This is a genomic window from Nocardiopsis sp. NPDC055551 (assembly GCF_053619415.1).
Genome location: NZ_JBSHJJ010000014.1, coordinates 111,796 through 167,926, shown reverse-complemented (window position 1 = coordinate 167,926; position 56,131 = coordinate 111,796). Strand labels below are relative to the sequence as shown.

60 protein-coding genes and 2 pseudogenes are annotated in these 56,131 nt (G+C 68.8%); 34 read left to right on the top strand and 28 right to left on the bottom strand.

Features of this window, described 5'->3' with window-relative positions; translation table 11 throughout:
• The first annotated feature begins 94 nt into the window (after nt 1-94).
• Entirely contained in the window at nt 95-1,711 is a 1,617-nt protein-coding gene (locus tag ACWGSK_RS23905) for a sodium-dependent transporter (protein ID WP_452456803.1), read from the top strand.
• Entirely contained in the window at nt 1,711-1,824 is a 114-nt protein-coding gene (locus ACWGSK_RS23900) for a methionine/alanine import family NSS transporter small subunit (protein WP_084392259.1), read from the top strand. Before ACWGSK_RS23905 ends, ACWGSK_RS23900 begins: the two co-directional genes overlap by 1 nt.
• A gap of 61 nt (nt 1,825-1,885) precedes the next feature.
• Here the strand turns inward: ACWGSK_RS23900 and ACWGSK_RS23895 are convergent, their stop codons facing one another.
• Complete coding sequence (locus ACWGSK_RS23895; RefSeq protein WP_358505842.1) at nt 1,886-2,428, bottom strand: type 1 glutamine amidotransferase domain-containing protein; 543 nt, start codon at nt 2,426-2,428, stop codon at nt 1,886-1,888.
• Between the two features lie 174 nt (nt 2,429-2,602).
• On the opposite strand from ACWGSK_RS23895, the gene ACWGSK_RS23890 reads away from it, so the two are divergent.
• Nucleotides 2,603-3,211, top strand: a complete 609-nt coding sequence (locus ACWGSK_RS23890; RefSeq protein ID WP_452456802.1) for a histidine phosphatase family protein — start codon at nt 2,603-2,605, stop codon at nt 3,209-3,211.
• 73 nt (nt 3,212-3,284) lie between these two features.
• Here ACWGSK_RS23890 and ACWGSK_RS23885 read toward each other — a convergent pair whose 3' ends face one another.
• Nucleotides 3,285-3,953 carry a hypothetical protein gene (locus tag ACWGSK_RS23885; protein ID WP_452456801.1) on the bottom strand — a complete coding sequence of 223 codons (669 nt, stop codon included), beginning with the start codon at nt 3,951-3,953 and terminating at the stop codon, nt 3,285-3,287.
• A 168-nt stretch (nt 3,954-4,121) separates the two neighbouring features.
• Here ACWGSK_RS23885 and ACWGSK_RS23880 point away from each other — a divergent pair, with 168 nt between their 5' ends.
• Nucleotides 4,122-4,832, top strand: coding sequence for a MerR family transcriptional regulator (locus ACWGSK_RS23880; RefSeq protein ID WP_358505851.1), 711 nt, complete (start codon nt 4,122-4,124; stop codon nt 4,830-4,832).
• Nucleotides 4,833-4,894: 62 nt separating this feature from the next.
• On the opposite strand, the gene ACWGSK_RS23875 is transcribed toward ACWGSK_RS23880, so the two are convergent.
• Nucleotides 4,895-6,271, bottom strand: coding sequence for an FAD-binding oxidoreductase (locus ACWGSK_RS23875; RefSeq protein ID WP_358505854.1), 1,377 nt, complete (start codon nt 6,269-6,271; stop codon nt 4,895-4,897).
• Between the two features lie 266 nt (nt 6,272-6,537).
• Between ACWGSK_RS23875 and ACWGSK_RS23870 the strand changes: the two genes are divergently transcribed.
• Entirely contained in the window at nt 6,538-7,290 is a 753-nt protein-coding gene (locus ACWGSK_RS23870; protein ID WP_452456800.1) for an SDR family oxidoreductase, read from the top strand.
• 62 nt (nt 7,291-7,352) lie between these two features.
• Here the strand turns inward: ACWGSK_RS23870 and ACWGSK_RS23865 are convergent, their stop codons facing one another.
• Genes ACWGSK_RS23865 through ACWGSK_RS23855 form a run of 3 tightly spaced genes read right to left on the bottom strand, consistent with a single transcriptional unit; the run spans nt 7,353 to nt 10,011 of the window.
• Nucleotides 7,353-8,204, bottom strand: coding sequence for an ABC transporter permease (locus ACWGSK_RS23865; protein ID WP_452456799.1), 852 nt, complete (start codon nt 8,202-8,204; stop codon nt 7,353-7,355).
• The gene (locus ACWGSK_RS23860; protein WP_452456798.1) at nt 8,201-9,184 is read right to left on the bottom strand and encodes an ATP-binding cassette domain-containing protein; all 984 of its coding nucleotides are present in this window, start codon (nt 9,182-9,184) and stop codon (nt 8,201-8,203) included. Before ACWGSK_RS23860 ends, ACWGSK_RS23865 begins: the two co-directional genes overlap by 4 nt.
• Nucleotides 9,184-10,011, bottom strand: a complete 828-nt coding sequence (locus ACWGSK_RS23855) for an alpha/beta hydrolase (protein ID WP_358505863.1) — start codon at nt 10,009-10,011, stop codon at nt 9,184-9,186. The genes ACWGSK_RS23860 and ACWGSK_RS23855 overlap by 1 nt, the downstream gene beginning before the upstream one ends.
• Nucleotides 10,012-10,216: 205 nt before the next feature.
• Here ACWGSK_RS23855 and ACWGSK_RS23850 point away from each other — a divergent pair, with 205 nt between their 5' ends.
• The gene (locus ACWGSK_RS23850; RefSeq protein ID WP_452456797.1) at nt 10,217-10,963 is read left to right on the top strand and encodes a hypothetical protein; all 747 of its coding nucleotides are present in this window, start codon (nt 10,217-10,219) and stop codon (nt 10,961-10,963) included.
• The gene (locus tag ACWGSK_RS23845) at nt 10,960-11,769 is read left to right on the top strand and encodes a nucleotidyltransferase (protein WP_452456796.1); all 810 of its coding nucleotides are present in this window, start codon (nt 10,960-10,962) and stop codon (nt 11,767-11,769) included. The genes ACWGSK_RS23850 and ACWGSK_RS23845 overlap by 4 nt, the downstream gene beginning before the upstream one ends.
• Nucleotides 11,770-11,996: 227 nt before the next feature.
• Here ACWGSK_RS23845 and ACWGSK_RS23840 read toward each other — a convergent pair whose 3' ends face one another.
• Nucleotides 11,997-13,619, bottom strand: coding sequence for an IS200/IS605 family accessory protein TnpB-related protein (locus ACWGSK_RS23840; protein WP_452456795.1), 1,623 nt, complete (start codon nt 13,617-13,619; stop codon nt 11,997-11,999).
• A 242-nt stretch (nt 13,620-13,861) separates the two neighbouring features.
• On the opposite strand from ACWGSK_RS23840, the pseudogene ACWGSK_RS23835 reads away from it, so the two are divergent.
• Together ACWGSK_RS23835 and ACWGSK_RS23830 are read left to right on the top strand one after the other, a co-directional pair.
• Nucleotides 13,862-14,134: pseudogene (locus ACWGSK_RS23835) on the top strand (helix-turn-helix transcriptional regulator); the annotation flags it as partial.
• A 10-nt stretch (nt 14,135-14,144) separates the two neighbouring features.
• Nucleotides 14,145-14,669, top strand: coding sequence for a VOC family protein (locus ACWGSK_RS23830; RefSeq protein WP_452456794.1), 525 nt, complete (start codon nt 14,145-14,147; stop codon nt 14,667-14,669).
• Here ACWGSK_RS23830 and ACWGSK_RS23825 read toward each other — a convergent pair.
• From ACWGSK_RS23825 to ACWGSK_RS23815, 3 genes are all read right to left on the bottom strand, one after another.
• On the bottom strand, nt 14,641-15,087 hold the full coding sequence (locus tag ACWGSK_RS23825) for a hypothetical protein (protein ID WP_452456793.1): 447 nt from the start codon (nt 15,085-15,087) through the stop codon (nt 14,641-14,643). The two genes, ACWGSK_RS23830 and ACWGSK_RS23825, sit on opposite strands and share 29 nt — an antisense overlap.
• A 769-nt stretch (nt 15,088-15,856) precedes the next feature.
• Nucleotides 15,857-16,900, bottom strand: coding sequence for a zinc-binding dehydrogenase (locus tag ACWGSK_RS23820; protein ID WP_452456792.1), 1,044 nt, complete (start codon nt 16,898-16,900; stop codon nt 15,857-15,859).
• 19 nt (nt 16,901-16,919) lie between these two features.
• Nucleotides 16,920-17,294 carry a hypothetical protein gene (locus tag ACWGSK_RS23815; protein ID WP_452456791.1) on the bottom strand — a complete coding sequence of 125 codons (375 nt, stop codon included), beginning with the start codon at nt 17,292-17,294 and terminating at the stop codon, nt 16,920-16,922.
• 138 nt (nt 17,295-17,432) lie between these two features.
• Here ACWGSK_RS23815 and ACWGSK_RS23810 point away from each other — a divergent pair, with 138 nt between their 5' ends.
• A complete protein-coding gene (locus tag ACWGSK_RS23810) occupies nt 17,433-18,401 on the top strand; it encodes a helix-turn-helix transcriptional regulator (protein ID WP_452456790.1) in 969 nt (322 codons plus the stop codon).
• A gap of 246 nt (nt 18,402-18,647) precedes the next feature.
• Complete coding sequence (locus ACWGSK_RS23805; protein ID WP_452456789.1) at nt 18,648-19,565, top strand: phosphotransferase; 918 nt, start codon at nt 18,648-18,650, stop codon at nt 19,563-19,565.
• Nucleotides 19,566-19,584: 19 nt separating this feature from the next.
• Here the strand turns inward: ACWGSK_RS23805 and ACWGSK_RS23800 are convergent, their stop codons facing one another.
• Nucleotides 19,585-19,950, bottom strand: a complete 366-nt coding sequence (locus ACWGSK_RS23800) for a MerR family transcriptional regulator (protein WP_452456788.1) — start codon at nt 19,948-19,950, stop codon at nt 19,585-19,587.
• 584 nt (nt 19,951-20,534) lie between these two features.
• Here ACWGSK_RS23800 and ACWGSK_RS23795 point away from each other — a divergent pair.
• The gene (locus tag ACWGSK_RS23795; protein WP_452456787.1) at nt 20,535-21,392 is read left to right on the top strand and encodes a hypothetical protein; all 858 of its coding nucleotides are present in this window, start codon (nt 20,535-20,537) and stop codon (nt 21,390-21,392) included.
• A 256-nt stretch (nt 21,393-21,648) separates the two neighbouring features.
• Here ACWGSK_RS23795 and ACWGSK_RS23790 read toward each other — a convergent pair whose 3' ends face one another.
• Nucleotides 21,649-22,188 carry an MOSC domain-containing protein gene (locus ACWGSK_RS23790; protein ID WP_452456786.1) on the bottom strand — a complete coding sequence of 180 codons (540 nt, stop codon included), beginning with the start codon at nt 22,186-22,188 and terminating at the stop codon, nt 21,649-21,651.
• 276 nt (nt 22,189-22,464) lie between these two features.
• On the opposite strand from ACWGSK_RS23790, the gene ACWGSK_RS23785 reads away from it, so the two are divergent.
• From ACWGSK_RS23785 to ACWGSK_RS23765, 5 genes are all read left to right on the top strand, one after another.
• A complete protein-coding gene (locus ACWGSK_RS23785; RefSeq protein ID WP_452456785.1) occupies nt 22,465-23,472 on the top strand; it encodes a MerR family transcriptional regulator in 1,008 nt (335 codons plus the stop codon).
• Between the two features lie 204 nt (nt 23,473-23,676).
• The gene (locus tag ACWGSK_RS23780; RefSeq protein ID WP_452456784.1) at nt 23,677-24,684 is read left to right on the top strand and encodes a MerR family transcriptional regulator; all 1,008 of its coding nucleotides are present in this window, start codon (nt 23,677-23,679) and stop codon (nt 24,682-24,684) included.
• Between the two features lie 96 nt (nt 24,685-24,780).
• Nucleotides 24,781-25,473 carry a class I SAM-dependent methyltransferase gene (locus ACWGSK_RS23775; RefSeq protein ID WP_452456783.1) on the top strand — a complete coding sequence of 231 codons (693 nt, stop codon included), beginning with the start codon at nt 24,781-24,783 and terminating at the stop codon, nt 25,471-25,473.
• Nucleotides 25,474-25,557: 84 nt separating this feature from the next.
• Entirely contained in the window at nt 25,558-25,719 is a 162-nt protein-coding gene (locus tag ACWGSK_RS23770) for a hypothetical protein (RefSeq protein ID WP_452456782.1), read from the top strand.
• The gene (locus ACWGSK_RS23765; RefSeq protein ID WP_452456781.1) at nt 25,716-26,591 is read left to right on the top strand and encodes an aminoglycoside phosphotransferase family protein; all 876 of its coding nucleotides are present in this window, start codon (nt 25,716-25,718) and stop codon (nt 26,589-26,591) included. The genes ACWGSK_RS23770 and ACWGSK_RS23765 overlap by 4 nt, the downstream gene beginning before the upstream one ends.
• A gap of 289 nt (nt 26,592-26,880) precedes the next feature.
• Here the strand turns inward: ACWGSK_RS23765 and ACWGSK_RS23760 are convergent, their stop codons facing one another.
• Complete coding sequence (locus tag ACWGSK_RS23760; RefSeq protein WP_452456780.1) at nt 26,881-28,485, bottom strand: FUSC family protein; 1,605 nt, start codon at nt 28,483-28,485, stop codon at nt 26,881-26,883.
• Between the two features lie 59 nt (nt 28,486-28,544).
• Between ACWGSK_RS23760 and ACWGSK_RS23755 the strand changes: the two genes are divergently transcribed.
• From ACWGSK_RS23755 to ACWGSK_RS23745, 3 genes and pseudogenes are all read left to right on the top strand, one after another.
• A complete protein-coding gene (locus ACWGSK_RS23755) occupies nt 28,545-29,030 on the top strand; it encodes a MarR family winged helix-turn-helix transcriptional regulator (protein ID WP_358505904.1) in 486 nt (161 codons plus the stop codon).
• A 249-nt stretch (nt 29,031-29,279) separates the two neighbouring features.
• A pseudogene (locus tag ACWGSK_RS23750) lies at nt 29,280-29,465 on the top strand (hypothetical protein); the annotation flags it as partial.
• Between the two features lie 70 nt (nt 29,466-29,535).
• Entirely contained in the window at nt 29,536-30,270 is a 735-nt protein-coding gene (locus ACWGSK_RS23745) for an SDR family oxidoreductase (RefSeq protein WP_358505906.1), read from the top strand.
• A gap of 76 nt (nt 30,271-30,346) precedes the next feature.
• Here the strand turns inward: ACWGSK_RS23745 and ACWGSK_RS23740 are convergent, their stop codons facing one another.
• Nucleotides 30,347-30,532: a hypothetical protein gene (locus ACWGSK_RS23740; protein WP_358505909.1), complete on the bottom strand. Its 186-nt coding sequence runs from the start codon at nt 30,530-30,532 to the stop codon at nt 30,347-30,349.
• Nucleotides 30,533-30,536: 4 nt separating this feature from the next.
• Nucleotides 30,537-30,683: a hypothetical protein gene (locus tag ACWGSK_RS23735; protein WP_358505912.1), complete on the bottom strand. Its 147-nt coding sequence runs from the start codon at nt 30,681-30,683 to the stop codon at nt 30,537-30,539.
• Nucleotides 30,684-30,857: 174 nt separating this feature from the next.
• Between ACWGSK_RS23735 and pip the strand changes: the two genes are divergently transcribed.
• Nucleotides 30,858-31,808, top strand: a complete 951-nt coding sequence (gene pip / locus ACWGSK_RS23730; RefSeq protein ID WP_452456779.1) for a prolyl aminopeptidase — start codon at nt 30,858-30,860, stop codon at nt 31,806-31,808.
• Between the two features lie 43 nt (nt 31,809-31,851).
• On the opposite strand, the gene ACWGSK_RS23725 is transcribed toward pip, so the two are convergent.
• Nucleotides 31,852-32,505 (bottom strand): response regulator transcription factor, encoded by a 654-nt coding sequence (locus tag ACWGSK_RS23725; RefSeq protein WP_358505918.1) that lies wholly within the window; start codon nt 32,503-32,505, stop codon nt 31,852-31,854.
• Nucleotides 32,505-33,698, bottom strand: coding sequence for a sensor histidine kinase (locus ACWGSK_RS23720; protein ID WP_452456778.1), 1,194 nt, complete (start codon nt 33,696-33,698; stop codon nt 32,505-32,507). The genes ACWGSK_RS23725 and ACWGSK_RS23720 overlap by 1 nt, the downstream gene beginning before the upstream one ends.
• Before the next feature lie 135 nt (nt 33,699-33,833).
• On the opposite strand from ACWGSK_RS23720, the gene ACWGSK_RS23715 reads away from it, so the two are divergent.
• Both ACWGSK_RS23715 and ACWGSK_RS23710 read left to right on the top strand, forming a co-directional pair.
• On the top strand, nt 33,834-34,136 hold the full coding sequence (locus tag ACWGSK_RS23715; protein ID WP_452456777.1) for an SHOCT domain-containing protein: 303 nt from the start codon (nt 33,834-33,836) through the stop codon (nt 34,134-34,136).
• Nucleotides 34,137-34,298: 162 nt separating this feature from the next.
• On the top strand, nt 34,299-35,285 hold the full coding sequence (locus ACWGSK_RS23710; RefSeq protein ID WP_452456776.1) for an adenosine deaminase: 987 nt from the start codon (nt 34,299-34,301) through the stop codon (nt 35,283-35,285).
• Nucleotides 35,286-35,343: 58 nt separating this feature from the next.
• On the opposite strand, the gene ACWGSK_RS23705 is transcribed toward ACWGSK_RS23710, so the two are convergent.
• Complete coding sequence (locus ACWGSK_RS23705; RefSeq protein ID WP_358505928.1) at nt 35,344-36,300, bottom strand: DUF2332 domain-containing protein; 957 nt, start codon at nt 36,298-36,300, stop codon at nt 35,344-35,346.
• A 42-nt stretch (nt 36,301-36,342) separates the two neighbouring features.
• The gene (locus ACWGSK_RS23700) at nt 36,343-37,338 is read right to left on the bottom strand and encodes a GlxA family transcriptional regulator (RefSeq protein ID WP_358505931.1); all 996 of its coding nucleotides are present in this window, start codon (nt 37,336-37,338) and stop codon (nt 36,343-36,345) included.
• 202 nt (nt 37,339-37,540) lie between these two features.
• Here ACWGSK_RS23700 and ACWGSK_RS23695 point away from each other — a divergent pair, with 202 nt between their 5' ends.
• The 3 genes from ACWGSK_RS23695 to ACWGSK_RS23685 all read left to right on the top strand — a co-directional run bounded on the left by ACWGSK_RS23695 (nt 37,541) and on the right by ACWGSK_RS23685 (nt 39,350).
• Nucleotides 37,541-38,221 carry an ABC transporter ATP-binding protein gene (locus ACWGSK_RS23695; protein WP_452456775.1) on the top strand — a complete coding sequence of 227 codons (681 nt, stop codon included), beginning with the start codon at nt 37,541-37,543 and terminating at the stop codon, nt 38,219-38,221.
• A gap of 10 nt (nt 38,222-38,231) precedes the next feature.
• Nucleotides 38,232-38,732 carry a redox-sensitive transcriptional activator SoxR gene (gene soxR / locus ACWGSK_RS23690; protein WP_358505937.1) on the top strand — a complete coding sequence of 167 codons (501 nt, stop codon included), beginning with the start codon at nt 38,232-38,234 and terminating at the stop codon, nt 38,730-38,732.
• A 234-nt stretch (nt 38,733-38,966) separates the two neighbouring features.
• Nucleotides 38,967-39,350 (top strand): MmcQ/YjbR family DNA-binding protein, encoded by a 384-nt coding sequence (locus ACWGSK_RS23685; protein WP_358505940.1) that lies wholly within the window; start codon nt 38,967-38,969, stop codon nt 39,348-39,350.
• Between the two features lie 348 nt (nt 39,351-39,698).
• On the opposite strand, the gene rnhA is transcribed toward ACWGSK_RS23685, so the two are convergent.
• The 3 genes from rnhA to ACWGSK_RS23670 form a co-directional block, all read right to left on the bottom strand.
• Entirely contained in the window at nt 39,699-40,172 is a 474-nt protein-coding gene (rnhA, locus tag ACWGSK_RS23680) for a ribonuclease HI (protein ID WP_358505943.1), read from the bottom strand.
• Nucleotides 40,173-40,476: 304 nt separating this feature from the next.
• Nucleotides 40,477-41,142 carry a peptide deformylase gene (gene def, locus ACWGSK_RS23675; RefSeq protein WP_452456774.1) on the bottom strand — a complete coding sequence of 222 codons (666 nt, stop codon included), beginning with the start codon at nt 41,140-41,142 and terminating at the stop codon, nt 40,477-40,479.
• A gap of 105 nt (nt 41,143-41,247) precedes the next feature.
• On the bottom strand, nt 41,248-41,691 hold the full coding sequence (locus ACWGSK_RS23670; protein ID WP_067603760.1) for an SMI1/KNR4 family protein: 444 nt from the start codon (nt 41,689-41,691) through the stop codon (nt 41,248-41,250).
• Between the two features lie 226 nt (nt 41,692-41,917).
• On the opposite strand from ACWGSK_RS23670, the gene ACWGSK_RS23665 reads away from it, so the two are divergent.
• Both ACWGSK_RS23665 and ACWGSK_RS23660 read left to right on the top strand, forming a co-directional pair.
• Complete coding sequence (locus ACWGSK_RS23665; RefSeq protein ID WP_358505949.1) at nt 41,918-43,186, top strand: sensor histidine kinase; 1,269 nt, start codon at nt 41,918-41,920, stop codon at nt 43,184-43,186.
• Nucleotides 43,135-43,794, top strand: coding sequence for a response regulator transcription factor (locus tag ACWGSK_RS23660; protein WP_358505952.1), 660 nt, complete (start codon nt 43,135-43,137; stop codon nt 43,792-43,794). Before ACWGSK_RS23665 ends, ACWGSK_RS23660 begins: the two co-directional genes overlap by 52 nt.
• Before the next feature lie 76 nt (nt 43,795-43,870).
• On the opposite strand, the gene ACWGSK_RS23655 is transcribed toward ACWGSK_RS23660, so the two are convergent.
• The 4 genes from ACWGSK_RS23655 to ACWGSK_RS23640 form a co-directional block, all read right to left on the bottom strand.
• The gene (locus ACWGSK_RS23655; RefSeq protein ID WP_358505955.1) at nt 43,871-45,901 is read right to left on the bottom strand and encodes an AMP-binding protein; all 2,031 of its coding nucleotides are present in this window, start codon (nt 45,899-45,901) and stop codon (nt 43,871-43,873) included.
• A 130-nt stretch (nt 45,902-46,031) separates the two neighbouring features.
• Nucleotides 46,032-47,198, bottom strand: coding sequence for a multidrug effflux MFS transporter (locus ACWGSK_RS23650; protein WP_452456833.1), 1,167 nt, complete (start codon nt 47,196-47,198; stop codon nt 46,032-46,034).
• 212 nt (nt 47,199-47,410) lie between these two features.
• Nucleotides 47,411-47,857, bottom strand: a complete 447-nt coding sequence (locus ACWGSK_RS23645; RefSeq protein ID WP_452456773.1) for a DUF3037 domain-containing protein — start codon at nt 47,855-47,857, stop codon at nt 47,411-47,413.
• Nucleotides 47,854-48,621 carry a HipA family kinase gene (locus ACWGSK_RS23640; protein WP_358505964.1) on the bottom strand — a complete coding sequence of 256 codons (768 nt, stop codon included), beginning with the start codon at nt 48,619-48,621 and terminating at the stop codon, nt 47,854-47,856. The genes ACWGSK_RS23645 and ACWGSK_RS23640 overlap by 4 nt, the downstream gene beginning before the upstream one ends.
• A 7-nt stretch (nt 48,622-48,628) precedes the next feature.
• Here ACWGSK_RS23640 and ACWGSK_RS23635 point away from each other — a divergent pair, with 7 nt between their 5' ends.
• Nucleotides 48,629-48,799 carry a hypothetical protein gene (locus ACWGSK_RS23635; RefSeq protein ID WP_452456772.1) on the top strand — a complete coding sequence of 57 codons (171 nt, stop codon included), beginning with the start codon at nt 48,629-48,631 and terminating at the stop codon, nt 48,797-48,799.
• 322 nt (nt 48,800-49,121) lie between these two features.
• Here the strand turns inward: ACWGSK_RS23635 and ACWGSK_RS23630 are convergent, their stop codons facing one another.
• On the bottom strand, nt 49,122-49,826 hold the full coding sequence (locus ACWGSK_RS23630; protein WP_452456771.1) for a hypothetical protein: 705 nt from the start codon (nt 49,824-49,826) through the stop codon (nt 49,122-49,124).
• Between the two features lie 172 nt (nt 49,827-49,998).
• Between ACWGSK_RS23630 and ACWGSK_RS23625 the strand changes: the two genes are divergently transcribed.
• The 5 genes from ACWGSK_RS23625 (at nt 49,999) to ACWGSK_RS23605 (ending at nt 54,692) form a co-directional block, all read left to right on the top strand.
• Nucleotides 49,999-51,063, top strand: coding sequence for an AAA family ATPase (locus ACWGSK_RS23625; protein WP_358505970.1), 1,065 nt, complete (start codon nt 49,999-50,001; stop codon nt 51,061-51,063).
• A gap of 13 nt (nt 51,064-51,076) precedes the next feature.
• On the top strand, nt 51,077-52,045 hold the full coding sequence (locus tag ACWGSK_RS23620; protein WP_452456770.1) for a DUF58 domain-containing protein: 969 nt from the start codon (nt 51,077-51,079) through the stop codon (nt 52,043-52,045).
• Nucleotides 52,046-52,114: 69 nt separating this feature from the next.
• Nucleotides 52,115-53,062 (top strand): VWA domain-containing protein, encoded by a 948-nt coding sequence (locus ACWGSK_RS23615; RefSeq protein WP_358505976.1) that lies wholly within the window; start codon nt 52,115-52,117, stop codon nt 53,060-53,062.
• A 128-nt stretch (nt 53,063-53,190) separates the two neighbouring features.
• Nucleotides 53,191-53,916 carry an HAD family hydrolase gene (locus ACWGSK_RS23610; protein ID WP_358505979.1) on the top strand — a complete coding sequence of 242 codons (726 nt, stop codon included), beginning with the start codon at nt 53,191-53,193 and terminating at the stop codon, nt 53,914-53,916.
• The gene (locus ACWGSK_RS23605) at nt 53,916-54,692 is read left to right on the top strand and encodes an NUDIX hydrolase (RefSeq protein WP_452456769.1); all 777 of its coding nucleotides are present in this window, start codon (nt 53,916-53,918) and stop codon (nt 54,690-54,692) included. Before ACWGSK_RS23610 ends, ACWGSK_RS23605 begins: the two co-directional genes overlap by 1 nt.
• A 64-nt stretch (nt 54,693-54,756) precedes the next feature.
• Here ACWGSK_RS23605 and ACWGSK_RS23600 read toward each other — a convergent pair whose 3' ends face one another.
• Nucleotides 54,757-56,022 (bottom strand): APC family permease, encoded by a 1,266-nt coding sequence (locus ACWGSK_RS23600; protein ID WP_452456768.1) that lies wholly within the window; start codon nt 56,020-56,022, stop codon nt 54,757-54,759.
• Nucleotides 56,023-56,131: the final 109 nt, after the last annotated feature.

The window sequence follows — 56,131 nt, the reverse complement described above, 5'->3', positions numbered from 1 at the left end:
ACCCGGCCACCAGAGCAGCCCCAACGATGCCCAGGTGGCCAAATCCTGCTACCGTGCGGGTCGCGAACTACGGGATGATTTAGGAGACCTGAACATGGGGCAACAGCCTCGCGAGCAATGGGGAACGCGAGCGGGATTCCTCATGGCCGCGATCGGATCGGCCATCGGACTGGGCAACATCTGGCGATTCCCCTACGTCGCCTATGAGAACGGGGGCGGAGCCTTCCTCCTGCCCTACCTGATCGCGATGCTCACCGCGGGTATCCCGCTCCTCATCCTCGAATACGGCATCGGCCACCGCTACCGCTCCTCGGCCCCCCTGTCCTACCGGCGCATCTGGCGCCCCGCCGAAGCCCTGGGCTGGTGGCAGGTGGCCATCTGCTTCGTCGTGGCCATCTACTACGCCGTCATCATCGCCTGGTCGATCCGCTACACCTGGTTCTCCATCACCCAGGCCTGGGGCAACGACCCCGACGGATTCTTCTTCAACGACTTCCTCCAAATGAACCCCGAACCCGGACCGGTCTCGGGCTACGTCTCCGGGGTCGCCTGGCCGCTCATCGGAGTGTGGCTGGTCACCCTGGCCATCCTCATCATCGGTGTGCGCCGCGGCATCGAGATCATCAACAGGATCACCATCCCCCTACTCGTGGTCCTGTTCGGCATCATGGTCATCCAGGCCCTGACCCTGGACGGCGCGGCCACCGGCCTGAACGCGTTCTTCACACCCGACTGGTCGGCCATGCTCACCGGCAAGGTATGGATCGCCGCCTACGGACACGTGTTCTTCTCACTGTCCATCGGCTTCGCCATCATGGTCACCTACGCCTCCTACCTCAAACGCAAGTCCGACCTGACCGGCTCGGCCATGGTCGCCGGGTTCGCCAACGCGTCCTTCGAACTCCTGGCCGGCATCGGCGTCTTCGCCGCCCTGGGATTCATGGCCGCCGCCGCGGGCACCGCCGTCGACGAAGTCGCCACCTCCGGCATCGGACTGGCCTTCGTCGCCTTCCCACAGATCATCTCCAGCCTGCCCTTCGGCGGCCCACTGTTCGGCGTACTGTTCTTCGCCTGCCTGTCCATCGCCGGCGTCACCTCACTGATCAGCATCGTCCAGGTCATCGTCTCCGCCGTCCAAGACCGCACCGGACTGGGCCGCACCCAGACCGTGCTCCTGGTCGGCGGCGCCACCGCCCTGGCCTCGATCCTGCTCTTCCCCACCCACGAGGGACTGCACTTCCTCGACGTCTTCGACCGCTTCATCAACCAGTACGGCATCGCACTGGCCGGTCTGGTCCTGGTCGTCTTCATCGCCTGGGGGGTACGCCGACTCAAGCTCTTCCAGGCCCACGTCAACGCCGTCTCCTCCATCCACCTGGGCACCTGGTGGCGTGTCACCCTGGGCGTGGTCACCCCCATCCTGCTCGGCATCATGATGTGGGACAGCCTGCGCATCGAACTCACCGAGAACTACGAAAGCTACCCGACCGGGTTCCTGCTGGCCGCCGGATGGGGCGTGGCCATCGGCGCCATCGTCTTCGGCATCATCGTGGCCTGCTTCCCCTGGAAGAAGGCCGACGCCATCGCCCGCGACGACGCCGCCCGCACCCGCGACGAGGACGGCCGGGCCCCGGTGCAGTTGGAGGAGCCCGAGCAGGTCGGCACCGAATCGGCCACCGACCACACCCGTGACAAGGAAGGGGACCACTGATGTCCACCAGCGCCATCGTCATGATGGTCATCTCCATCACCGTGCTCTGGGGCGGCCTCATCACCGCGGTACTGCACCTGCGCCGCCACCCCGACGAACCCGAAGCCGAGTAAGACCCCGAAAAAGATGGTGGGGCCACCCGATCCGATCGGGTGGCCCCACCTCGCTTTTCCCTCAGCCCGCGAACTCGCGCACGATCCGCGCACAGAACGCCGGTAGGTCATCGGGGTCACGGCTGGTGGTGACACCGTGATCGGTGACCACCTCCTCCTCCACCACCGTGCCCCCCGCGTTACGGATGTCGGTACGGATACTGGGGTAGGAGGTCACGGTGCGCCCACGCACCACATCGGCCTCCACCAGGATCCAAGGCCCGTGACAGATCGCCGCCACCGGCTTCCCACCGGCCACGAAGTCACGCACGAACGACACCGCGTCACCGTCAAGACGCAGGTTGTCGGGGTTGACCGTCCCACCGGGCACCACCAGGGCGTCGTAGTCATCCACCCCCACACCGGCCACCTCACGGTCCACGTCGAACCGGTCGGCCGGCTCGATGTCACCGTTCATCGCCTGGATCGACCCCGACTTCAGCGACACCAACTCCACCCGGGCCCCCGCCTCGGTCAAGGCCCGACGCGGCTCCACCAACTCCACCTGTTCGACCCCATCGGCGGCCAAGATCGCCACCGTCCGACCGTTGAGCTCTCCAGCCATGATCTCCCCCTCACTGAACATCGCGTTCGCTCGGGCCCCGAGCAGAACCCGGCGCCACGTCGTCCGCCCTACCCGCCCACCCCTGCTTCCTCACACCGATCAGCACCTCCACACCGAGAACCGGATCACACCCGCGCACATCCCACCATCACCGATCCGACCAGGAGGTCACCCGTGCCCACGACCCGCGATCTGTACCTGGCCCGCCACGGCCAAGCCGACCCCACCACCACGAACCTCACCGACATCGGCCGCCAACAAGCCGACCTGTTGGGGCGCAGACTGAGCCGCTCAGAACCCCACACCCTCTGGCACGGCCCCTCCCCACGCACCACACAGACCGCCCACCAAGCCCTCACCCACCTACCCGGACTCACCGCCACCCCGGCACCCGAGGCCGACGACCACATCCCTCACCTGCCCACCCGCGATGAACTCCCGCCCCGGCACACCGAGCAGATCCTGGCCTTCCTCTCCCACCTGCCGCCCCAAGACCACGCACCCCACCTGGCCGCCCGCGCCCTGGAACGCTTCACCGGCCCGGCTCAAGGGTCACACCCACGCCGCGAGGTGGTCATCACCCACGCCTACCTGATCGCCTACCTGATCGCTCACGCCCTGGACGCACCACCATGGCGGTGGATCAGCATCCCGGTGGCCCATGCCGCCCTGACCGTGATCCGCTACCGCCCCCACGCTCCGGCCTCCGTCGTGGTCCTCAACGACACCGCCCACCTCACCGACCCGCTGCGCTGGACCGACCTGCCCACCTGGCGCCCCTGACCCACCAAGGGGCTGGGAACAAAAGTCGGGCGCGGCCCCCGCCGGCCGCGCCCGAACCCTGCTCACCCGCCGCTCAAGGCCGGGTGCCCTCCCACACCCCGATGGGAACGTGCTCCAACAAATCGATCAGACGGTCGGCCATGGCCACCGCCTCATCCCCCTCCAACCGGCCCTCACCCCAGGTCAGAAGGTACTCACCGGTGAAACGGAACCCCGCCCGCTCCCCCGGCGCCTCCAACAACCAGGCGCGCACCCGCTCATCCAGCAACGCCCGCGCGAACACCTCATCCGCGCAACGCACCTCGAAGGTCTCATCGAAGGTGGACTCGCCCACCCGCACCCGCCCCGCACCCGGCAGGGTCGGCCCCGCCACGGCGCGCACCTGCAACACCGGGGTACACGGGGTGGGCACGACCACCACCGGGAAACGATGCGTGCTGGGAGCCGAACGCCCATCCTGACCACAGGTGGTGTAGGTGTACTCATAGGCCAACACCCGATGCCCCCGATGCTCGGCGGAGAGCACGTGCACCGCCCTGGCGTTGGAGGGGGCCCGCCGAAAAGGCGCACCGGCGAACCGGTCGGCCAACTCGGGCCGCTCACGGTCATAACCCCACCCGCGCCCACCGGCCCACCCGCGCAACACCCCGGCCCGCTCACGCTCGGCCGCGGCACTCATCACCGAGATCGCGATGATGATCACGACCGCGATGGCCAACAGGGCCAAAACGCCACCGGACATGGGGCACATCCTTTCAGAGCGGCTCACCTACAGGTGAGACGCGCCCCACACCCTCCCCGGTTCCCTCCGATTCGCACACCCCACCACCCCGACCCGAACACCACCGACCCACCCCCGCCCGCCCTATCCTGGCCCCACCACCCACACCCCTTTCACGGAAGGAACCGCGTGGACGAGCCGGCCCGCCTGCGCCCCATCGACCTGGCCCGCGCCGCGGGCATCTCCACCCAACAGGTCCGCAACCACGCCGACGAAGGCCTGCTACCACCCACCCCACGCACCGCGTCCGGATACCGCGTCTTCACCCACCACCACCGCCGCGCCCTGCTCACCTACCGGGCCCTGTACGCCGCCTTCGGTAGCCACACCTCCCGCGAGATCATGCACGCCGTACACGCACAGGACACCGACCGCGCCCTGGAGCTGATCGACGCCGCCCACGCCGACCTGCACCGACACCGCCAAGCCCTGAACCAGGCAGGTCAGGCCCTGTCCGCCATCGCCCACCACACCGAGAACGCCCCCGCCCCACCCTCCGGTGACCTGCGCATCGGCGAGGTCGCCGCCCACCTGGGGGTGCGCACCTCGGCCCTACGCGTGTGGGAGCAGGCCGGCCTGCTCACCCCCCAACGCGACCACACCACCGGGTACCGCACCTACACCCCCGCCGACGTGCGTCTGGCCCGCATCGTCCACCTGCTCCGCCAGGTCGGCTACCCCCTACCCGACATCGGCCCCGTCCTGGAGCAACTGCGTCACAGCGGCGACACCACCGCCCTGAACCAGGCCCTGGATCAGCGCTCCCACGACCTGCTGGGCCGCTCCCGGGCCATGCTCACCGCCGCCGCCCACCTGCACGACCACCTCACCCACACCTGATCCCGAACGAAAAAAGGGGGGCCGTCCTCATCGAGAACGCCCCCCGCACAACACCGAAGGACTCAGGCGAACACCTTGCCCGGGTTCAGGACACCGTGCGGATCCAACGCCGCCTTGACCGCCCGATGCATCTCCACCACCTGGGGCCCCAACTCCTGGGCGGCCCCTCGCATCTTGAGCAACCCCACCCCGTGCTCACCGGTGACCGTGCCGCCCATCGCCAACGCCTCGTCCACGATCACCTCGAAGGCCTGCTTGGCCCGCTCCTTGGCGGCCTCGTCCCCGGCCGGAACGATGAACAGGGGGTGCAGGTTCCCATCACCGGCATGGGCGATGTTGCCGATGTGGGTGTCGAAACGCTCCGCCGCCCGCTCGATGGCCGCCAACATCTGCGGCACCCGCGCCTTGGGCACGCACACGTCCTCGGTCAACAACGGACCCAACCGCTCCAACGCCGGGTAGGCCAACCGGCGCGCCGAGAACAACGCCTCGGCCTCCTCGGCGTCGGTGGAACGCACCGCGTACACCGCACGCTCCTTCTCGAAACACTCCAGGATGCGGTCGGCCTCGGCCTGACCCGACTCACCGGGCAGGTCACTGCGGGCCAACAACAACACCTCGCCCTCGGCCGAGAGCCCCATGTTCTTCCACTCGTCCACCGCACGCAGACAGAACCGGTCGATCAACTCCATCGCCGAAGGCACGACACCGGCCGCCGAAACCGCCGCCACCGCACGACCCGCCTCCACCAACGAGTCGAAGTAGCCCACCACCGTGTGCTCCACCCCGGTGCGCAACGGAACCAGACGCAACGTCACCTCGGTGACCAACCCCAGCGTGCCCTCCGAACCCACCATGAGCCCGGCCAGGTCATAGCCGGTCACACCCTTGGCGGTGGTGCGCCCCAACCGCACCACCTCACCGGTCCCGGTCACCACCTCCATGCCCAGCACGTAGTCACGGGTCACCCCGTACTTGACGCAGCACAACCCGCCCGCGTTGGTGGCCACGTTCCCACCGATGGTCGACCACGGAGCCGAAGCCGGGTCCGGCGGATACCACAACCCGTCGGCGGCCACCCGCTCCCGCAGGTCATCGTTGACCACACCCGGCTGCACCGTGACGCTCTGCTGGACCGCGTCGACCTCCAACACCCGATCCATGCGCTCGAAGGAGACCACCACCCACCCCTGCCCGGCGTTGGCCGCACCCGACAAACCCGTACCGGCACCGCGCGCCACCACCGGAACCCCGTGCTCCACACAAGCGCGCACCACCCGCGCCACATCCGCCGTCTCTCGGGGGCGCACCACCGCCACCGGGCCACCGTAGGGAGCCCACTCGGCCTCATCGTGCGCGTACCCGGCCATCACCTGTGGATCGGTGACCACCGACCCCTGGCCCAAGGCGGCCGTCAACTCCTGCACGAGAGCGGACATGGACACACTCCTCACCACGCTGTGACGGCACCGTCTGCGCCGACGATGTCCAGCACTCTAACCGGACATCCCACACCACCGGTCACCACCTGCTCGTATTCGCACACCACCCACCAAAGCCCACCCCCGGCCCGGGTCACCGCCCCGGGAAGAACCCCACACCCCCTGACCACCCGCCCACACCGACACCCCTCCTGAAAACCCACGAAAACCACCCAACACGGTGTTAACGTGAACCTCTCATCGGCCGGTCTCGGAGGTGGAACATGCGCACGATCCTGGTCACCGGAGCCACAGGCGCACTGGGCACCCACGTCACCGAACTGCTACGCCAAGGCCAGGACCACGTACGCACCCTCAGCCGCAACCCCGACCCCACCGACCCCCACGCCCACGCCGTCGACCTACGCCAAGGCACCGGACTCGACCGGGCCCTGGACGGCGTCCACACCCTGCTGCACCTGGCCTCCACCCCCACCGGAGGCGACCTGCGAGCCGCCACCCACCTCATCGGCGCCGCCCGCAAGGCACGCGTGCACCACCTGGTCTACATCTCCATCGTCGGTGTCGACCGCATCCCCCTGGGCTACTACAAGACCAAACACACCGTCGAACAGGCCCTACAGGCAAGCGACCTGGGCGTGACCATCCTGCGCACCACCCAATTCCACACACTCATCAACGACCTGTGCGCACGCATGGCACGCCTGCCCGCCATGCCCTACCCCGACGTGGACGTCCAACCCGTCGACCCCACCGAAGTGGCCCTACGCCTGGCCCGCCTGGCCCGAGAGGAACCCGCCGGACGCGTCGACGACATGGGCGGACCCCAAATCGAATTCTTCGCCGACCTGGCCCAGACCTACCTGCGCGCCCACCGACTGAACAAACCCCGCCTGCCGCTACGCGCCCCGGGCCGCATCTTCGCCGCCTTCCGCGCCGGCGACCACCTGAGCCCCGAACACGTCGTGGGCCGCACCACCTTCACCCAATACCTGCACAACTCCACCCACCACTGAACATCCCGCACACGAAAACGGGGCGAGTGGCCCCCGCACACCCGCCCCACCCCCGGTGGATGTCAACGACTCAACCGGCGATAACGCGCCACCGACAACGGCACGAACACCGCCAACAACACCAACGGCCACACCAACGCCATCAACACCGCGTTCTGCGCCACCCACCCCTGACCGGCCACCACGGTGTTGCCGAACAACTCCCGACACGCCAACACCGTCGCCGACAACGGATTCCACTCCGCCACCGGAGCCACCCACACCGGCACCATCTCCGCGGGCACGAACGTCTCCGCCACCATCGCCAACGGGAACACCAACGAGAAGAACTTCATCGCCGACTCGGGGCTGCGCACCATCAACCCCAACCAGATCCCGACCCAGGTGAAGGCCAACCGCAACAGCAACAACAACCCCAACGCCGCCAGCGCCGCCCCCACACCCAGGTGCCAACGCCACCCGATCAACAACCCCATCCCCACCAGGACCGTCAGATCCATCAACGCCGACACCACATCGGCCATCGACCGGCCCACCAACAACGCCGAGGGCGCCATCGGCAACGTCCGAAACCGGTCCACCACCCCCCGCCCCACATCGGAGACCACCGCGATCGTGGTGTTACCGATCCCGAACGCCATCGTCAACGCGAACAACCCCGGCATGAGGAAATCCCGGTACTCATCACCGCCCACCCCCATGGCGGCGCCCATCGCCTCACCGAAGACGAACCCGAACAGCAACACCGCCAACACCGGGATCATCAACGTGCCCACGAGCTCATCGGGTTTGCGCACCAGGTGCGCCAGATAACGGCGGGCCACCACCACCGAGTCGGCCACCGCCCACCCCAGACGTCGCGACCACACCCCCACCCCACGAACCGGTTCCGGAGCCCACTCGACCTCGCTCACCACGAACCCCTCCCGCCCCCATCACCCGGACCATCGCCCTCCTGACCGGTCAAGGCCAAGAACACCTCGTCCAACGTGGGCCTACGCAACGCGATGTCCTCCACGTCCAACCCCGCCTCGTCCAAGGCCCGAACCACCTTGGTCAACGCAGCACCCCGTCCCGCCAACGGCGCCCGCACACACAACGCGTCCACGTCCACCGACGGTGGCGCACCGGCCATACGCTCCAACACCTGGGCCACCACCCCCAACTCCTGGGCACGACCCACCACGACCTCCACCCGGCCCCCGCCCACACGCTCCTTCAACTCCCCCGGCGTGCCCTGGGCGATCACCCCTCCGGCGTCCATCACCGAGATCCGATCAGCCAACCGGTCGGCCTCCTCCAGGTACTGGGTCGTCAACAGCACCGTGGTGCCACCCGCCACCAACTCACGCACCATCGACCACACCTGACCGCGGCTACGCGGGTCCAACCCCGTGGTCGGCTCATCCAAGAACAGCACCCGCGGATCCAACACCAGCCCCGCCGCCAGATCCAACCGACGACGCATCCCACCCGAGAAAGTGCGCACCGGCCGATCGGCCGCCCCCACCAGATCGAAACGCTCCAACAACTCCTGGGCACGCGAGCGCGAACGCACCCGCCCCAAGTGGTACAAACGCCCGAACATCTCCAGGTTGCGGCGCGCGCTCAACACCTCGTCCACCGCCGCGTACTGACCAACGAACCCGATCCGCTCACGCACCAACCAGGGGCGGGCCACCACATCGGCCCCCGCCACCCACGCGCGCCCGGAATCGAAGGACAACAAGGTCGCCAACACCCGCACCATGGTGGTCTTACCGGCACCGTTGGGCCCCAACAACCCGTGCACGATCCCCGCCCCCACCCGCAGGTCCACCCCGTCCAAGGCCACCTTGCCGCCCCGGTAGCCCTTGCGCAGACCCCGCGCCAGGATCGCCGTGTCCGTATCCATCAGGCCACCACCGAACCGGGCACCTCAACGGCCGGCACCGGCTCGCCGCGCCCACCCACCACACTCACCCGCTCATACCGTCCCACCGCGATCCGTGCGATGTTGCGCACCGACTCACTCCCGGACCGGTAATAGGAGCAGTGCCCGGGAATGTCACCTGTGGCGAACACCCGCGCCCCAAAACCCGACCGCAACGGCGAAGGCCCATGCCCCACCCCGCCCACATACCCGCGCGGAAAGAACCGGATCCAATCCTTGGGCCCCAAAGCCGCCCACAGATTCCCCGAAAACCCCAGAGCGTCCCCATCACGCACCCCCAACCCCGGGCTACCCAACACCACGCACTCATCCACCCGGGCCCGCGACAACGCCAGCCCGCACACCACCGCACCGTAACTGTGCCCCACCAACGTCACCCGCGCCGAGGACGGCAAGAACCGGGTCAACCGCACCAGATCACGCGCACCCCGCTCGGCCGGGGAGCGCATCACCGCCTCACCGAACCCCCGCGGAGTCCGATACCCCACCCACACCACCACCGCCACCCGCTCGGTGGGCGCCTGACGACGCATCTCCTCTAGCAGGATCGCCGCGTTCGCCCGCGGCCGCGTCAACCTCGCCTGATCGAAGTAGTTACCCAGGTCGTTGTCGTTACCCGGAACAACCACCGCCACATGATCGGCCTCGGCCGCATCCCCCAACTCCTCCACGATGCGCCCCGGCCCACTCTCATCGAAGGCCAGCACCCGAACACCACGTCGCACACCACGCCCATAACGCAAGGGGCCCTCAACGACACCGCAGGAAGGGGGGTTCACCGCGATCATGACTCTCCTCGACGAGACCGAAAACCTCCGGGTCCTCCCCGGCTCCTCAAACGCTAGATTCGACCGCCGGGAACCACCATGACGTCACCACCCGCTTACACCTCCACCCCCGCCCACCCCCCGAAGTGGTGCCAGCACCACCCCACCGCCCACCACCGGCCAAAACACCGTGCCCCACCACCCGCGCCTCTGCCAGGATGCCCCCATGCCCATCCACACCCTGGCCCAGCGACCCGACCTGACCCCCGCCCTGGAACACCCCCACCTCAACCCCGGACCCCAGGTGATGTTCCACGACCAGGACTCCACCCGCCTGTGGCCCCACCTGCCCACCACCTTCGGCGAACACCAACTCGCCCTGGTCGAGAACGGCCAGGTCATCGCCCGAGCCAACAGCGTCCCCCTCGCCTGGCACCACGACGAACACGACCTCCCCCAAGGCGGCTACGCCTGGGCCCTACGACAAGCCTTCGACGACCACGCCCACCAACGCACCCCCACCATCGCCGTGGCCCTGTACATCGCCATCACCCCCACCCACCAGGGCGAAGGCCTCAGCGCCCACATGGCCAACGCCCTACGCGCCAACGCCGCCTCCCACGGCCTCACCGCGCTGGCCGCACCCCTGCGCCCCACCCTCAAACACCACTACCCGCTCATCCCCATGGCCGAGTACGCCACCTGGAAACGCCCCGACGGCACCCACTTCGACCCCTGGATCCGCACCCACCACCGCCTGGGCGCCCACATCCTCCACCCCTGCGAAGAATCCATGCACGTCACCGGCACCCTGCACCAATGGCGACAATGGGCCGGAAAAGACCTCCCCGGCAGCGGAGAACACATCATCGACGGCGCCCTGAGCCCCGTCACCATCGACGTCGAGGCCGACCACGGCCACTACACCGAACCCAACCTGTGGGCCTGGCACCCCCTGGAGCCCACCCCGTGAGCGCGCCCCCACCCACCGGCCTCAACCCCGACGGCACCATCGCCCGCGAAGGCTCCATCACCCACGTCCCACCCGCCTTCGCCCCGCTCATCGAAGCGCTGCGCACCCACCTACCCCACACCTTCGGGCCCCGCCTGCACAGCGCCTACCTGTACGGCGGCATCCCACGCGGCACCGCCACACCCGCGATCTCGGACCTGGACGCCCTGGCCCTGCTGCACACCCCACCCACCCACGAGGACCACGCGCGGGCCGGCGCCCTGATGAGGGAGTTGAACGCCACCTTCCCCACCATCGACGGCGGCGACATCCTCCTGGACCACACCGATCAGATCCTGCGTCCCCTGACCGCCCAGGACGGCGGCTTCTTCGTGGCCTGCCTGTGCACACCACTGACCGGCCCCGATCTGGCCCACCACCTGCCCGCCTACCGGCCCACCACCCTGCTGGCCCGCCAGACCAACGGCGACCTGCACCTGGTCCTGCCCCGCTGGCGCCACGCCCTGGCCCAGACCCGCACCGACACCGACCTGAGCGCCCTGGCCCGCCGCATCGGACGACGTCTGGTGCGCACCGGATTCACTCTCACCATGCCCACCTGGGGTGGCTGGACCAGCGACCTGCGCCTGGCCACCGACGTGTTCACCCATTACCACCCCGAGCAGGCCGACCTCATGCGTCTGGCCCTGCGAACCGCCATCCACCCGGGCCCCGACCCCGCCCCGCTCCACCACCTGCTCGATGATCTGGCCCCCTGGCTGGAAACCACCTACACCGCCACCCACGGCCGCAAGAGCACGCCCTGAACACCAGACCACCCCACGCCCGCACGGGCCCATGTCGCACCCCCGTGCGAAACTGACAACGTGAAACGCCCCGACCTGGACGACCTGGTACGCCTACGCCGCGCCCGCGACCGCATGGACCGCGACTACGCCCAGCCCCTGGACGTACCCGCCCTGGCCAGCCAGGCCCTGATGTCCACCGGCCACTTCTCGCGCAGCTTCCGCGCCGCCTACGGAGAAACCGTTCCTCAGCAGTGTGCAGGGGTGACATCTGATGCCACCTCTGGTCCTGCGCGCATCCCGAACGGTGTTGGATGCGCTGGTCCTCCGCGTTCTTCTTCCCCCAAGGTCGGGGTGCGCGCATCGTGTGCGCGTTCCAAACCAGGGTGGCGGATTCCCTCACTCCCGCGAGCGCCCGGTCCGGCCTGGACGGTCCGAGGCCCGCACCCATCACTCTGATGGGTGCGGGGCGGTGCCGTCCGACGCCGGATCGGGTGCCCTTGGGCGCGTCGCCCGATCGCGATGCTCGCCGCATCGTGCCGGGACGTCTTCCTCTTGGCGGTGGTGGTGGGTTTTTGCCAGTGCTGGGCACCCCACCTGGAGGTGTAGGCCGCGTCCACGGCGATGACCGTGATCGCGGTGGCATCGGCCATCGAGGTCAGCCGGGCACGCAGCCTGGCGGTGGGCATCCCGGAGATGAGCCGGCGGAACCGTTTCCTGCGGCCGTGCCTCTCCCGCGACTTGGAGTCGGTGAAGTCCAGATCCTCCACCGCGACCGCCTGCACACCACAGCTTTGCGCCCAGCGCAACAACCGGGTCAGGGCGTGGCGCACCTGGGCGTCACGGTGAGCGGCGGTGCTGGACAACTCATAGTCGAACCGGCGCGGGGCGCCCATCGGGTTACCGTGGGTATCCAGGCGCCAGGCGGCCAGATGGTCGGCGTTCATATCGACACCGATCACCCCCTCGGTGAGGGCGGACCGAAGCGGGACCTGCGGTGGCACCGCGATCTGCCATGAGGCGGTGATGTACCAGCGCCCACGGTCCACATCCAGGTGCACCCGGTAGGCCACCGCCCGATTCGCCGCCACCCGATCGGCCCACTCCCGGCCCCGGTGCGCGAAAACGGCCGTTCCCGAGAGCCGGTACCGACCATGCGGGGCGTTCGCCCATTCCTTGAGCGGCGCCGGGAGCCTGATCGACACCTCACCCTGCGGAGTGATACGGATCGTCTCGTTCCCGAACCGCTTCCCCGACTCCCCATCGGCCTGGAGGAACCACCGCCGGGCTTCCCATCGCTCACGCCACTGGGACTCGCTCAACCGAGCATCGGCGAGATGGTGACGGTTGCGGGCCACGTCCTTACCACCACGCACCACGGAGACTTTCCCTGCCTCGAAGTCGGCCCGCACCGCAGCGAGCCGCTCCTGCAAGGTGGCCAGACGCCGGGACTTGGCGTGCCACTCCTGCCGGGATCGGTAGCCGCCCGGCCTCTTTCCGGTGCCCTTGGACCCGACCGGCAACGACAACCGGGACCGGAGCGTGGCGATCCCGGATTCCACAGAGCGCAGGTGCGCGGCTTGGCCACGCCGGGCCAGGGCCCACTGGTCGTGGGTGGCCTTGGTGATCGACCCCGCCCACCGCGAAGACGCCTCCGGGGTCAGTCGGCGTTTACGCTCCGCCCACGACGCGCTGTCCTGGTCCAACCCGTCAGCACAGCGGGCCTTGAGATCGGTGGCGGCCAACGAGCCCAGGTGCGCGCCGACCAGCCGCAACACCTTCTCGTCCTGAACGGTCAGGTGCTTGAGGCGGGTGCGCACGGCCACACCGGTCGGTCCCGGGACTGGGTAGGGGACCGCGATCGATCGCACCCCCCGTTGATGGGTGCCTGCCACGCGCTCCTCACCCCCTGGCCATGTTCGGTTCCCGTGTTCGAACACCACGCTAGCCACACCCCGGGGCGGATGTGGCACGAACAGGGAAACTCCTCCGACCAGGGGTGGGGGCGCACCGCTCGGATCCGGCTCCGGCGCCCTTCACGACAGGAGTGGTTCGATGAATTCACTCAGGGACGTACACGCACACTCATGTGACCGCGCACACGAACAGATGAGAACCCCCCTACAGCCACCTGATGACCCGCCGTATCGAACGCGCCAAAGCACTCCTGCGCCGCGGCGACATGTCGGTCACCGACGTGTGCTTCGCCGTGGGCTGCACCTCCCTGGGCACCTTCAGCACCCGCTTCACCGAACTGGTCGGGCTCAGCCCCAGCACCTACCGCGCCCAGGACCACGAAAGTGGCGCACCCATCCCCGCCTGCCTGGCCAAGACCGGCACACGACCGATCAGGAAAAGAGAAGCCCGAACCGACCCCGACTCCTAGCATCGAGTCCATGAACATCACACTCTCCACCTGCTTCATCGCCGTCGACGACCACGACAAGGCCCTGGCCTTCTACCGAGACGTCCTGGGCCTGCGGGTACGCAACGACGTCTCCTTCGAGGGGATGCGCTGGGTCACGGTCGGCTCTCCCGACCAACCCGACACCAGCATCGTGCTCGAACCACCCCTGGCCGACCCGGGCGCCTCCGAACAGGACCGACTCGCCATGGCCGAGCTCTTGGCCAAAGGGTTGCTGCGCGGGGTCATCTTCACCACCGACGACGTCGACGCCACCTTCGAACGCATCAGCTCCGCCGGCGGTGAGGTCCTGCAGGAGCCCATGGACCAGCCCTACGGGGTACGCGACTGTGCCTTCCGCGATTCCGGCCGGCAACATGCTCCGCTTCAACCAGGCCGGTTAGCGGCGCCCCGGCTCCGTCCCCGGCCACGGGGCGCGGAGCCGCCGAACCCACACCATGGATCAGAAGGTCAAGGGAGTGGCGTCCTCATCCGGTGGATGGTGGGCCGTCCTTGATGCTCGCGGGTGGGCGCACGGGCCAGGCGGGCGCGTACTCCACCCCTTGTTCGGGTGGCAGTAGTCGGTCGGTGCGCGTGTCCACGCACACCGACCGCACCAACTCGGCCCGCTCCAGGGGGTGGAACCGGCCGGCGTGCACCCACCAACCGCACAGGTGTTCGCGTGGAACGGGTCGCCCGTCGGGCCGGACGTGTCCGGTGGCGGTGGTGAAGGTGCGCAGTAGTACCCCCACGCGTTCGTGACCGGACACCGCCCGTCGTAGTTCGGTGATCACGGTGGGGTCCTCGATCACCACGCGTGTGCTCAGGCGCCGCAGTACGGTGCTCACCCTGGGGCGGATTCCCAGGGTGAGCAGGTGCAGATCGCCGGGGGCGGGGGCCAAAAGGGGAGCCAGGAAGGCCTGATGGTGGCACATAGGGGCAGTATGCGCCGCCGTGACGCCTCCGATCGGGTTATCCACAGGCCTATTTTTTCGGCCCCGCGCCGGACCGGCGAGGGGTCCGGGGCGAGGTCTACCTTCCCCCCTTTTGAAACGTTTGGTTTGTAACGTTATTCAATAACGTTACGCATCTATGGTGACGAAACAGATCTCCGGAAAGCCTCGAATCCTGACCCCCGATAAGTCAATGTTCTAGGAAGTCAGGCCCTCAGGGGCTCTCAGAGTCCACCCGCCACCCCACAGGGGTCCGCCAACGTTATTCAGCGCAAGACCCAGAGCAGCGAAAACGCGATGGATACACCCACCGCTGTACCAACGGGGGCGCCTCACCGAAGCGGGTCACACCCCTCCACGCTCCCCAGGTCAGATCCCCAAGAGCCACCACCCACTCCCATCACTCTTCTTCCCGGGGTCAGCGTGCCGGCCCGACCGGTGGCCCAGGTCCGTGAGGAGGTCACCGGCCGGCTGTGGCGGGCGCTGTGCGATCTGATCGCCGCCACCCAGCAGACGAGCCTGGAGAAGATGCTCGTGGTCGGCCAGGACGAGCGCTCCTCGCTTCCTGGACCGGCTGCGCGCCAAGGGTTACCCGGTGCGAGAGGAGGACGTGGTGCACCTGTCGGCATTCGTGCGCACCCACATCAACGTGCACGGCCACGACTCGTTCCCGCCCCCGGACATGCCCGGCGGGCGCCGCCAGGACCGCCCACGGTCGGGCGGCCCCGGTGAGGCCGTGGCCGGTGCCGTGTCAGGGCGTGATGAGGACCTTCAGGCTCTTGCGGTCGTCCATGTCCTTGTAGCCGGCGGGCACGCCGGCCAGGTCGGTGGTGGCGTCGAAGACCCTACCCGGCTCGATGGTGCCGTCCAGGATGTCGGGCAGCAGCTCCTCGATGTAGGCGCGTACCGGGGCGGGCCCACCCGCCAGGCGGATGTTGTGCCGGAACAGGCTGGCGAAACCGATCGGCGCCTCCTCGTACTGCGGCACGCCCACCCGGCTGATCACACCGCCGGGGCGAACGACACCGACGGCCTGCTCATAGGCGGGCACGTGCCCGACCGCTTCGAGGACGGCGTGCGAGCCATGGCCCCCGGTGAGCTCACGGACCCGGGCGATGCCCTCCTGGCCACGCTCGGCGACCACGTCGGTGGCGCCGAACTCCCGGCCCAGGTCGGTGCGGGCCTGGTGGCGTCCCATGAGGACGACCTGCTCGGCCCCCAAACGCTTGGCCGACAGGACCGCCATCAGCCCGACGGCGCCGTCACCGATCACGGTGACGCTCTGCCCGGGGGCCACGCCCGCGGCCTTGGCGGCGTGGTAGCCGGTGCCCAACACGTCGGCCAGGGTCAACAACGAGGGGATCAGCGCCGAGTCCGGCGCCACGGGCAGCTTGACCAGGGTGCCATCGGCCAGCGGCACACGGATCGCCTCGGCCTGGCCGCCCTCGTCGGCGACACCGTCCAGGAAGCCGGCCTCGTGGTGGGAGCAGGAGGTGTGCAGGCCCTCCTGGCAGAACCGGCACGTGTTGTCGGAGATCGCGAACGGGGAGACGACCAGATCACCCCTGGTGAGCGTGCTGACCTGCGACCCGATCTCCTCGACGACGCCGATCAGCTCGTGCCCCATCCGGGCGGGACCCTGGTCAGCGCTCATGGAGTGGTAGGGGTGCAGGTCGCTGCCGCACACACACGAGGCGGTGACGCGCACCAGCGCGTCGGTGGGGTGCTTGATCCGGGAGTCGGGCACGTTCTCGACACGGACGTCTCCGGCCTTGTACATCAGGGTCGCGCGCATGACGCTCTCTTTCTCGCTGTTACGTGGATACGGGATCGGTCGGTGGTTCAGGACAGGACGGAGGCCGGGGCGGGCTCGGGGCGCCCGACACGGCGGCCACGTGCCCCAGGGCGAACACCCCCAGGGCCAGGGTGAGCGTCAAACGCTGCGGCATCCGCAGGGTCGCCAGCGCCATCAGCGGCGCGCCCACGATCATGCCGATGGCGAAGACCGTGATCGTCAACCCCGCCCGGGCAAGGCCGACCCCCATGTCGGCGGCGATGTCGGCCAGCAGGCCCGCGACCACGAACTCGGTGGTGCCCATCAGGAACACCCCGGCGGCCAGGACGTAGACGGCCGGGGGAAGGCGAGCCGATCGGGCCTTCCCGACCGGCGGGCGGGTGTGTTCGTGCATGACGGATCCCGTGACGTGGTGAGGTGTTCGTTGTCGCCACCCACTCAACCCCCACGGGTCGGCCCGGAGAAGGTCGCGTTCATCGGGGGTACAACCTCCACCCCCCTGACGCGCTCACCTGGTCCTATGGTGGTCGGTATGGACAATCGTGCGGACATCAAGGGCTTTCTCACCAGCCGACGCGCCAAGCTGTCCCCCGAGCAGGTCGGCCTCCCCCCGGGTGCCCGCCGCCGGGTCCCCGGGTTGCGCCGCGAGGAGGTCGCCGTCCTGGCCGGGGTGAGCATCGAGTGGTACGTCTGGTTGGAGAAGGGCCACATCGCGGGTGTGTCCGAAGAGGTGCTCGCCGCCGTCGCCCACGCGCTGCGCTTGAACGAGGAGGAGCGCACCCATTTGTTCGATCTGGCCCGCGCCGCGCGCCCTACCCGTCGCAGGGCGACCCGCCGCCGCGAGGTCGCCCTCGCGCCGCCCGTGCAGTGGATGCTGGACTCCATCACGATGTCGGCGGCGTTCGTGCGCAACGGCCGATTGGACGTCGTCGCGACCAACGCCTTGGCCAGGGCGCTGCACGCGCCGATGTTCGCCAGCCCGACCACGACCGCCCACGGGCGGGCCAACTTCGCCCGCTACCACTTCCTCGACCCCGACTCCCGGGACTTCTTCGTGGACTGGGGGGCCGGGGCCGCGATGACCGTGGCGCTGCTGCGCGCCGAGGTCGGACCCGAACCCCACGACAAGGCTCTGTGTGAACTCATCGGTGAGCTGTCCACCCTCAGCGACGACTTCCGCGCCCTGTGGGCCTCGCACGACGTGCGCATCCACCACGGCGGCACCAAACGCCTCCACCATCCACAGGTGGGCGATCTGGAACTGACCTATCGATCCCTGGACCTGCCGACCCCACCGCGGGCCGTGCACGACCTGTCGCTCTACACCGCCGAACCGGGGACCCCGCACGAGGAACGGCTCAAGCTCCTGGCGAGCTGGGCCGCGCCCGCCGTCCCTGGCGGGCGACGGGGAACGGATTCGCTTCCCGCTCCCGAAGCCGGCCCGGGCGCGAACCAGGGCTGGTTCTCCCCACGCTCCGGCGGGCCGCGAAGCAGCCGATGAGCAGGGGGCGTGGATGAGGAGCGTGTCACCAGACCGTGGTGTGCGCCATGGGGGCCGCAGCGGGGGTCGGCCCCCTTCCAACGACGGCTAACCTTACGGCCCGCACGTGTTGCGCCACACCTTCGGCACCGATCTCGTCCGCGGCCGAGGCCACCCACCTCCGGGTTCGCACAGAGGACACAACGCCGCGAACACTGGAACGGCCGCAGAGCGTTGTCATGGTCGAGCCTCGTATGGTTGCTCCGCATGACCCAGATCGAGATCACCGCGGGTCTCATCCGCGACCTGCTGCGAGACCAGCATCCGGACCTGGCCGAGTTGCCCCTTCGCGAGGTGGAGGGCGGCTGGGGCAACCAGATGTGGCGCCTCGGGGACGAGCTGGCCGTTCGGATCCAGCGCATGGACACCGACCCCGACCACCAACTCAAGGAACGCCGATGGCTGCCGCTGCTCGCCCCACGCCTGCCGCTGCCCATCCCCGTCCCGATGCGCAGTGGTGCACCCGCCGAGCGCTTGCCCAAGATGTGGACGGTCATGACGTGGGTGCCCGGTCTGCCGCTGGACCACGGGACGATCACCCGCGGCGAGCACGCGGCCGACACCCTGGCGGCGTTCCTGCGAGCACTGCATGTGCCGGCACCCGCCAACGCACCCGTTGATACGGGCCGCGGCGCACACCCCAAGGATCACACGAAGGGCTTCGGCCGGTTCTTCGACTCCGTCGACGCTGACGCGATCGGCGCCGACGCCGCCGACGTTCGGGCCATCTGGGACGACGCCGTGGCGGCCCCCGCATGGGAAGGTCCGCCGGTGTGGGTGCACGGCGACCTGCATCCCGCCAACGTCGTCGTCGCGGATGGGACGCTGGCGGGCGTCATCGACTTCGGTGACCTGTTCGTCGGCGACCCGGCGTCGGACCTGGCGGCCGCCTGGGTATTGCTGCCGGTGGGCGCGGCCGCACGCTTCTTCACCGCGTACGCGGAGGCCGACGAGGCCACGGTCCGGCGCGCCCGCGGGATGGCCGCGCTGAAGAGCCTCTTCCTGATACTGATGGGCCAGAACGGGGACCGCGGCCTGCCCGGCGGCAAGCCGGCGTGGGGCCCGGCGGGACGCGCGGCGCTCGGCCGGGTCCTGCGCGAGCCTCTGCCCCGATTCCACGAGTAGATCGACGGCGTACATGGTCTCAGGGCTCGCGCATGGCTTTCCGGGTGGCCTCGACCATGCCGTTCAGGGTCTGACGGGTGCGGGCGAGCGCGTCGGCCTGGGCGTCGATGCGGTCGAGTTCGGCGGTGAGTCGGCGCAGTACCTGAGGCGGGCAGCGCTGCCCGGAGGGCACGACGTGCGGCAGCAGATCGGCGATGGTCGTGCTGTTCATGCCCACGGTGAAGAGCTGGCGGATCAGCAGTACACGTTCCACGGCCGCCTCGTCGTAGTGGCGCTGTCCGCTGGAGCTGCGCCGGCTGGAGAGCATGTCCTGCTTCTCGTAGTAGCGCAGGGAACGCACGCTGGCTCCGGTCCGCTCGGCCGACCGGGAGAAGACTCCGGGCATGCGTGACCGTCTGCTGGAGCGCATGATCGCTTTCACCTCCCCGCCCACGCTGGAGGAGATCGTGGAACTCCAACGCGCGGCCCACCGCTGACACCCCTCGCACCACCGACGAACCCGCTCATCAAGGCACGCTTTCATGAAACGCCGGCGGGCAGATCTGCGCGGAAACCGGAGGGAATTGGAACCGCTACACCCCAGCGACCACGCACGGTGATCGGCGCGGCGAGAGTCCCGAGAAAACGGATCACTCGACTCTCGCCGGTCGATCGCCGCGCGAACACTGTGGGGCGCGCGGGCTTCACTCTTGGGGCAAGATGTCGAACTCCTCGCCCTCGGGGTCGGCCATCACCACCCACTCCTGGACTCGGGCTCTGCGGTCGGCGCGGGCAACGACCCCACACCCTCGGCACATGAAAAGCCTTAAGAATGGGTGTGTGGTCCAAGGGGAGGGCTCACCCGCACATCTTCGATTCGAGGCGATCGCCTGCCAGAATGCGTGTGTTCGTGCGGGCACGTTGTGTGGGCGAGGAAATCCTCCGCGCCGTGCGACCTGCGCCCCCACCCCCGGCACAGAAGGAGACACCGTGGTCACCCCCGACCCGGTCGATGATCGACTCGGCCCTTTACGCAGCACCCACCCGGTCCAAGTGCACCGTTACCGCAACACCGGAGGTATCGCGCTCGCGATAGCACTCGGCGGTGCCATCCTGCTGAGCCTGATGCTCGCCCACCCCATCTTCATCTACGAAGACTATTTCGGCTTCGATTGGATCTTCGGCGGTGTCGTCACCACCCTGATCCTCCCCCTGCCCATCGCCGTAGGGCAACTGACCAGGAAACTACAAAGCGGCAAGGAAGAGACCTTCCTGCTCTACGACCACGGACTCGCGCGACACACACCCAAGGGCGCACAAAGCTGGACCTGGGAGGAGATCTGTCTCCTACGGGTCAACTCCACCAGCACCATGGACGAGGAACCACTCGCCATCTCCCAGCGCCTCAGCCGGCTCCTAGGGCAGGAATATCGTTGCCTGGTCCGATTCACCGACGGAGCCAAGATCAGTATCGACGGCCACACCACCCATGGCCAAATGATCGTCCAAGCCCTTCTCACGTACCGGCCCGACGTGCTGGTCCGGTACCGCTCGGCGGCGTTTCGGCGGGCCATGGTCGCGATCCTACCGATCTGCGGCCTGGTCCTCGCCTCCGGCATCGTGCGCGGCTACCTGTTCTTGAACAACACCGAAACCTCCACCGAGTACCACCCCGCCCAAGAAAGATTCTTTCTGCTGGTGGCCACCGGCATGATCGTCTGCTTCCTCGGCACGATGATCTGCTTCACGCAGGCCGTGCTGATGGGGCGGACCCTGTCCCGCGACCACGACCCGCACGAACAAGAGGACGACTCCAGGTTCTGGCGATACCGCAGCCCCCACCACTGAACGCCCCGGGCCCCGGCCTGAGCACCGAACCCGAAGACCACAACCCCTCGGGGCTCGGAGCACGGTCACCCCCATGGACAACCAGCAGCCCTACCCCATCGGAGACGCCACCCGCCGCAGCGGCTCCAGTGCCGTCACACCAACGCCGACCTCTGCACGATGCGCACCCCCTGACAGGCCCTCGCGCCTCGCACAGGCGAGCACAGCCAGGGGCGAGTCCTCAACCAGATACCGACATTCGGGGGCCGTACCTGTGTCAGACCCGTTCCAAGGGCACGTGCGCCCCCTCCGGCTCGCGCACCCCCACCCTCATCCCGGGCTCGACGACGCCCCCCTCCAGCACCACACCCATCACCCCGGCCCGAAGCACCAGCACACCCTGCTCGTCCCGGTACACCATCTGCTTGAGCAGCCCCGGACGAAACCCGTCGATCTGCGCGCACGGGTTGCGCAACCCGGTGATCTGCACCCGGGCCGTCCCGAACCCGAGCACGGTTCCCCGGGACAATCCCAGCAGGTCGAGCCCGCGGGTGGTGATGTTCTCGCCCATCTGCCCGGGCGCGACCTCGAACCCGGCCAAGGCGACCTCCTCCAGGAGTTCGGCGTGGATCAGGTGCACCTGGCGCAGGTTGGGGCGGGTGGGGTCGACCGCCACCCGTGATCGGTGCTTGACGGTCCTGCCCAGGTGCGCGTCGCCCTGCACCCCCAACCCGGCCAGAAGACGGATCCGTGCCCGGAGGGGTTTACCGAAAGTGTGCTCGGGGCTGCTACCGACCGACTCCACGACGGGGGCCATGGCCACCCTCCTCTGCCACGTGTTCCAACGGGCCCCTCAGCCTAGACACCCCGGAACGGACGACGGGAGATCGCCCCCCCGGCCCGACCCGACCGGGTCGACTCACCGCACTCACAAAACCCTGTGACCTGCCCTGATGCCCTCGGGGTGTGTGCGCCGCCCATGTCATTGACACATCAGGGGCGCTCTGCGCCACCACCACCGACCCCGAGGGGTGGACCACCACGACCCCTCGGGGTTTGCATCTCAAGTGGCTTGAGAGTGCACGGTTACCCCATGGACAACCAGCAGCCGTACCCCATCGGAGACGCCGCCCGCCGCAGCGGCCTCAGCGTCAGCGCCGTGCGCTTCTACGCCGACGCCGGAATCGTGGAGCCCACACACCTGTCCCAGGCGGGCCACCGCCTGTACGACATCGACACCATCGCCCGCCTGGAACTGGTGCGCACCCTGCGCGAGTTGGACACCGAACTGAACGAGATCCGCCGCCTGCTCGAAGGTGGCACGACCCTGCACGATCTGCTCACCACCCACCTGGCCATCGTCGAACGCCAAGAACGCACCCTGCGGGCCAGGAGGGCGGTGCTGCGCACCCTGATCAAGCAGGGCGCCACGACCACACAGGCCGACCTGATGCACAAACTCGTCTCGATGACCGACGAGGAACGCGAGCGGGTCATCGACGACTTCTGGGACGAGGTCGGCGAAGACCTCGACGTCCCCGAAGGCTTCGTCGACCGTCTGCGCACGATGCGTCCGGTCCTGCCCGCCGACCCCACCGCCACCCAACTACAGGCATGGATCGAACTGGCCGACCTGGTCAAGGACCCGGCGTTTCGCGACGGGGTCCGCACCTACCTGCACCAGACCTACTCCACGGACGTGGGCAGGAACATCGCGAGCCCGCACTTCCAGGAATTCATGTACGAGAGCGGGCCCGGGCTCATCGAAGAGGTCCTGGCCGCACACCGCGCCGGTGAGTCTCCCCGCTCCCCCTGGGCACAAAAGGCCATCACCCGCTTCATGGAGGCGTCCGCCGGGGTGTCCCACACCCCACTCACCCACCAAGTCCGCGACCGGCTGGCCGACGCCTACCGGCGCATCCCCGATATCAAGCGCCAGATCGCCGAGGAGGACGCCGCCTCCCAAGGCCCCGTCTACGACCAGACCCACGGCCGATACCTGTCCCTGGTGGCGGTGATCAATGGGACCGCACCCCAGGAGGACACAGCGCCCTACGACTGGATCGCCGAAGCCATGCGCGCCCCGACCGACGGCGACTGAGCACCCCGCCCACACACCCGGCGGCGGCGCCGTCACAGGCCGGCCACCGCCGCCGGGCCACCGGCCACGACACAGTGCGCCACCCACGCCCCCATCCACCGCGAGGCACCCGGTATCGACCCCGAACGTTTCCACCGGGTCGAGTCGGAACCGGCGAGCGAACAGGTTGCGCCTCAAGTGACTTCAACCGCCACAGTGGGCTCCATGAACGACGACGAACTACACCCCATCGCCGACGCCGCCCGCCGCAGCGGCCTCAGCGTCAGCGCCGTGCGCTTCTACTCCAACGAAGGACTCATCCCACCTGAGGGCCACAACAGCGCAGGCCATCGCATGTACACCATCGACGCCATCGCCCGCCTGGAACTGGTGCGCACCCTGCGTGAGTTGGACACCGACCTGCAGCAGATCCGTCGCCTCCTGGAAGGCGAGACCACCCTGCACGATCTGCTCACCACCCACCTGGCCATCGTCGAGAACCAGGAACGCACCTTCCGGGCCAGGCGAGCCGTCCTGAACACCCTCATCGAGCAGGGGGGCACCACGGCCCGAGCCGACCTGATGCACAAGCTCCTGTCCATGACCGATGAGGAACGCGAACAGACCATCGACGACTTCTGGAACGAGATCGCACACGGTTTGGACGTACCCGAGGGGTTCCTCGACCGATTGCGAGAACTACGCCCCCGGCTACCCGATGAACCCACCCTGGACCAGCTCCAGGCCTGGATCGAACTGGGCGACCTGGTGGGCAACCCGTTGTTCCGCGAGGAGGTCCGCACCGGCCTGCACCTGGACCACGGCCTCAACGAGACCGGACGCGAAATCGCCGCCCCACCCATCCAGGAACTCATACACGACGTCGGCCCTCCCATCTTCAAGAAGGTCCTGGCCCTGTACCACGCGGGCGAGGACCCCCGCTCCGCGAACGTGCAACAGGTCATCGTCCACATGCTGGAAGTGATCTGCGAGTACACCGATCAGCGCCCCGGCCCGCAGCTGCGCGATCGCATGGCCAAAAGCTACCGGCAGCTCTCGGACCTGATCCGCCAGGACCAAGAGGAGGGCTCCACCTCCCAGGACGCGCACCAGGACGCCTTCATCCGCTACCGGGACCTGGTGCAACGGATCAACGGCCAACAGGACCAGGACGAGATCGTCGATGAGCCCGCCCACCTTTTGTGGATGGCCGACGCCATCAGCGCCCCCTGATCACCCCCAAAAGCCGGCATCATCGACCGGTGCGGCCCCGCCCGGCACCGCCGCACCCCCGGTTGCGACCCCCCACCTGATTCGAGGCCACCACACGTGAACGACTACGACGACTTCGCCGACGCCTACTCCATCGACAACGAGAACAACCTCACCAACGGCCACTACGAACGCCCGGCCATGATCGACCTCGCGGCGAACGTGCGGGGCAAACAGATCCTGGACGCCGGCTGCGGATCCGGTCCCCTGTCCGCGGCCCTACGCGACCAAGGCGCCACCGTGGCCGGCTTCGACGCCAGCACCAAGATGATCGAACTGGCCCGCCAACGCCTGGGGCCAGGCACCGAGCTGCACGTGGCCGACCTGGGCGGGCCCCTTCCCTTCAACGACGGCGCCTTCGACGACGTGGTCTGCTCCCTGGTCCTGCACTACCTCCAGGACTGGAGTGGTGCCCTGGCCGAACTCCACCGCGTGCTCAAACCGGGCGGGCGTCTGATCGCCTCGGTCAACCACCCCATCATCCACAAGATGATCGCCCCTGAGTCCGACTACTTCGCCATCGCCCAGTGGTCACAAACCCACACCTTCAACGGACGACCCGCCACCCTCACCTACTGGCACCGGCCCCTGCACGCGATGACCGACGCCTTCACCCAGGCCGGTTTTCGCATCACCCGCATCAGCGAACCGCCCTTCTCCCCCCACACCCCGGCAGAACTCATCCCCTCGGAGTTGGCGGGACGCACCTCCTTCCTGAGCTTCCTGTTCTTCGTACTGCACAAGGACTGACCCACCGGCGCACGTTCGTGGCCAGGCCCCGCCCCCGCCGAAAAACCCGTGGCGCCCCCGCCGCCCACCCGACATGCTCATCCCATGTCGATCACCAACACCCGCGCCACCGGGTTGTACGAGTCGTCGGGCTTAGGTGTGGTGGGCACCCTGGAACGGGGGTTACGCCACCCGACCCAGGGCCACGTGGGGTTGCACATCATGTACCGCACCCTGGACCAGGACCCCACCCGAGCACGCCGGTGAGTGCCCGCCCACAGGTGGAGGAACTCGTGCGCGCGGTGGCCGCCCGCCACCGCATCACCCCCGACCGCATCCGATCGCTGCCTGTGGGGGAGGCCAACCACGTCCTGGCCCTGGGCCCCGATCTGGTCCTGCGCGTTCCCCGCCTCCGCGAACACGCCCAGGACCTGGCCAAGGAGGCCGAACTCCTGCCCCTGGCCCACACCGCCCGGGTGGGCACCCCGGCCCTGGTCGAACACGCCACCACCCCCGTGCCCTACCTGCTACAGACCCGCTTGCCCGGCACCGACCTGGCCACCACCGCAACTCCCGCACCCGCTCTGCTGCGGGAGTTGGGCCAAAGAATGGGGCGCCTGCACCATCTGCCCACCGCGAACCTTCGCACCCCACCCCGACAGGGCGAGTCCACCGATCCGACCGATCTGCTCCAACACCTGCACCACATCGGCGTGCTCGACGCCCACACCACCACCTGGTGCACGGGTCTGCTGCGCCGCCTGAACGACGCCCACCCCCGCCCCGGGCCGGTGTTGATCCACGGGGACCTGACCCCCACCAACGTGCTCGCCACCCCAGACGGTGCCCTGTCGGGGATCGTGGACCTGGGGGACGCGGCCTTGGCCGAGGCGGCGGTGGACTTCGCCAAACTCCCACCGCACTGGCTTCCCGAGGTCCTGGCCGGCTATCCCCACCCACCGCGAACAGAACACGCCTGGCGTTCCCGCATCCTGCTCCACCATCTGACCTGGGCCCTGGCCCGCCTGCGCGAACCCCACCCCCGACCGGGCCGGCGCCACTGGAGCGCCCCGCCCGCCTCCCGTCTGCTCGCCCTGATGCGGCTGCTTGGCACACACCCCCACTGGGCCCCCACCTGAGCGGCGTTGTTCAGCGCCACCGCCCCGCGCCGGTGTGTTCGGGCACCCGAACGGGCGAGACCGATGGCTGCCGAGGCAACACCCAGGCCCCCAAGCGCCAGGCGCCCACCAGTGATGTTCACCCCACCGTCACGACCGCACCCGCCACGTTCACCGTGCGTTACGACACCTTGGATAGCGTCGGCGTTCATCCCCCTGCGAGCCCCTGGCAAGGACCATTTCCCTCACCGGGGCCGGGGAGGGCGGGCGCATGTGCGGATGCCACCCACCCCGGCCCCCACCTTCTCGCTCACACCCTCGTGTAGGAGCGGTCCTTGTCCAACAACGCCTGGGCGCGGGCGCACACCGCTTCGGCGTGCTCCAGCGAATCCGGCCCACCGACCTCACCGGCGGCCACCGCCAACGCCTCGCGCGCCCGAGCGTGGGCCTCCACCAACCGGTGGCGTGCCCCCACCTCCATCCCCACCCTCTCGGCGGCCACGCACGCGCGTTCACATTCGGCCAAGGCCCATTCCAGGCGCTGGTGCAACGACCTGTCGCGCACCAGCAGGGGCACCACCACGCCCACCACCGCGCCCAGCACGGTGGCGGCCAACCGCTCACCCACCAGGTCCGAGGCTCCCGCGCCAGGATGGGCCAACGCCGACAGCGCCAACGTCAACGGGGTCACGCACACGATCGCGTACGCGTAGTTGGTGCTCACCAACAACTCCGCGCCCACCTGGCACAGCACCACCACGGCGATCAGCGTCCACACCGAGGAGGTGTCCACCACCGCGAACAGTGCGGCGGCCGCGACCGTACCGGCCACGGTGCCCAGCGCTCGTTGCAGGGTGCGGTGCCAGGTGACGGTCACGCTGGTGGCCTGCAACACCGAGGCCGCCGAAACGGTCGCCCAGTAGCCGTGTCCCATGCCCAAGGACCAGGCCAACGCGCCGGCGGCCAGGGAGGCCAGGGCCACACGCAGCGCCCACACCATGCGCGGGCGCGGTCCCCTCTCACCGGGCCGCGCCAGGCGGATCCGGTCGGCGTGGGCGCTGAAGGTGCGCAGTTCCTCGTCGGTGACCAGCGGGTCCAGGTGGCGGCGGGTGCGCACGCGGCGGGCCAGCTCGCGTAGTTCGGCGGCCCGGCGCCCCTCCAGTACCCGGTCGCCGCCGGTGGCCAGCAGGGTGTGGGCGCGGGCGATCATCACCTCAAGGGTCAGCACGGTGTCGGTGCGCGTGGTGGTGCCCAACAACCGGTGGGCCCGGTGCAGGGCCGCTTCGGCGCCCTGGCCTCGCGCGGGGGTGGGGGCGTGCAGGTGGTCGGCGACCGCGTGCAGGGCTCGGGCCACGACCAGGCGGTGGCCGGCGCGGGGGTGGAAGAACACCCCGACCATGGCCATCACCCAGCACAGGGCGCTGGATGCGGCGATGGTCGCCGTGTTGATGGGCACCCCGGCCAGGGTTTGGGGGGCGTAGGCGGCCACTCCGGCGGCGAAGACGAACATCAGCCCGGCCGGGGCGCCCAGGTTCACGGTGTCGGAGGTGTACTTGGCCGCGGCCGCCACCAGGGCCACCACCACGATGGGCCCCAGCATGGAGGTCGAAAGGGCCGAGGTCAGCGCGCCGGCGCCCACCGCCAGGGTCAGTCCGCCGGCCACCAGGGCCAGGATCGGTGCGCGGCGACGGTAGGTGTCATCGCGCGCGTACAGGGCGGTGAAGCAGCCCATGGCGGCGTAGGGAGCCAGGTCCATGCGTCCGGCCAGGTACAGGGTGGTCAATACCGCCAGCAGACATAGGCCCACTCGGGTGGCGGTGACGACGACGTTGCCGCGTACGCGGCGGGGCGAGAGGGAGCCTTTGGAGTCGAAGAGGGTGCTCGACCGCCCCCAAAAAGAAGAAAAGTAGTTCACAAGTAAATTATTATAGGGTGGATACGATCCCAACGCCACCCAGCGAAAGACACCTCACCTTGAGCGACGCCGTGGCCCGCTTCCAAGAACACTGGGCCCAACTACACCCCGGCACGGACCTGACCGGTATGGAAGCCATCGGCCGCGTCCGCCGCCTGGCCGCCCTGGCCAACAACCGCACCGACGACGCCCTCACCGACACCGGCGTCTCCCGACCCGAATTCGAGATCCTGGCCGCCCTACGCCGCTCCCCCGGCGGCCTGCGCCCACGCCACCTGACCCGCGAGACCATCTCCTCGGGCGCCGCCACCACCAAACGCCTCCAACGCCTCGAAGAAGCCGGACTGCTCACCCGCACCCGCATCGAACGCGACCGCCGCGAAACCCTGGTGCGCCTGACCCCCGAAGGCGAAACCCTCGCCGACACCCTCTTCGCCCGCCAACTGGGCATCGACACCGACCTGCTCGCCCCCCTGAGCCAGGACGAGAGCACCCAACTGGCCGCCCTACTGGCCCGTGTGCTCACCCCCATCGACCACACCTGACCCCGACACCGGGACCACACCCACCACCACGGGCTTCTGAGCCACATCACCCCGGCCCACCTGCCTGAGCCTTACCGAGATGAACCAAATAAGCTCAAAAGGGGCAACGACGTTGCGGGGCCCTCCTGAGCCGCTGAGCAGCCACAGCCCCTCCTCGGCCGATCGCGGTTCGATGAACCCGCTGCGGCCCCGTTCGGCTCCCGACCACGGTGTGCGCGTTCATCACCCCTTGGCCGAAGAAGACCTCCGGTGACCTGCATCGAGCGCACGGCCCACCCCCGCCTCACGAAGCCGACCTCCACACGGATACCGCACGGGCCCTTCACCCCACAGAACAATGAGATCGCCTGGACACGCGAACACACCAACAGCCCTCAAGCACTGCCGGCGGTGCCACTCGCGCTGAAGTACCACCAAAAGAGGGCACGCTTCCCCACCAGACGAAGCCGTCGCGTGGGCCGAACCTCTCGCGCCACGCTGGTCCGACATGTCAAGATGACCAGTCATGGGCGCATTGGACGGGAAGACCGCACTGGTGACCGGTGGGTCACGCGGGATCGGGCGGGCCATCGTGCAACGCCTGGCGCGTGACGGAGCAAGCGTGGTGTTCAGCTTCGCCCGCGACGAGGCCGCCGCCGCGGCGCTGGAGGCCGACGTGCCCAAAGCGACCGCGGTGCAGGCCGACCTGGCCGAGCGGACCGCGGCGGTCGCGCTGTACGACGCGGCCGAGCAGCAACTGAACGGGCTGGACATCCTGGTCAACAACGCCGGGTCGAGCACCGTGCCGGCGTCGATCTCGCAAACCAGCGACGCCGACTACGATCAGATCATGGCGGTGAACACCCGCGCGGTGTTCACTCTGATGCGCGAGGCCGGAACCCGGCTGCGCGACAGCGGACGCATCGTGAACATCTCGACGATCAACACTGTGGCGCCCACCGCCGCCACCGGAGTGCACGCGGCCAGCAAGGCCGCCGTCGAACAGTTCGCCGCCGGCGCGGCCCGCGAGCTCGGCGCCCGGGGGATCACCGTCAACAGCGTCTCGCCCGGAGCCACCGACACCGACCTACTGCACGGCAACAACCCCGGAGTCGACGTGGCCGATGTCGTCATCCCCATCACCCCGTTGGGTCGGCTGGGACGACCCGACGACATCGCCGACGTCGTGGCCTTCCTGGTCGGGCCGGACGGGCGATGGATGACCGGGCAGAACCTGCGCGCGGGCGGCGGGCTGGCCTGACCTGGACCGCCCACAAGATAAGCCGGGAGAGGGCAACGGGCAGTACATGCGCCCGGCGCGACCCGCTGCGGCAAGCTCAAGGTGAGCGACCGGACCGCCCACCGTGCTGAATCCGGGCGAACATGCGCCCGCCCGCGGCGTCCACACACTGATCGACCTGGAGCCGGCCCCGGGTGTGCTCGTCCTCGCACAGCGCCGCGATGCCCTCAAGTTCGGGCCGCACCCCACCCAACACCCGATCCACCACGATCTCGATCACCACCCGCTCAGGGGTCGGGCCCGCGCACCCGGTACCGCCGCCCATAACGCCGCACGGCCTCGGCCACCGCCGGATGAGCGGCCACGGTGCGCGCCACGCAACCGCAGGCGAAGGTGAACACCCGCGCCCGATACCGCTGCGGCTCATAGGTCACCCCCACCGGCACCTGGTGGATCCCACCCCCAGGACACGGCGAGGCCGGCGTGCACAAGCGCTACCGCGACCAGAACGACGAGAACGGATCGGCCACCCCATCGACCTCTCCCACCCAAATCCCCCAACACACCAAACGACCACACCCACCTCGACCCCGAAAGGACCCCCGCGCGTGCACCCCACCACCACACCCCACACCAACGGCCACCTACCCCGCCCCGGCGGCCACCACCTGTTCTGGCAAGAAACCGGCAACCCCCACGGAATACCCGTCCTGGCCATCCACGGCGGCCCCGGCTCAGGCTCCTCCCACAAATGGTCGTGCTTCACCGACCCCCACCACTACCGGCTCATCCTGCTCGACCAACGCGGCAGCGGACACAGCACACCCAACGCCGGCGACCCCACCACCGACCTGACCACCAACACCACCGCCCACCTCATCGACGACTTCGAAGCCCTGCGCACCCACCTGGACATCGACCGCTGGCACCTACTGGGCGCCTCCTGGGGATCCACCCTGGCCCTGGCCTACGCCCAAACCCACCCCGAGGTCGTGCGCGCCCTGGTGCTGTTCGCCATCACCACCGGCACCCGTGCGGAGATCACCTGGATCACCCACACCATGCGCCGTGTCTTCCCCCACCAATGGGAACGCTTCCGCGCGGCCGCGGGCCCGGGCGCCGACCCCCACCACCTCCCGGCCGCCTACGCACGCCTTCTGGCCGACCCCGACCCACAGGTTCGTTTCGAGGCCGCCCAGGCCTGGTGTGCGTGGGAGGACACCCACGTGGCCACCGCCCCCGGCCACACACCCCACCCCCGATTCCACGACCCCGCCTTTCGCGCCACCTTCGCCCGCCTGGTCACCCACTACTGGGCGAACGACTGCTTCCTGGCCCCCGACCAACTCCTCCAAGGGATGGAACGCATCGCCCACCTACCGGCCGTGTTGGCCCACGGTCGTCTGGACATCAGCGGCCCCGCCGACATCGCCCACGACCTGGCCGCACGCTGGCGGGCCGCGAAGCTGCACATCGTCGAAGACGCCGCCCACACCACCAACGTCGCCGGTCTGGGACAGATCGTCGCCCTGGCCATGGACCGCTTCCGCGCCCTGTGACACCCACCGCTGATCCGCGCCCGCGCCCGCACCCGGGCACGGGTCAGCGCGCCAGTCCGGCCCGGAAGGCGAACACCACCAACTGGGCCCGGTCCCTGGCCCCCAGCTTGACCATCGCCCTGGACACGTGGGTGCGGGCGGTGGCGGGGGAGACCACCAGCCGTTGCGCGATCTCCTCGTTGCTCAACCCCTCACCCACCAACGCCACCACCTCACGTTCGCGTTCGGTCAACACCCCAACGTCCGGAACCACCCCGCCGATCCCGCCCCCGCGCTCGGTGAAGGCGGCCACCACCCGCCGTGTGACCGAGGGCGACAACAACGCCTCCCCCCGGGCGGCCACCCGCACCGCCGCCAACATCTCCTGCGGCTCCCCGTCCTTGATCAGGAAACCGCTCGCACCACCCCGCAACGCCTCGAACACGTACTCGTCCAACTCGAAGGTGGTCAGCACCACCACCCGGGTGGCCACCAGATCCGGGTCCGATCCGATGACGCGCAGCGCCCCCAACCCGTCCAGTTCCGGCATGCGCACGTCCATCAACACCACATCGGGACGCAGCTCACGCACCAACTCCACCGCCCGCACCCCATCGGCGGCCTCACCCACCAACTCCATGTCGCCTTCGGCCTCAAGCAGCACCCGCAACCCCATCCGCACCAACGCCTGGTCGTCGGCCACCACCACCCGCACCATCACCGCGACCCCCGCACCGGCAGATCCGCACGCACCCGCACACCGCCACCCTGGGCCACCCCCACCGACACCGTCCCCCGCACTGCCCGGGCCCGCTCACGCATCCCCGCGATCCCCATCCCCTCCACGACCACCCCACCGCTTCCCTCATCGACGACCTCCACCACCACCCACTCCCGCCCGCACTCGATCCGCACCACCACCCCCGCGCCGGGGGCGTGGCGCACCACGTTGGTCAATGCCTCCTGCACGATCCGAAACGCCGCCACCTGCACCCCAGAACCCGGCCCGGACCGCTCCCCCTCCCAGACCACCTCCACCCGGTGCCCGGCCCGGCGCACCGACTCGGCCAACCCCTCCACCCGATCCAACCCGGCCACCGGCCCCCGACCCACCTCACCCCCATCCCGAAAGACCGCCAACGTGCCACGCAACTCCTCCAACGCCTCCCGGCTGGCGTCCCGGATCGCCGCCAACGCCACCGGAGCCTGTTCGGGACGCCGATCCACCACGTGCAACGCCACCGACGCCTGCATGCTGATCACCGACAGGCTGTGCCCGACCACATCGTGCGCCTCCCGCGCGATACTCAACCGCTCCTCATAACGCGAACGCGCCAACTCCTGGGAGCGTTCACGCTCACGCCCGGCCCGCCGCGCCCTGGCGAACACCCCCGCCCCGGCCGGTAGCGCCATCGCCCCCACCGCGAACACCACCGCCGCAGGGGCCGAACCATCGGCCCACCCCCACCAGGGCCGCCCCACCTGCGAGAGCAACGCCGCACCCACCACCACCGGACCCGTCCACCCCAAGAACACCCCCGGGGTCAGACCAAGCCCCGCCGAGAACACCACCAGTGCGCACATCAGCACCGCCGGTCCCGTCCCCACACCGGCGGCCATCACCAACACCGCACCCACCCCGGCCACCGCGACCGCGGGCCCCGGCCACAGCCGCCGCACCGCGACCGCCACCACCAACACCACCACGCCCGCCCACACACCCCAAGGCAAGGCCACCTGCTGCACCTGATCCCACCCGGCGCCTTGACGCGCCCAAGGAGGACCCCCCACACCCTGGCCGGTCCGGTCCCAGGCCAAAGACCCCCGGGACCACACCAACACCAACGCCCCCAGCACCACACCCAAGGCCACGTCCACGACCACGGCGCCCCTGCTCACACGTTCTGCCACACCCCGACCCTAAACACCCACCCCCTCCTCGCACCTGATGCGGCGGACGTATCTTCACCTACGCCCACCAACGTAGGCACACAGCCGCCCCCACACCGATGCGCGCGAGGGCCCCCACCACCCAGGGTGGTGACCATGAACGCCACAACACTCATCGCCAACGCCCCGCACTGGCAGGGCGGGCCACCACCCTTCCTTCCCGGAGTCCTCATGTTCTGTGTCCTCATCCTGCTCATCCTGGGCGCCCTGGTCTTCACCATCGCCCGCCGCAAGGGCCACACCCCGCCCTGGGCCCACCCGCGCACCCCCCGACCGGAGGACGCGGCCCGCACCGTACTGGCCGAACGCTTCGCCAAGGGCGACATCACCGTCGAGGAGTTCATGGAGCGCGCCAGCGCCCTGAACTGGACTCCCGGCCAAGGCGACGACGAACACTGACCCACCGCACACGAGCAAGGGGCGCCCCCACCACGGGGTCGCCCCACCTCTTCGTTGTGGGGGTGTGTCCCACGCCGCGCCCCCACCCGACCCAGGCACACCCCACCATCAGCCACAATGACCAAAACCCTGACAAACACACCACAAGGATCGCGGGCTCACATGGCCATCCCCAAAGCCGAACTCCACCTGCACATCGAAGGCACCCTCGAACCCGAACTCGCCTTCCACCTCGCCAGGCGCAACAACATCACCCTGCCCTACACCGACGTCGACCACCTACGCACCGCCTACGACTTCACCGACCTACAATCCTTCCTCGACCTGTACTACCGACTCATGGACGTCCTACGCACCCAACAGGACTTCCACGACCTGGCCACCGCCTACCTCGACCGCGCCGCCACCCAAGGCGTACGCCACGCCGAGATCTTCTTCGACCCCCAAGCCCACACCAACCGCGGCCTCCCCCTGGACACCGTCATCCAAGGCCTGGTCTCGGCCCTGGACCAAGCCCGCACCCGCCACGACATCTCCACCGAACTCATCCTGTGCTTCCTACGCGACCGCCCCGCCACCGAAGCCATGGACACCCTCCAAGCCGCCCACCCCCACCTCCACCACATCACCGGCGTAGGCCTGGACTCCGCCGAGGTCGGCCACCCACCCACCAAATTCACCGAAGTCTTCCAAGCCGCCGCCGACCTGGGCCTGCGCCGCGTCGCCCACGCCGGCGAAGAAGGCCCTCCCGACTACATCTGGCAGGCCCTGAACCACCTGGGCGCCGAACGCATCGACCACGGCATCCGCGCCCTGGAAGACCCCGCACTCCTGACCCACCTGGCCACCACCCGCACACCCCTGACCGTGTGCCCCTTCTCCAACGTGCGCCTACGCGCCGTCCCCACCCTGGCCCAGCACCCCCTACCCGCCTTGATGGACGCCGGCCTCCTGGTCACCGTCAACTCCGACGACCCCTCCTACTTCGGCGGCTACGTCCACGACAACTACCTGGGCGTCCAACAACACCTGAACCTGACCAACGAAGACCTGCGCGCCCTGGCCCGCAACTCCTTCACCGCCTCCTTCCTCACCCCCGAACGCCGCGACACCCTCATCGCCGAGGTCGACGCCTACCGCTTCGACTGACCCGCACACAAAACCGGGGGGCTCCACACCCACGCGTGAAGCCCCCCGCCCCCTTCCCTCAAACCCACACCAAACGCCGACCATGCTCACCCGCATGAGCCACCACACGCCCATCCAACGCCAACGTGAAAAAACCCTCCCGCGCCGGACGCGCACCCTCCCACCCGGGAAAGACCCGCCACCCCTCGTTACTCACCCACCGCACACCCAACCGACCCACCAACGACGCGAACCCCTCCCGCTCCCGAGGCCCCACATACGCCAACACCGCACTGTGCAACACCACCACCGTGGCCCCCTCCGGCGCCCGCGCCACCAAATCGGGCAACTCCGCCACCAAATCCCCCGCCACCATCACCGGCGGATCGGCCGCCACCACCGCCGCCGCGCCCCGCAACCGCTCCAACCGCCCCGCCTCCTGCCCACCCGGCCAGATCAACGCCTCCAACCACCCCACATCACCCGCATCACCCACATCCAACGGATTCAGGTCGATCCCCCCACGCCAGACCACCCGCGGCAACCGATCCGGAACAGGAACCCCACCCTCGGTGGCGCACTCCAACACCGGCCCCGGCCCCTCACCCAACGGCGGCGCCCCATCGAAGGAGTACCGATACCGGTCCGGGTACAGACACAACCCCGCCGACGCCCCCACCTCGATCAAAGCCAACGGCCCCGGTAGTTGCGCCAACACCGGCAACAGGGTGGCGCACCGACCCACCTCGTTGGTCTGGGTCGAGCGCTCCATCACCACCCGCACCACCCGCTCCCAGTGCTCCATCACGAACGCCCGCCACGCCGCGAAAGAGCCCACCGGCCCACCCAGGTAGCGCACCGCCCCCAACCACAGGTTCGGTTGCCTCTTACCCTCCGGCAGCGCCGACACCGCTCCCACCAGCTCCGCGTCCAAGGCCACCCCACGCGCGATCTCCGCATAGCCGGGCGAGTCACCCTGCTCGAAGTTGACCGCCATGTGCGCCCACACCCGCGCCACCCGATCCCGACCCCGCATCGCGCACCCGCTTCCACCAAGACTCAGCCGACCTCGCGCACCCTAACCCCCACCCCCACCCCCACACCCGACCACGGCCGACCCCACCGCGTACCGCTCCCGATACCGCGAAGGCGAACACCCAAGACGCCGCACGAAAGCCTTACGCAACGCCTCACCCGTACCGAACCCACACCCCCGCGCGATCGTCTCCACCGACGCCGCCCCCTCCTCCAACCGCCGCCGCGCCCACTCCAAACGAACCTGCTCCACATACCGACCCGGACCACACCCCACCTGAGCGGTGAACACCCGCGAGAACTGCCGCACCGACAGCCCCGCCCGAGCCGCCATCTTGGCCACCGACCAATCCGCCCCAGGCTCGGCATCCACCAGATACTGCACCTGCCGCACCTCCACCCGCTCGGCCACCTGCACCGCCAACTGGGTCGAAAACTGCGACTGCCCACCCGGACGCACCAGAAAAACCACCAACGTCCGCGCCAGCTCCAAAGCCACCGCCCGCCCCAGATCTTCCTCCACCACCGCCAACGCCAAATCGATCCCCGAAGTCACCCCGGCTGACGTCCACACCCGCCCCGACCTCACGAACACCGCATCCTCTTCCACCACCAAGCCCGGAAACTCACTGGACAACCGGGCGCAGTGCCGCCAATGCGTGGTCACGCGCAATCCCTCCAACAACCCCGCACGCGCCAATACGAACGCCCCCGAACACACCGACGTCACCCGAGCGGCCCGCCCCGCCAACTCCCGCACCACCCCCACCAACACCGCATCCGGATCATGAGCACCCTCCCCACCGGGTACCACCAGCGTGTCCACCCGCCCCACCTCCTCCACCGCCATCGAGGGCACCAACCCCAAACCGGACGAACACACCACCGCCTTGCCGTCCACCGAGACGGTCCGCACCCGATACCGTGCCCCCGGCGCCCGCGCCGCCCCCGCGAACACCTCCAACGGCCCCGTCGCGTCCAAGCTCTGCATCCCATCGAAAAGCACGATGACCACCTCGTGCCGCGCACCGTTTCCCATACGCACCACCCCACCGCACCCCGAAAACGACCACAAGGTCACCCACCCCAAACATCCGGACACACCCACACGCCACCTCACCCCCTCTTGACCACCCCACCCTTACGCTGTGAACTCGACCCGACACACAAAAACCATCCGAACTCCCCACCACCCCCAGCAGTCCCACCCAGGAGAACACCACCCACACGAACGGACACCCGTGAGGCTCTCCGACCGCACCCGCCTGCACCACACCACATCCGCACCCACCACCAGCGGGCCCCTGGTGCACCTACACGACGTGTCCCACCCCCACCTGCCACGCCTGGACCTGGCCATCCACCCCGGCCACCACATCGCCCTACTGAACCTGAGCCCCCCGGCCCGCCACGCCCTGACACACCTGCTCACCGGCCACACCCACCCCACCAACGGCCACATCACCACCCACACCCGCATCCACACCACCCCCACCCACCCCACCCTGGCCCAAACCATCACCGGCCACACCCACCCCGACCCCCACGACCCCCACCTACACCGAGCCCTGGCCACCTCAGGGCTCGCCCACCACCCCCACACCACCCCCACCCACCGACTCCCACCCCACCTGGCCCCCCACATCCACCAGGCCCGCACCCTCTACGCCCACACCACGCGCGCCCACCTACTCCTGATCGACCACCCCACCACCCCCACACCGGCCCCCACACCCACCACCGCCCACCTCACCCTCACCGACCACCCCGCCCTGGTCCGCACCGCCGACCGCATCCTGCTCTTCCACCAAGACCGCCTCACCGAAACCGGCGACCACCACCAACTCCTGCTACGCGGCGGCGCCTACGCACGCCTGTACGCCCTCCAAAGCACCCGCACTCCCACACCACCGGCCCCCTAAACTGGTCCCCGTGGCACCCCTAACCAAGGAACTCACCGTCGGCCAGGTCGCCCAACGTTCCGGAGTGGCCATCTCGGCTCTGCACTTCTACGAACGCCAAGGCCTCATCCACAGCCGCCGCACCGCCGGCAACCAACGCCGCTACCACCGCGACACCCTGCGCCGCGTGGCCTTTATCCGTATCTCCCAACGGGTGGGCCTGCCCCTGTCCCGCATCCGCCAGGCCCTGGAACGACTCCCCGAGAACCGCACCCCCACCCGCGCCGACTGGGCCTCGGTCTCGGCCCAATGGCGCGACGAACTCGACACCCGCATCGCCCAACTCACCCGCCTGCGCGATGACCTGACCGGATGCATCGGCTGCGGCTGCCTGTCCCTGAACTCCTGCACCCTGTCCAACCCCGACGACGAACTCGCCGCCGCCGGCCCCGGACCCCGCCGCCTGATGGTCGATACGCTCACCGAACCCGACACGGGGCTTGAGCAGCAATCGAACAACCGGCCGCGTTAGCGCCTCGCACCGGGCGGATCTATCGCCTTGAAGCAGACGGTGCCGCCGGGCCGCACCAGGGCCAGGGTGTCGGACAGGGCGGTGGCGCCCGCGTCCACGACACGACAAGGTCCTCCGGCGACAGGGTGAACGCGCAGGTCGACCAGGGTAGGAAGTCCCGAGGGGCCACGCGCGGCGGCGTCCGGGCGCAGGTCCGGTCCGGGCTCGGGAACGATCAGGTCAAGGAGGGCGATCGTGGACGGTGCGACCTTGCAGGAAAGAGCCGAACAGCGTGCTCGCGAGCTGCCAGACACGGTCTCGGGTGAGTTCTTCGGTCCGGGTTACGAGGTCTTCAAGGTCCGGGGCAAGGTGTTCATGCTCATGACCGAAGTCCCGGGCCGGCCGGTGGTGATCATCAAGTCCGACCCCGAGGAGTCCAAGACCCTGCGCCAAGACCACGACGACATCAGCCCCGGGTACCACATGAACAAGAAGCACTGGATCACCCTGGCCCCGGGCGGCTCGATCAACGCCTCCCTGGTCCAGGAGCTGGTGGCCGAGTCCTACCGTTTGGTGGTGTCCAACCTGCCGCGCGCCGAGCGTCCCGTGGACCCCGACCGATTCCAGACCCGCGAATGAGCGGGGCTCTGCCGAACACAGGGCTCCAGAAGGTCGACCGCCTCGGCCGCAAACCTCCTGGAAGGGCCGATCGTCCTCAACGACCCGTTCCAGCGCGGCATCGCCGGGCGCTGAAGGGCATCACGGCCGGTGAGTACACCTGACCCCCAGGCTCACCCCATCGGGGGAAGACCACCCCACCCCAGGGGGAGGCCCCCACCCGACCCCACACCACCCCGCATCGGCCCGGCCCTTGCCACCCACGCCTACGCCCGCCGCACCCACCCCCGATGCCCCATCTGCCGGCGACGCCGAACAAAAAAGGGGGGCGGGCCGGCCACAACGGCCCACCCGCCCTTGCCCACCGGCTCACCCCGCGGCGGCCTCATCGCGCCCGCGCCGAGCCAGCTCATCGGCGTATTCGTTGCCCTCGTCCCCGCTGTGGCCGCGCACCCAACGCCACTCGACCTCATGGCGTGCGGCCAACTCGTCCAGTCGCCGCCACAGGTCCACGTTCTTGACCGGCTTCTTGCTCGCGGTGGTCCAGCCGCGCTTCTTCCACCCGTGCACCCAAGAGGTGATGCCGTTGCGCACGTAGGAGGAGTCGGTGTGCACGATCGCCGGCACCGGCCGGGTCAGGCTCTCCAAGGCCTGGATGGCCGCCATCAACTCCATCCGGTTGTTGGTGGTCTGGGCCTCGCCCCCGTACAGCTCACGCTCGTGCTCCCCATAACGCAGCCACACACCCCAACCCCCCGGTCCAGGGTTGCCGCTGCAGGCCCCGTCGGTGTAGATGACCACGCTTTGTGTCGAGGTCTGCTCGACCTGATCCCCGTTGTGCATGCCGGGCAATCTACCGCCCTCAAAGATCACGAAAAGGCCACACACCCCATAAAAAGGGCCACCACCAGAGCCACCTACCCCCAATGGAGCCCCACAGGCACCCGAAAAAAGCCACACAGACGACCAATGGCACCCTCCGTGACCGACCCACCATCCACTTCCCCACGGCCACCAACCACTACCCACCGCACCCATGCCCACACCCGCCGTGGAAAAACACCCACCGAACCACCACCCCCCACACACACGGCGGGCCGCGAACCCCCCAAGGTTCGCGGCCCGCCGCACACACACAAGAGTGGACCTAACCGGCCGAGTACGCCTCCAACTCCCGCGCCCGCTCCTCACGACGCGCGAACACACTGTCGGCCATCTCGCTCATCTTCTTCAACACCCGCTTACGCTCACGCTTGGACAACCGATCCACATACAACCGCCCCCACGTGTGGTCGGTCTCGTGCTGCAAACACCGCGCGAAATACCCACTCCCGGACAACACCACCTCAGCGCCGTCCCTGTCCACCCCACGCACCGTCGCATGCTCCGCCCGCCCCAACTCCGCGTGCGGACCCGGAACCGACAAACACCCCTCGCTATCCACCACCACGGCATCGGTCACATCACGCTCATCCAACACCGGATTGATCACATGACCCACATGCCGCACACCATCATCATCAGGACAGTCATAGACGAACACCCGCCAATCCACACCCACCTGACTACCAGCCAACCCCACACCCTCGGCCGCGTACATCGTCACGAACATGTCATCGACCAACCGCGACAACTCCGCGCCACCCAACATCTCCTCGGGCACATCACGACCGGCCCGATGCAACACATCCTCACCGGTCACCGTCACCCGCAACACCCGACCACGCGCCGCCTCCGGAGCAAGATCAGGGAAATCCGCCACCTCCCGCCCCTGGACGACGGTCACGGGCACGGGCACAGACTGCTCCGACATGGCTCTACTCTCCGGACAGGCGACAACAGACGGTACAAACACCGCCACACCCGAAAAAATAGCACGAACCGGCAGGTCACCCCCGCCACCCACAACCACCCACCACTACCGGAACCACGCATTGCCCTGAATGAAACACCGCGCCAGATAGTCCCGCAACGACACCACCACCAACCGACGCCGATCACTCTCATGATCCCACACCACGATCCCCGGCCCATAGTCCGTATGCACATACGCGAACTGCGGACCCATATCCGAATCACCGAAGAAGATCATCTCATCGAACGGCGCGTACAACTCCAGATAATCCGGCTCCCCACGCATCGCCAGATTGTCCTCCACCAACCGACGCGCACCCCACACCACCTCATCCCCGTACTCGTTCACCACCCCATCCGTCTCACGCAACAACGACGCCAACTCGAACGGCAAAGGCAGCATCAAATGCTTCTCCACCTCGGCCAGCATCACCTCATCGGCCGCATCACTCAGATCGGCCTCCGGATACATCTCCAAGATCAGTTCACGCCACACACCCACGATCATCACAGGTCGCGGCAACACACGAGAAATCGCACCCGGCGAGTTGCCCCGAAAATCCACCACACCACCCCGCACACCACCACCCCCAACACCCCAACCAGCCACAAAAACCCACCAAAGCCCCACCACCCACCACACCAACCAGAGGAGCCACCACCACCGACCCACCCCACCCCCACCACGCACAATAGAAACCAACAACCCACCCACCCAGGAAGAGACACCCACCATGCCCACCACCCGCACACCCCGCGGACCCCACACCACCACCTGGGCCTACCTCTTCCTCCTCATCTCCCACAACACAGCCGCCCTCCTCCTACTCCCCCTCGTCCTCGCCTCCGCCCTCCTCACCCTCCTCTGGGTCGGCCTCCCCTTCATCATCCTCACCGCCCTCACCCTCCGCACCATCGCCAACGCCCAACGCACCACCCTCACCAAAATCCTCCAAACCCCCGTCCCCGCCGCCTACCGCCCCCTCCCACCCACCGGCATCATCACCCGAGTCCGCATCATCCTCACCGACCCCGCCACCTGGCGAGACCTCCTCTGGCTCACCGCCTCACCCCTCCTCACCGCCCTCGCCCTCATCCCCGCCATCCTCTACGCCCACGCCACCTACCAAACCCTCTACGCCCTCCTCCTCTGGCACCACACAACCGACCTCTACGGCCTCACCGCCACCACCCAACCCCAAGCCCTCCTCGCCCTCATCCCCGCAACCCTCCTCGCCACCCTCGCCCACACCCTCACCCCCCACACCACCAACGCCTGCACCCGCCTCTCCCACCTCATCCTCGCCCCCTCCGAAAAAGCCCGACTCACCGCACGCGTCGCCCACCTCGCCACCAGCCGCGCCGACACCATCGACACCCAAGCCTCCGAAATCCGCCGCATCGAACGCGACCTCCACGACGGCGCCCAAGCCCGCCTCGTCGCCCTCGGCATGAACCTCGGCATGGCCGAAAACCTCGTCGAAACCAACCCACAAGCCGCCCGCGACATGCTCACCGAAGCCCGCGAAACCACCCGCCAAGCCCTCACCGAACTCCGCGACCTCGTCCGCGGCATCCACCCACCCGTCCTCGTCGAACGCGGACTCCCCGGCGCCGTCCAAGCCCTCGCCCTCACCCACCACCTCCCCATCACCGTCACCACCCACCTCCCCGGCCGCCCCGCCGACCCCGTCGAATCAGCCGCCTACTTCGCCATCGCCGAACTCCTCACCAACACCGCCAAACACGCAGGCGCCACCCACGCCTGGATCCACATCAACCACGGCCGACAACGCCTCATCATCACCGTCACCGACAACGGCCACGGCGGAGCCACCCCCACCCCCGAAAGCGGACTCAACGGCATCGCACGCCGACTCGACGCCTTCGATGGCACGATGAACATCACCAGCCCCACAGGCGGACCGACCATCATCACCCTGGAGATCCCGTGCGCGTTGTCATCGCCGAAGACCTTGCCCTCCTCCGCGACGGACTCATAAGGCTCCTCCAAGCCCACGAATTCACCGTCGTCGCCGCCCTCGACAACGGCCCCGACCTCCAAGCGGCCCTCACCGAACACAAACCCGACATCGCCGTCGTCGACGTACGCCTACCCCCCACCTTCACCGACGAAGGCCTCCAAGCCGCCATAGCCGCCCGCGCCCACATCCCCGGCCTGCCCATCCTCGTGCTCTCCCAGCACGTCGAACAGCTCTACGCCCGCGAACTCCTCTCCGACGACACCGGAGGCGTCGGCTACCTCCTCAAAGACCGCGTCTTCGACGTCAACCAGTTCATCGAAGCCGTCCGCCGCGTCTCCTCCGGCGGCACCGCCATGGACCCCGCCGTCATCTCCCAACTCCTGGCCCGACAAGACCAGAGCGGCCCCCTGGCCCAACTCACCCCCCGCGAACGCGAAGTCCTCTCCGAAATGGCCGAAGGACGCTCCAACTCCGCCATCGCAGGACGCCTCTACATCACCGAAAAAGCCGTCAGCAAACACATCAACAACATCTTCACCAAGCTCGACCTACCACCCTCCTCCGACGACAGCCGCCGCGTCCTGGCCGTCCTCGCCTACCTCAACGGCCAAGACCCACACCAATAGACACCCACCCCCAACACAACGAAGCGGCCGCGACCCCCAAGGGACCGCGGCCGCAACCACCCACACTCAACAACCACTAATCACGACGCACCCGATACAAACCGTCGATCTCCTCCGAGAACGCACGCAACACCGCATCCCGCCGCAACTCACCCGAAGGATGCACCAACCCCGACTGCACCGTGAACTCCTCGGCCAACACATGGAACGACCGCACCGCCAAATGCCGCGGCACACTCCGATTGGCCTCATACACCAACCCCTGCACCTCACGCAGAAGATCACGATCCCCCGCGATCTCCTCCGGCGCCATCGACAACGGCCGCCCGTTCACCAACCGCCAATACTCCAACTGATCACGCACCAACGTCACCAACGCACTGGCGAACGGACGCCCCTCCACTATCACCAACACCTGGCTGATCAACGGATGCGCCCGCAACCGCTCCTCGAACCCGGCCACCAACTCCGCGTCCGAGCCCCCCTCCACCTCACCGGCACGCGCCACCACACCCGACTCCACCGACCTCACCGGTTCCGGCTCGGCCCGCACCGCACGTGCCTGCGACACCCAAGGCTCCTCGAACCCCCCGGGCTCCTCCACCGGAGCCACCGGCTCAACGGCCTCCTCAGCAACGCCCAGGGCGCGCTCCGGCTCCATCCCCGGCCGCTCCAGCGCACCCTCCACCCGACCCGGCACGAACCGCCCCGGAACCGGCTCCAACGAAGCCTGCGCCCGCACCCGGCCACGCACCCTCACGAACCCGACCTCGTCCACATCGGCCAACACACCCGTGGCCAACCAACCCTCACGGAACGCCGCCCGCGTCCCCTCCACATCGGCCCAATACCCCAAGAACACCGCACCACCGCGCAGGTGCAACTCACCCTCGGGCGAAACCCACCAACGACGATCGGACAACACCCGACCCACCGTCCCCGGCACACGATCGCCCACCGCGTTGGCGCTGAACACCCCACCCGTCTCCGCGATGCCGTACACCTGCATCACCGGAACACCCACACCACCGAAGTAACTGTCCAACCGCTCCGTCAACCCACCGCCCCAGCACACCGCCAGATGCACCCGACCGCCCAACACATCCCGGATCTTGGAGAACGACCAGTCGTACATCGACCGCGACAACCGGGCCCAGGCACCCTTCTTCTTCGCCTGGTCGAACTGCACCGCGGCGTCCATAGCCGCGTTGAACGTCCCCACCGAGTCCCAGTCCGTCGAATGCGCCGTAGCCCGCTCCGCCCCGTGCACACCCTCCAGATCCCTCGACGTGCACACCAACACCGTCGGCTTGAACCGCGCCAACTCCGCACGCAACCGCCCGGGCTCCACCACACCCAACCGGACCCCGCCCACCACACACGCCACCATCGTCGACAACCCCGGCAACTGCGACAACGGCAGATCCATCACCGCGCTCGCCCGCCCAGCCGCCAACTCCGACAACCGCGGCCACATCCGATCCACCAGATCCGCCGCCGACGACAACAACGCCCCGTGCGAGAGCACCGCACCACGCATCGAACGCGACTCCGTGCTCACCGGGTACAACACCACCGCCGGATCCTCCGGCACCACCTCGTCCCGCCGAAAACGCACCGCCGTCGCGTCCATGTACGCACCCAGACCCACCACCTCCGGCAAGTCCTCCTGGTACCGCCACACACGCCCCAGATCCGGCATCTCCCGCTGCAGACCCACCACCACACGATGAGCCCGCTCACCGGCGACCACCGCCACCGCAGGACGCACCTGACGCACCACATGCGCCAACCGCTCCGCCGAGGCCTCCACCGGCAACGGCACCAACACCCCGCGCACCGACCACACCGCGTACGCCAAACGCACCCAGTCGTGATTGGAAGGCGCCACCACCAACACCCGATCGCCATCGGACACCCCGGCGGCCACCAGACCCTTGGCCACCGACGTCACCTCGGTCGCGAACTCCCCCGCCGTCAGACGCTCCCAGTGCTCCTCCACCAGAACCGAGAACACCTGAGAGTGCGCATCAGAAGTCGCCACGTCATAGACGTGGTCGCCCAACCCGGACTGCGCTCGAACCAACGAACCGGGGGTCTCGCCCATAACCAACTCATCCTCTGCCACATCGGAAGGCGGGCCACACCGTTCTCACCCGCCTCATTCGGGGAATCGAGCCCTACTGTGCCCATTTCTCCACCGAACGGCAACCTAGGAGAAACCCCCGATCGACGGCTCATCCCACCTTTACCCGCGCACCCCACACGAACGAAAGCAACGACAACACCGCCACAGACGCCATAACCACGGACATGCTCACCAACGAAGCCTCACCCGAAGGCGTCATCCCCGCCAAAGCCGCGATCGCACCACCCAACGCGAACTGCAACGAACCCATCAACGCCGAAGCCGTACCGGCCACCGCCACCGGCTGACCGTCCAGAGCCGACACCGTCGCGTTCGGCATGATGAACCCGACACTGAGCATCATCACCGCCAACAGCGACGACACCATCCACAGCTGGGCCGTCCCGGTCAACGCCAACACCAACAACGCCAGCACCGCGACCAACGCCAACACAAGACCCATCAGCAACCGACGCTTGGTGTCCACCCGACCCACCAACAAACCGTTGCCCTGCGTGCCCAACATCGACGCCAACGCGTTCACCGCGAACAACCCCCCGTACGTCTGCGGCGAGACCCCGAACTCGTTCTGCGACACGAACGAGAACGCCGACACGTACGTGAACAACATCCCGAAGCTCAGCCCCAGCGACAACACCGGCGCCACGAACCGCCGATCCCGCACCAGGGAACCCACCGTCGCCGCCAACACCCGCGGCCCCTGCGCCCGACGCTCCGAGGCGGGCAACGACTCCGGCAACCAGAACAACACCAGCACGAAACTCAGCGCCGCCATCACCGCCAGCACCCAAAAACTCAACTGCCAGGGCCCCACCAGCAACAGCTGTGCACCCACCAGCGGAGCCAGCAACGGCGCCAACATCATCACCAGCGCCAGCCGCGAGAAGAACCGCACCGCGTCATCGCCCTGGAACATGTCGCGCACCACCGCACGCGCGATCACCGCGCCCGCGGCACCGGCCACACCCTGCGCGAACCGCAGCACGATGAACGCCGTCACGTTCGGCACGAACACGCACAACACCGAGGTGACCGTGAACATGGCCACCCCGACCAGCAACGGCCGCCGCCGACCCCAGGCGTCGCTCATCGGCCCGATCACCAACTGACCCGCGGCCAACCCCAGCATGATCGCCGTCAGGGTCAACCCGATCTGTGCTTCGGAGGTGCCGAGGTCCCGGGTGATCTGCGGGAACGCCGGCAGGTACATGTCGGTCGCCAACGGGCCCGTGGCCGTCAGCACACCCAACACCATCACCAACAACGCGATGGAACGACGCGACCGCACCTTGGGCCGGGCCGCCTCTTCCGAGGGGGTGGGGGTGGTCGAGGTCTGCACGGGCACTCCAGTTCAGGAACGGGGAAGGGAAGGCGGGAAGCGCACCAGAGGGTGCGAACCACTCCATAGCAACACCGAAGGGACGCGATTCGCTCCCCACCCGACCACACCGAAACCTGTGATGTCCCTTACCCAGAGGGGATATTCGACCGCACCAGGCGGTTCAACAACCTCTCCACCTCGTTCTCCGGATCCAACGTCAGACCACCATGCACCGGCCCGGCCTGCACGATCGTGCTCCGCGGCGCGGTGAGCCACCGGAACCGTGGTCCGGGACGCACACCCGCGGCCTGCCCGGCCTCTTCCCCGCCGCGGCACATCCGCTCCACCGCCTCCAGGGCTCGACGCACACCCACCACGTCCACACCCGGATCCAGCGCACGCAGCCGGTCCTCGTCCAGGTCCCAACGCGCGGCCAGGAACGCGCGCTCCTGGCTGTAGAGGATCACCCCGGCGTTGACGCACTCACCACGTTCCAGGCACGGCACCACACGCAGCAGCGCGTACTCGAACACCACCCGATCGCGTTCGATGCCCACCTGTCCGGTGGTCACCACGCTGTAGCGCTCGCTCATGAGCCCACCTCCGGAAGCCAGGACCGATCGGCCATACGGGCCATCAGATGGCGAACGTAGGCCTCACGAACGGCCTCGGGCGTATCGAACCCGGGTTCCTCCTCCAGCCACACGTCGGGCACCAGCTCCACCACACCGCGCAGCAGCTCCTCGTCCACCAACGGCGCGAACGCGTCGTCGGCCGCGGCCAGGTCCGGGGAGGAACCCGACAGCACGTGGTCGGAGGCGTCGTAGGGGCGGGAGACGAACCGGTCGGCGTTGGCCCAGGAATGGTGGAAGATCAGCGTGGCACCGTGGTCGATCAGGTAGGGCGCACCGTGCCACAGCAGCATGTTCGGGTTGCGCCAGGAACGGTCCACGTTGCCGGTCAGGGCGTCGAGCCACATCACCCGCCCGGCGAAGACCGGGTCGACCTCGAAGGTCAGCGGGTCGAAGCCCAACGAACCCGGCAGGAAGTCCATCCCCAGGTTCAATCCCTCACTGGCCTTGAGCAGCTCCTGGACCTCGGGGTCGGGCTCACCGCGACCGATGACGGCGTCGAACTCCACCATGGCCAGCTCGGGAACCGGCAACCCCAGGGCACGCCCCAACTCACCGGTGACGACCTCCGCGACCAGGGTCTTGCGTCCTTGCCCGGCCCCGATGAACTTGACGACGTACATCCCCAGGTCGTCGGCCTCGACCAGACCGGGGAGCGAACCTCCTTCGCGGAGCGGTAGCACGTACCGCGTCGCGATCACTTTCTTCAGCACGCCGGCCAGCATAGTTGCGATGATCACGCGCGCGGCGCGGACCGCGGAGCCGACCGACCGCCGCCCGCGAACAGAACCAGCGGACAAGGAACGCGTCAGCGGCCCACTACCGGATCGAGCCGACCGGCCCTCGCCGCCACCCGCCGACAGCCACGGCAACGTCTCCTATCCACCCCTGAACACGTTCTAGAACCATTCCACCTCGAACACGACACGCCGAACCACTCCCCGGTACGGAATCCTTAAAGATGGGCGGCGTAGCCGCTCGAATTCGTTTGTCGAGGGGTCTTTTTAGAGAAAAGCTCCGCCACCTTTATGACGTAGATCTATACTGATGGAACAGAGACCATCTCATGCATCTCCGATGGATCTCGGAGCCGGAAGGACGCGGAGCCCTGGGCGGGCTCCCCCTCGGCGCCCACCCTCGTCGGGCCCGGGCGCTCCCCTCCCAGGGAAGGCCCGCACCCGACCACGTCGACTCCCCCACCCCACCCGCGCCTTTCCCCGTCGGCTCAGAGGTTGTCCTCGGGCTGCTCGCCCCACTCCTCTTCGCCGTCCTGCCCCGGACCTGGCAACGTCGGCACCGGGGTGGGCTCGGCGTCCTCCCCCGGTGAGGGCTCCTGCTCGGGTTCGGACTCCTCGGCCTGCTCCTGCTCGGGTTGCGGGGGCGGCTCCGGCTGGGGGAACTGCATCAACCACAGGTACAGCGCGAACACCAACACCAGCAGCAACAGCAACAACGCCCCCAGGGCGCCGATGAGCCACCAGTTGGCCTCACCACGGGCCACCCTGCTGTCGCGCGCACCGGCCAGGGCACTCCAGCGCACCGCCGACACGCCCCGCTCCCCCGCCCAGTGCGGCATCACCATCGGACCGCTGCGCACCACAGGGCCACCCCGACCGGCACGCTCCAAGAACGCCCCCGCGTCCTCCCGCGCCCCCTCCTCATGGGGGCAGGCCACCCACAGGGCCGACCGACCCTTGGTGCGCGCCGCCACCACCTGATCGCTGTGGTCCACCTCCCAGGCGAAACGCTCACGGGTGGGTTCGTCGATCCCGGCGGCGTCGTTGAGCATGGCCACGCTCACCTGACGCCCGCTCTTGTCCCTACCCAGGTAGACCACACCCAGCCGCGACTCGCGCAACCGACCCGACAGCCGATACCCGCCCAGTTGGCGCGGGTCCCCCTCGTGCAGCCCCATCGTGGGAACCGACATCGACGTACCCCCTTCCATCGACCTACCCCGCGAGCGACGACCGTCGTCGCCACCACCCGTGCCGGGAACCGAACCATGACCCCGGAAACAGGTAGTGTCGCCCACAGGTGATCCAAAACCTACTCCTCATGGTGCCCTCACGGTCGGCACCGACGTACTGGGAAGGCGGGACATGGCAGAAACCTCACCCGGGAACGGTTCCTCCGCTCCGAAACCGGACAACGCTCCGGGGGAACCCACCCGACTGCTGCGCGCGGCGCTGCACGAGGTCTCCACCGTCATCGTCGGCCAGGAACGCATGGTGGAACGCTCCCTCATCGCCCTGGTCGCCCGTGGACACTGCCTCATCGAGGGCGTACCCGGCATCGCCAAGACCCTGGCCGTGTCCACCCTGGCCAAGGTCACCGGTGGTTCGTTCTCCCGCCTGCAGTTCACCCCCGACCTGGTGCCCTCCGACATCGTCGGCACCCGCATCTACCACCCCTCCACCGAGAGCTTCGACGTCGAACTGGGCCCGGTCTTCGCCAACTTCGTGCTGGCCGACGAGATCAACCGCGCGCCCGCCAAGGTCCAGTCGGCCCTGCTGGAGGTGATGGCCGAACGCCAGGTCTCCATCGGCGGCACCACCTACCCGCTGCCCTCGCCCTTCATCGTCATCGCCACCCAGAACCCCGTGGAGTCCGAGGGCGTCTACCCGCTGCCCGAGGCCCAGCGCGACCGGTTCCTGATGAAGGTCGACGTGTACCACCCCAAGGCCCACGAGGAGATGGAGATCCTGCGGCGGATGAGCTCCGAGCCGCCCACCGCGCACCAGGTCCTGGACCCGGTCACCCTGAGCGAGCTCCAGGCCGACGCCGAACGCGTGCACGTCCACCAGCTCATCGCCGACTACATCGTGCGCCTGGTCATGGCCACCCGCGAACCCGAGAACCACCAGATGCCCGACCTGCGCCAGGCCCTGGAGGTGGGCGCCAGCCCACGCGCCACCCTGGGGTTGGTGGCCGCCGCCCGCGCCCTGGCGCTGCTGCGCGGACGCGACTACGTGCTGCCCGACGACGTGCGCGTGCTGGCCCGCGACGTCATCGCCCACCGTCTGGTGCTGACCTTCGACGCCCTGGCCGACGGCATCACCACCGATCAGGTCGTGGACCGCATCCTGTCCACCGTCCCGGCCCCGCGGGTCATCTGGGACGAACCGCCCTCCGGCGAGACCGCGTCCTTCACCTCGCACCGATGAGGGGAGGCCGACCGTGAACGCACCCGCCATCGGCACCGACCCCCGGCTCCGGGCCGCCCTGCGCCGCCTGGACCTGCGCATCGTGCAACGCCTGGACGGCCTGCTGCACGGCGAACACCTGGGGCTGCGCCTGGGACCGGGCTCGGAGGCCGCCGAGGCGCGCCTGTACCAGCCCGGCGAGGACGACGTGCGCCACATGGACTGGGCCGTCACCGCCCGGACCGACACCCCTCACGTGCGCGACCTGGTCGCCGACCGTGAACTGGAGAGCTGGACCCTGTTGGACATGTCCCCGAGCATGGACTTCGGCACCGGCATGTACTCCAAACGCGAGGTGGCCGTGGGCGCTCTGGTGGCCGCCAACCTGCTGACCCAACGGGTGGGCGACCGCTTCGGCGCCCACTTCCTGCACCAGGGTCGGGTGCGCCGTTGGCCCGCCCGCTCGGGCAAGGAGGCCCTGTTGGCGTTGCTGGCCACCATCGCCGCCGCCCCGACCGGGGACCAGCGCGCCCTCGACCCCGACAGCGCCACCCTGGCCAACGCCGTCGGCGACCTGGTGCACACCCGGCGCAGGCGCGGCCTGCGCGTGGTCGTCTCCGACTTCCTGGATACCCCCGCCTTCGGTGGCACCGTCACCTGGGAACGTCCTCTGCGTCAGTTGTCCGCGCGCCACCAGGTACTGGTGGTCGAGGTCCTGGACCCCCGTGAACTGGACGTGCCCGAGGTGGGTGACGTGACCTTGCGCGATCCGACCACCGGTCGGGTGCGCGACGTGCGTCTGACCCGGGCGGTGCGCGAGCGGTACCGTGAGGCCGCCACGACCCAACGCGAGGCCATCCGCGCGGCACTGCGCCGCTGCGGCGTTCAGCACCTGGTGTTGCGCACCGACCGGGACTGGGTATTGGACATCGCGCGGTTCGTCATCGGACAACGACGTACCGCGCACCACATGGCCCGCCACACCCCGGGGGTTCCCCGGTGAGGCGCGCCGACGCGCACAAGGCGTGGGAGGGCCCCACGCCGCCGACGTTGACGGGGGACTGAGGCCACCATGACCTTCCTGGAACCCCAGCGGCTCTGGTGGCTGCTGCTCATCGTGGTGCTGGTGGCCGCCTATGTGTTCGCCCAACGTCAGCGGCGCGACTACACGCTGCGCTTCACCAACCTGGAACTGCTCGACCAGGTCGCCCCACACCGGCCCGACGTCCGTCGACACGTCCCGGCCGGCCTGTTCGCCATGACGGTCGCGGTCCTGATCGCGGCCATGGCGGTCCCGGCGATGCCGGTGGAGGCCCCGCGTGAGCGGGCCACGATCATCGTGGCGGTGGACGTGTCGCTGTCCATGGCCGCCACCGACATCGAACCCGACCGGCTGTACGCGGCCAAGGAGTCGGCGCGCGGGTTCGTGGAGACCCTGCCCGACCGGTTCAACGTCGGGTTGGTCTCCTTCTCCTCCACCGCCACCGTGGTCTCCCCGCCCACCCAGGACCACTCCGCGGTCACCGGTTCCATCGAGGGGTTGCGCCTGGGCCCGGGCACCGCCATCGGCGAGGGGGTCTTCGCCTCGATGGAGGCCATCCGCGGCTTCGACGAGGACGCCGAGGAGGATCCTCCGCCCTCGGCCATCGTGCTGCTCTCCGACGGTGAGAACACCAGTGGCCGCGACATCGCCCAGGCCTCCGCGGCCGCCGCCGAGCAGGAGGTCCCCGTCTCCACGATCGCCTTCGGCAGTGGCGCGGCGATGATCGAGATCGACGGCTACCAGGTGCCGGCCGACATCGACAAGGAGGCCCTTCGGGGTCTGGCCCAGGACACCGACGGTCACTTCTACGAGGCCGAGAGCGAAACCGAACTGGACGAGGTCTACGAGGACATCGGTTCCTCGTTGGGCACCGAGTACGTCCATGAGGAGATCGTCACGCGCTTCGTCATGGTCGCGCTCCTGTTGTCGATGGCCACCGCTTTGACGTCCCTGCTGTGGTTCCAGCGCCTTCCCTGATCGGTCCGAGACCCACCCGAAGAGATGGTGACTTTGGTCACATCCCTTTAGGTGGGCTTTACACCAATTCCTCTGATGTAACCGGTTAGCGTTGGCATGTTTGCCATGCCCAGCCACAACGAGGAACGATGCCGAACACACCCGCACCCCCGACCGCGCTCTGTTTCGATCTGGACGACACCCTCATCGACGACGTCGCCGCATCCTCCACCGGACTGCGCGCGGTCATGGAGCGGCTCGGACACTCCCACTTCGGCTCCGCCCGCGCCCTGTGGGACACCCAGACCGAGATCTCCTTCGGTGCCTACCTGCGCGGTCACCTGTCCCTGGACGAACAGCGACGCCAACGCATCCGCGCCCTGGCGGTCCAGGCCGGCCACAACGACATCGCCGACCAGCACTGCGACGAGCTCTACCGTCTCTACCTGGACGCCCACCGCTCCGCCTGGCAGGTCTACCCCGACACCCACACCACTCTGGCCGCGCTGGGCCGGGCCGGCTACCGACTGGCCGTGGTCACCAACGGCGTCGAGGCCATCCAGCACGCCAAGCTCCAGGCCTTGGAGCTGACCGGCTACTTCCACACCGTGGTGTGCGCCGACACCGCCGGGACGGGAAAGCCCGACCCGCGCATCTTCCACTTCGCCGCCCAGCGACTGGGCGTGGACCCCTCCGCCTGCTGGCACGTGGGCGACCAGATCCAGGCCGACGCCGTGGGCGCCACCGCCGCGCGCATGCACCCGGTCATCATCGACCGCACCGGGCGCCCGCCCTTCGAGGGTCTGACCACCATCACCGACCTGGACAGCCTGCCGCGCATGCTCGGACTGGCCGCTCCCGCCGGTGGCATCTGATGATCTCCGACGAGGTGTTGGCCCGTCGGGTCACCGTGCACCTGATCACCTCCGGGCCCCACGGCCCGGAGCTTCGGGGCGCGCGCGTGCTCTTCGGTCAAGATCCGGAGGAGCTCGCCCGCGAACTGGGCGGATTGGCCGCCGACGTCCCCTTGGTAGCCCTGGACGTGGTCACCGAGACCGTCAGCCTCTCGCGCAGCCGGGCCCTTCACGTGGACCGCATCGTCTACACCAGGCCCGAGCTGCGCTCGGCCTGGCCCTCGGTGGTGCCCGTCCAGGGTCTGACGCCCACCGCGCCCGAGCTGGCCGAGGACGAACCCGGCCCCGGGCCGAAGGACCTGCCCCGGCTGCGCCGATTCGCCTCCTACGGCCTCGTCACCGACCCGGCCGGGCGCATCCTGCTCAGCAAGATCGCCGAGGGCTTCCCCGGCGCCGGTACCTGGCACCTGCCCGGCGGCGGCGTGGACCCCGGTGAGGACGTGCGCGCGGCGCTGCGCCGCGAGGTGCTGGAGGAGACCGGACAACACGGGGTGATCGGCGAACTCATCTCGGTCTCCGCCCACCACCGCAGGCCACCCGCCGCGGCCCTGCACATCTACGCGGTCTGGGTCTTCTCCCACGTGCACGTGGGCGCGCCGACCCGGGCCCACGTCACCGAGGAGAACGGCTCCACCTGCGACTGCGCTTGGTTCACCCCCGAGGAACTCCCCGGCCTGCGCCTGTCCACCACCGCCCGGATCGGGATGGGCCTCCTGGTCTCCCGACCGGGCCACTGACCCACGGCGGATCCAACGGGGCTCGCCCCGCCGGCCCGCTCACGGGCCGATCACCGGACGCTCTTCAGGAGGAGGGCGTCCGGTGGAGCAACCACCACACACCGGCGCCCGCGCCCAGCACCGCCATGCCCAGGGCCACCACCGGAAGCGGCAGGCTGGTGGCCAGCACCACACACCCCGCCAGACCGCCAACAGGGGCGATCAACGGCGGCCGGTCCTCGTGCGGGCCCAACCTCAGCGCCGAGGCGTTGGCGATGGCGTAGTAGACCAGCACACCGAAGGCCGAGAAGGCGATCGCCCCGGCCAGGTCGGCCACCATCACCAGGACGACCACGACCGCCGCCACGGCGATCTCCGCGCGGTAGGGGACCCCGAGCCGGGTGTGGGACACCCCCAACGAGCGGGGCAGGTGACCGTCCGAGGCCATGGCCGCCACGGTGCGCGAGACCCCCAACAGCAACGACAGCAAGGCCCCGGTGCACGCCAGCACCGCGCCGGCCACCACGAACGGCGCCAGCATCGGGAACCCGGCCACCCGGACCGCGTCCACCATCGGCGCGGTCGAGGTGGTCAAACGCTCGCGCCCCAGCACGATCAGCAGCCCCGTGCCGATGGCCAGGTACAGCACCGACACCCCGCCCAGCGCCAAGGTGACGGCCCGCGGGATGGTGGTGCGCGGATCGCGCACCTCCCCGCCGAGCGTGGTGATGCGCGCATATCCCGCGAACGCGAAGAAGATCATCCCGGCCGAGCCCAGAACGCCGAAGGATCCGGGCCAAGGGCCCATGCCGTCGACCTCGGCGACCGCGGCGAAGCGTCCGCTGAGCACCATCGCCACGAACACCGCGACGAGCACCGCCAGCACCAGGACCACCAGGGTCTTGACCACCACCGTCGAACGCCGCACCCCTTGGAGGTTCAGCGCGGCCAACGCCACCACCACGGCCACCGCCAGGGGTTTCTCCCACCCGGGCAGCACGTAGGCGCCCAACGTCAACGCCATCGCCGCGCAGGAGGCGACCTTGCCGACCACGAAGGACCAACCGGCCAGGTACCCCCACATTTCACCGAGGCGTTCGCGCCCGTACACATAGGTGCCGCCGTTCTCGGGGTGGCGGGCGGCCAACCGGGCCGAGGAGATGGCGTTGCAGTAGGCGACCGCACCGGCGATGACGATGGCGACCGGAAGCCAGGCTCCGGCGCCCAGTGCCGCCGGTGCGAAGACCGCGAAAACCCCGGCACCGAGCATCGCCGCGACGCCGATGGCGGCCGCGTCGATGGTGCTCAATACCCGGGCCGGTCCGGCCTGCGGTCCGGAAGAGGTGGCCAACAAGCTCTCCTTGGTCGACTGATCCGACTTTCCGAGTGTGCACGATGTGACCGACCCTTGGGCCCAGGCACGCTCCGGACCTTCGACCGTTCCGGATCGGGGAGGGGCC

Bases quoted from the DNA above. Each gene is read 5' to 3' on its own strand.
- ACWGSK_RS23905 (WP_452456803.1), top strand. From the start codon at position 95: ATGGGGCAACAGCCTCGCGAGCAATGGGGAACGCGAGCGGGATTCCTC.
- ACWGSK_RS23900 (WP_084392259.1), top strand. From the start codon at position 1,711: ATGTCCACCAGCGCCATCGTCATGATGGTCATCTCCATCACCGTGCTC.
- ACWGSK_RS23895 (WP_358505842.1), bottom strand. From the start codon at position 2,428: ATGGCTGGAGAGCTCAACGGTCGGACGGTGGCGATCTTGGCCGCCGAT.
- ACWGSK_RS23885 (WP_452456801.1), bottom strand. From the start codon at position 3,953: ATGTCCGGTGGCGTTTTGGCCCTGTTGGCCATCGCGGTCGTGATCATC.
- ACWGSK_RS23875 (WP_358505854.1), bottom strand. From the start codon at position 6,271: ATGTCCGCTCTCGTGCAGGAGTTGACGGCCGCCTTGGGCCAGGGGTCG.
- ACWGSK_RS23870 (WP_452456800.1), top strand. From the start codon at position 6,538: ATGCGCACGATCCTGGTCACCGGAGCCACAGGCGCACTGGGCACCCAC.
- ACWGSK_RS23860 (WP_452456798.1), bottom strand. From the start codon at position 9,184: ATGGATACGGACACGGCGATCCTGGCGCGGGGTCTGCGCAAGGGCTAC.
- ACWGSK_RS23855 (WP_358505863.1), bottom strand. From the start codon at position 10,011: ATGATCGCGGTGAACCCCCCTTCCTGCGGTGTCGTTGAGGGCCCCTTG.
- ACWGSK_RS23850 (WP_452456797.1), top strand. From the start codon at position 10,217: ATGCCCATCCACACCCTGGCCCAGCGACCCGACCTGACCCCCGCCCTG.
- ACWGSK_RS23830 (WP_452456794.1), top strand. From the start codon at position 14,145: ATGAACATCACACTCTCCACCTGCTTCATCGCCGTCGACGACCACGAC.
- ACWGSK_RS23825 (WP_452456793.1), bottom strand. From the start codon at position 15,087: ATGTGCCACCATCAGGCCTTCCTGGCTCCCCTTTTGGCCCCCGCCCCC.
- ACWGSK_RS23820 (WP_452456792.1), bottom strand. From the start codon at position 16,900: ATGCGCGCGACCCTGATGTACAAGGCCGGAGACGTCCGTGTCGAGAAC.
- ACWGSK_RS23815 (WP_452456791.1), bottom strand. From the start codon at position 17,294: ATGCACGAACACACCCGCCCGCCGGTCGGGAAGGCCCGATCGGCTCGC.
- ACWGSK_RS23810 (WP_452456790.1), top strand. From the start codon at position 17,433: ATGGACAATCGTGCGGACATCAAGGGCTTTCTCACCAGCCGACGCGCC.
- ACWGSK_RS23805 (WP_452456789.1), top strand. From the start codon at position 18,648: ATGACCCAGATCGAGATCACCGCGGGTCTCATCCGCGACCTGCTGCGA.
- ACWGSK_RS23800 (WP_452456788.1), bottom strand. From the start codon at position 19,950: ATGCCCGGAGTCTTCTCCCGGTCGGCCGAGCGGACCGGAGCCAGCGTG.
- ACWGSK_RS23790 (WP_452456786.1), bottom strand. From the start codon at position 22,188: ATGGCCCCCGTCGTGGAGTCGGTCGGTAGCAGCCCCGAGCACACTTTC.
- ACWGSK_RS23785 (WP_452456785.1), top strand. From the start codon at position 22,465: ATGGACAACCAGCAGCCGTACCCCATCGGAGACGCCGCCCGCCGCAGC.
- ACWGSK_RS23780 (WP_452456784.1), top strand. From the start codon at position 23,677: ATGAACGACGACGAACTACACCCCATCGCCGACGCCGCCCGCCGCAGC.
- ACWGSK_RS23770 (WP_452456782.1), top strand. From the start codon at position 25,558: ATGTCGATCACCAACACCCGCGCCACCGGGTTGTACGAGTCGTCGGGC.
- ACWGSK_RS23745 (WP_358505906.1), top strand. From the start codon at position 29,536: ATGGGCGCATTGGACGGGAAGACCGCACTGGTGACCGGTGGGTCACGC.
- ACWGSK_RS23725 (WP_358505918.1), bottom strand. From the start codon at position 32,505: ATGGTGCGGGTGGTGGTGGCCGACGACCAGGCGTTGGTGCGGATGGGG.
- ACWGSK_RS23715 (WP_452456777.1), top strand. From the start codon at position 33,834: ATGAACGCCACAACACTCATCGCCAACGCCCCGCACTGGCAGGGCGGG.
- ACWGSK_RS23710 (WP_452456776.1), top strand. From the start codon at position 34,299: ATGGCCATCCCCAAAGCCGAACTCCACCTGCACATCGAAGGCACCCTC.
- ACWGSK_RS23705 (WP_358505928.1), bottom strand. From the start codon at position 36,300: ATGCGGGGTCGGGATCGGGTGGCGCGGGTGTGGGCGCACATGGCGGTC.
- ACWGSK_RS23700 (WP_358505931.1), bottom strand. From the start codon at position 37,338: ATGGGAAACGGTGCGCGGCACGAGGTGGTCATCGTGCTTTTCGATGGG.
- rnhA (WP_358505943.1), bottom strand. From the start codon at position 40,172: ATGCACAACGGGGATCAGGTCGAGCAGACCTCGACACAAAGCGTGGTC.
- def (WP_452456774.1), bottom strand. From the start codon at position 41,142: ATGTCGGAGCAGTCTGTGCCCGTGCCCGTGACCGTCGTCCAGGGGCGG.
- ACWGSK_RS23670 (WP_067603760.1), bottom strand. From the start codon at position 41,691: ATGATCGTGGGTGTGTGGCGTGAACTGATCTTGGAGATGTATCCGGAG.
- ACWGSK_RS23665 (WP_358505949.1), top strand. From the start codon at position 41,918: ATGCCCACCACCCGCACACCCCGCGGACCCCACACCACCACCTGGGCC.
- ACWGSK_RS23655 (WP_358505955.1), bottom strand. From the start codon at position 45,901: ATGGGCGAGACCCCCGGTTCGTTGGTTCGAGCGCAGTCCGGGTTGGGC.
- ACWGSK_RS23650 (WP_452456833.1), bottom strand. From the start codon at position 47,198: ATGGTGTTGGGTGTGCTGACGGCCACGGGCCCGTTGGCGACCGACATG.
- ACWGSK_RS23645 (WP_452456773.1), bottom strand. From the start codon at position 47,857: ATGAGCGAGCGCTACAGCGTGGTGACCACCGGACAGGTGGGCATCGAA.
- ACWGSK_RS23640 (WP_358505964.1), bottom strand. From the start codon at position 48,621: ATGCTGGCCGGCGTGCTGAAGAAAGTGATCGCGACGCGGTACGTGCTA.
- ACWGSK_RS23635 (WP_452456772.1), top strand. From the start codon at position 48,629: ATGATCACGCGCGCGGCGCGGACCGCGGAGCCGACCGACCGCCGCCCG.
- ACWGSK_RS23630 (WP_452456771.1), bottom strand. From the start codon at position 49,826: ATGTCGGTTCCCACGATGGGGCTGCACGAGGGGGACCCGCGCCAACTG.
- ACWGSK_RS23625 (WP_358505970.1), top strand. From the start codon at position 49,999: ATGGCAGAAACCTCACCCGGGAACGGTTCCTCCGCTCCGAAACCGGAC.
- ACWGSK_RS23615 (WP_358505976.1), top strand. From the start codon at position 52,115: ATGACCTTCCTGGAACCCCAGCGGCTCTGGTGGCTGCTGCTCATCGTG.
- ACWGSK_RS23610 (WP_358505979.1), top strand. From the start codon at position 53,191: ATGCCGAACACACCCGCACCCCCGACCGCGCTCTGTTTCGATCTGGAC.
- ACWGSK_RS23605 (WP_452456769.1), top strand. From the start codon at position 53,916: ATGATCTCCGACGAGGTGTTGGCCCGTCGGGTCACCGTGCACCTGATC.